The sequence below is a fragment of the Verrucomicrobiota bacterium genome, from assembly GCA_027622555.1.
GTDB lineage: Bacteria > Verrucomicrobiota > Verrucomicrobiia > Opitutales > UBA2995 > UBA2995.
In genome coordinates, this window is the sequence record JAQBYJ010000023.1 from 1 (window position 1) to 57,671 (window position 57,671).

Here is a 57,671-nt window from a genome sequence, read left to right on the forward strand (position 1 = left end):
AAGGTCGTAACTCACCGCGCTTTTAATTACACACCGGAGATTCGGTAGTAAGATACCTCCTGCTACCAAAAACTTAGATGCGGGATCCGGGGTGCTCTCCTTCGCCCGAGGGCTTCGGCGTGACAAGTAGGAACAATATTAATCGCGATCCCGAGCGTTTTATAATTACGGGTCGCGAATTTACCGAGGCCTTAGCCGGGATTTTTCTCGCCAACCAGATATCCTATTTCAAGATTCCAGTGAATACCCACGCAGAATCTAAAATCCCGAAATTACTATGTCACTAAACCTAGGTGTTTTATTAGCGAATTCAACAAGGCAATACGGCTCCGAAACAGCACTCATTTTTGAGGAGGAACGTTATTCCTATGATGAGTTGGACTCCGCTGTGCGGAAATTTGCTGCGGAATTAATTGATGCCGGAATCGAGCGCGGCGACAAAGTTGGGATGATGATCTCTAACAGCTCTGAGTTTACCATTGCCTACTTTGGAATCGTTTACGCCGGTGGGGTCGCTGTAACTTTGAATACACTGCTCTCTGCAGATGAAATCGTCTACCAATTGACTAACTGTGAAGCCAAGGCCTTCATACTCCACAGGGATTGCCAGGTGGCCGGGTTGGCGGGATATGGAAGGTGCGAAACTTGTAAGACTCTTTACCTTATCACAAATGGAGATGAGGACTCCATACCATCAAACGCCAGAAGTTTTTCTGAAGCCTTGCAAAGGTCGGAACATGCGGATGTATGCCAAACTATGGCCGACGATACGGCGGTTGTTATTTATACCAGTGGAACCACAGGCCACCCGAAAGGCGCCGAGCTTACCCACTTCAATCTGTTCTATAATGCCCAGTATATCGCTGAGCGTATGTTTAGTATATGGCCCAAAGAGATTAACCTGGTTCAGCCTGGCTTCGTAGGATTCGGCGGTCTTCCACTGTATCATATTTTCGCTCAAACCGCAGTCCAGAACGCCATACTCCTGGGCGGCGGCACTGTTACCTATCTTAAACGATTTACTCCCGCTGACGCAGCGCGCATCATTGAACGAGATAAGGTAACCTTCTTTCCAGGAGTGCCCACCATGTATTTCGCAATCCTCCACGATCAGGCATGCAAGGATGCAGACCTTTCGAGCGTTAAATTCTGTGTCTCCGGAGGTGCTCCCATGCCGGTTGAAGTTAAAGGCAAGTTTGAAGAGAAGTTCAACGTGAGGATTCAGGAAGCCTATGGACTAACAGAGACGTCTCCTCTTGCAACCCACCAGCCGCTGGATGAAACCAAAAAAATCGGGACCGTTGGTAAGGCGATTGCAGGAACGGATATGAAGGTCGTCGATGAACAGGATCAGGAGATGCCCCAAGGCGAACGTGGTGAAGTCATCATGCGCGGTCACCACATCATGAAAGGCTATTACAAAAATCCGGATGCCACGGCTACCGCACTGCGCGGTGGATGGTTTCATTCAGGTGATATTGGCTACATCGATGAAGAAGGAGATCTATTCATTGTCGACCGCACAAAGGACATGATCATTCGCGGAGGATACAACGTCTACCCCCGCGAAGTTGAAGAAGTGCTATACACTCATCCTGCCGTGATGGAAGCAGCGGTCATCGGGATTCCACATGAAATGTACGGTGAGGAAGTTAAGGCAGTGGTCTCTCTAAAGCCCGGACAGAAAGCAAGTGCTGAAGAAATTATCGCTTTTTGCAAACAACACATCGCCGCCTACAAATACCCACGCCATGTGGAAATCATTGACTCCTTGCCCAAAGGCCCCACCGGAAAACTTCTCAAACGCGCATTGCGGGAGGCGTAACTAAATCGTCGATACCAACCAGGTCCTACAGCGAGATAGCCAGCTTAAACAAATTCCAGGCAAAACATATTTATCCGCAGAGGCGAAACCTCATGATGAGAAAAATCATGGATAATTGGACTGGAGCTTTTCTTCCTCAAACCTACATTCCTGATTAGTTTGTTCCATATTCTTTAACCATTAGTCTCCGCCAAGGCACGGCTGATTCCACTGATAAGCACTGATTTTTTCTTTTCGAAATACCCGGACCGCATCTGTATAAATCTGCGTAATCTGTGGTTGGTATTCAGCTCTCCAACGTCAAGGTGTCCAATCGGAGGGAGCGCAGCTTCCGAAGATTTGGACAACCGACTGGTTGAACAAAGCCTCTACGCGGCAGAAGGGGTTGAGTGTGCATGGGGTTTGAAAAACCGGCAGCCTATCGCTAGACTACCGGTCTTATGAAACATAAAAAAAGTAAGTACAACCAAAATCGAAAACCCGCTTTATTACAATCACAAATACGATTGTATGAAGCTCTTTGCCGAGCATTTTCACCTCAAGGACGTGTCGCTGCGGACGATGCAGGCCTACTACCGTGCGCTGCGCTTGCTCTATGAGCATTTCGGGAAGAATCCGAAGTATACTGTCGCACGTTAAGTTTTGTGATTCTCAAAGAACTGGAATTTGAGAGTAAGCAACGACTCAAGTTCAGCCTTATCTTCATTGGATAATTTTTCAAGACAGTGGTCGATGCGTGTTTGAACTTGTCAAAGGTTTCATAGTAACGGTTGGCCAGACAACGTTTTTTAACCAGTTTCCAAAGTCTTTCTATTAAATTCAAATTGGGACTGTACGATGGCAGAAACAGTAATTCGATATTCAGTTCTTCGGCTTTTTGCATCACGGTCCGGCAGCGTTGGTATCGAGCGTTGTCAAGAATCAGGGTAATGGAATCTTCTTCGTATTGGCTCCTTATTTTTTCAATCAGTTCGCACACCGTCAACGCATTGATGTAGCCGGTGTTTTTGATGCTTATGATTTCCTTGCTATGGCTGTCGAGCGCTCCCAGCACGTTGTAACGCTGCCGTCCGGATGATGTCTTGATAAACGGACGGACGAAACACCATACCATTCCATTCCGAGAAACGCGCCCAGGACAAAATGGGCGGCGTCCACGAAAAACACCTTGCGTTGGCCTCTGGAGGCCTCTTCCAGACGGGGCTTCATCTCCTCGCGATAGAAATCGAATTGGAGTTGCGGATCCGCTTTTGATGGAATCGATGAACATTTCCTCAGTGACATTCCCATTTTTTTCATGATCCTGCGCGTTTGGGATTCCGATAACTTCAGCCTCGTCATTTTTTCTATTCGCGCCACCGCGTCCTTGGCGTTTTGCACGGGTATGATTCTAAAGGAACACTCGATGCATTGCATAAAGGGCTCCAATGAACCGGACGGACAATAATAGCGATTCTCAATCAATTCACCTATGCCGCCATCGCGGAATAGTTTGATATAATTGGTCACCGTATTGGCGGAGAGCTTCATGCAAGCGGAGATGAAGGTGTTGTTCGCCCCTTCATGATGCATGGTAATCACCAAAAGCCTGTTTTTATTGCGCTGGTCGATCATGGGGTCGTCAAGAGCCTCGTGAATGTCGGAGATATCCTGATCGGTCAATTGCAGTTTAATCATGTATCCATAATACAGATACTTATACTGCGGTCAATGAAATCATCATCCTTTTTCACAAAAGTTGTTGCGCGTCAGTATAACTAGAAAGAACTTTCGCATAACTATTAGTATACGTGATTATTTTAATGGGATAAGTATTCTCAATTTGAAGAATGAGTTTTTTTAAGTAGCTAATGATCATGTCAAAGGATGATTGTATGCGGAGATTTATCAATGCCAATTTCCTTGTAAAACATGATTCAGAGTCAAGCTGTGTTAGCATTGATGAAAACGTGGATTCAGAAAGTGCGGGAGCCCGAACGGGGGTTGGACAAGGGGAATCGTAATGCATGGTGGATTACCCAGAGGTGGTATCTGAAATATGTTTTTCAGCGCGGCGAGAGTCACTTGTAGATGTGTCGTCAATATTTCCTCGGTAGTGCGAAACAAGAGCCAGGCGATCCAACTAGTCGTGACAATGGCAAAGTGTTATGGAAGGAAGCCGTTCTGATCAGGCCGAATCTCACCGACTGGCAGAAGGAGGAATCGGGTCAGGCAATGGCTTGGTATTTTAAGACGCTGGGGGCATTTGATAATGCTGGTAGAACAATTCAGTAATCCATCCCATTGGCGCTGGCTTCGCAGGAGATCTGCCAGGCGATGAGCTGAGAGCGCATTTTCTTAACCACCTCGGGATGTTGATCCGCGATGTTGGTGGTTTCGGAAGGATCGGCAATCAGGTCGTAGAGTTCCCACTCGGTCATGGGGGCGGTGCCGTTGTCTGAATTGAGACGTTTTTCGTTGGGGTTGTGGACGAGCTTGAAACGGTTGTCGTTCAGAGTTGCCAGTCCATGTCCATCGAAGCCGATAGGACGAGGGCGCTCTTTCAAATCACTTTCAATCACTGGCAACAGTGAGATGCCGTCGTACGGTCGCAGGTCCATTTCGGGTATTCGGAATCCAAGCACGTCCAGAATAGTTGGAAAGTAATCACTGGTGACAGCGGGGAAATCTGTAACACGACGGGAGACCCTGGCAGGCCACTCCAGAATCCCTGCCACACGAACACCACCTTCGTAGAGGGAACGCTTGCGTCCCCGAAATGGTCCGGCGCTCCCTTGATTGCGACCCTTGGCTTCCGGGTTACCTTCGGGGCCGTTGTCGGCGCAAAACCAGACCATGGTATTGTCGGCGACTCCCCACTCTTTCAGTGAGTTGCGAAGGCGTCCAACCTGTTCATCCAAGGCTGTGACAACTCCATAGAAGTGTTGTTTGCCTTCTTCTTCATTCGGATACATGGCCAAATACTCAGGCCCTGCAACGACAGGTGTGTGGGGCGCGTGAAACCAGATCACGGTAAAGAAGGGCATGTCGGTCTTCACTTGTTTTTCGATAAATGGAAGTGCCCTGTCCATAATGATACGGCTATCACAACCGACCAATCCTTCTTCGACACCATTCACAACGTTCTTTCCATTCTCCCAGTAGAGTACCCGAGGATCAACGACACCGTCATGCGCGTTAGCCGGATCGTACGGATCCCAGGTTGAAACAGCATACTCAGTGGCAAACCATTCGTCCGAACCGGATGTCCCGGGTGTCGAATAGTTCTCCTCCGGATTGCGTCCTTTCTTACCGGAGTATTCCGGAGTCATCGTACCCAAATGCCATTTGCCAAAATGTCCGGTGGCATAGCCTTGCATTTTCATCACCTCTGCCAAGGCGACTTCCTCGTCCGCCAGGTGTCCTTGATTCGCGGTAGGAATTCCGTAACGCGAAGGATGCCGTCCTGTCAGCACAGATCCACGAGTCGGGCTACAAACCGGTGCCCCAGCATAGAAGCGGTTAAACTTCAAACCGCTAGCGGCCATGTCATCGAGGTTGGGAGTCTTGATAACCGGATGCCCGTTGTAGGCCACGTCGCCCCATCCCAGGTCGTCGGCCATGATGAGGATGATATTCGGACGTGTGGATTCTGGAGATTCAGTGGAGGTAGTCTTAGGGGAAGCACCACAACCAACCAAACAGACGCACAGCAATAGGTAAAGTAGACGAAGCATAATTAACTAAAAGACAAGTTCGACTCCAAATACAACCGTCATTTGAACGAGTAATTAATAAAATCAAAGCTCTCCTCTTCTGTTCCTTTAATCTGATGCCTTAATAGATTTGCCTGCAAACTTCCAAACTGCGGGGACAGTCACGATTTGATTCGCATCAGCTTCGTCATAGGTCTAGCGTATATTTTGTTTGGCTGTGCAGGTCCAGTTTCGCAATCTCTACATCAAAAAACGCTGAAAGAGTAAGACTACAATAAAGATACGAAGTAATCGAAAAAACGAACTTCTTGCCGACCATGCAAACACAACTCAAAGTCAAACTGTCTTTCTTCAATTTCCTGCAATACTTCATCTGGGGCAGCTGGTATGTCAGTATGGGCGCCTACCTTTCGGGAACGCTGAAGTTTGGTGGACAGGAGATCGGCGCGGCCTATGGCGCATTCGCGATTGGTTCAATGATCTCGCCTTTTTTTGTTGGACTCATTGCTGACCGCTATTTCGCCTCGGAGAAAATGCTGGCTGTACTGGCATTGCTCGGAGGCGCGGCACTTTGCTTGTTGCCAAGGTTCGACACCTTTCTCCCATTTTACTCCACGTTGATTATTTACTGTGCCCTTTTTACACCAACACTCGCATTGGGAAACTCTCTCGCTCTCAACCATCTTAAGGACGCTAAGACTGCGTTCCCTCGCGTGAAGCTATGGTCGGCCGTAGGATGGATTGGCGGCGGCGTCACGCTTACGATGCTGAAAGGAGAGCAATCATCGATACAATTCTACCTGGCCGGTTGCGCGTCTATCGCTCTGGCAATCTTTTCGCTTTCACTCCCTCATACGCCGCCACAAAAGACCGGCAAAGATGTCGGCATAGGAGAATTGCTTGGACTGGACGCTCTTTCGCTGATGAAGAAACCGTCTTTCGCTATCTTCATTTCCTGTATGTTCCTGATCTGTATTCCCCTCTATTTCTACTTCGTGATGATGGGGATTTACCTCACTGAAATCGGATGGACAAGAATAGCCGGTAAGATGTCTCTCGCACAGGTTTCGGACGTCATCTTCATGTTGATGCTGCCTATCATGCTGAAAAGGCTGGGCTATAAGAAAACCATTTTTCTCGGAATTCTCGCATGGTGCGCCCGCTACTTCTTCCTCGCCGGGAGCGTCAGTTTGGCCGCGATGAGCGCGCCCCTTATCTTTGTCGCTATCCTGCTGCACGGAGTCTGCTACGATTTTCTGTTCATCGCTGGGCAGCTCTACGTCGATGACCAGGCCAATCCACGGATCCGCGCCGCCTGTCAGGGATTCATCGCCTTTATCTTATGGGGCGTCGGCGCATTTGTTGGCACCATGATTGCGGGTAAGGTTCTGGCGATGTATGAGATTACAAATTCCGCAGGTGCCATAGTCCATGACTGGGCAAAGATCTGGCAGGTCCCAGCCTTTCTGTCTGTGGCCGTGCTGCTTGTTTTTGCGATATTTTTCCGCGAACCGCCACGAAAGGCGGAACTGTAAAAATACCATTATCGAGTTGAAAATCTTTTCAAAGAAAGGGTCCGTTTCACTTCAAGTGTTTATCAAAAAACGCGATGGCTCGCGCAGACAACATTTCGGGACTCTCATCCGCATTACGAAATCCATGGCCACCGTTTTTCACTTTGTATAATTGAGACTCTACACCCACCTTTTGCAGGGCACGATAGAGCAGCTCGCTTTGATTGTAGATCACGGACTCATCCTTATCCCCGTGCATAAGTAGCATAGGAGGATCAGAGGGTGATACGTAGGTAATGGGATTCGCACGCTGGGTTTTCTCAGGATGATCCTGAATGGAACCGCCAATAAATAGTGATTCAGGTGAATCGGCTGCGTCATGATCAATGCCACCGGTCACGTCGTTCATGCGCAGAAAGTCAGTGGGACCAAACCAGTTGCAAACAGCCTGAACCGTAGGTGAAGCCATTTTGGTTACAGAGTGCGTATCAAAGATAAGCACATCATTGGTGGTGCCCAACAAAGCTACAAGATGACCTCCAGCCGAGGAGCCCCATACTCCAAAACTATCAGGATCGAGTCCTAGCTTCGGAGCTTTCCAACGCAAGTAACTGATCGCGGCTTTACAGTCTTCAATCGCCGCCGGGAAGATCGCCTCGCCGCTCAAGCGATACTCCACCGAAGCCACCGCGTAACCGTGTTTCAACGCATCCGCACATTGATTAATTCCGTTCTTGCTTCCGCCTCTCCATCCACCCCCGTGAATCCAGATGATCAAGGGTAACGGTTTGGTTGCTCCGGGAGGGATATATAAATCCAGAGGCAATTCACGATCCCCCACCTTTTGGTAGATAATATCTTTCGTAACTTTCGTGCCTGCGGGTAGCTGAGGTCCGCGATTCTGTTGAGCAAAAACGAGAAAAGGAAATAGAAGAAAAACAAGGGCAATAGTTTTCATGGGGATTATGTTGAAGAGAAGTTTTCCGGATCCAATGCCAGCTTAGGCATTTTATTAAGTAGAGCTTTATCCGTTGTAATTAATTTAGTGTCCAGCTTCATGGCAAGGCTTGCGAATTCAGCGTCGCAGGCTGAAATCGACAATCGTTTTGAAACTTCCAAAATGGATGGAGATGCCACCGAATATTCCCGATCAAACAGCAGGCTCTCAGCCTGTTGCATTCTGGCAACGGCTCCCTCCAATGACATGGCGGCATGCCGCATATGGGTTGATAATACATTGCGAAACTCTGACCTCCAAAGAAATGGAACACACCATTCCGGATCTGCAAGTAGTACCTTTCGGCAGTCTTCTGTCCTGATTCCCTCAATTAAGAGGTAAGCGATTATGTTTGTATCGACAACTATCACGGTCTGCCTTCGGAGAGCGCCTTTTCCAACAATTTAGTGTCAAGCCGAACAGAGTCGGACACTCTGATTTTGTCGACGGATTGTAATACCTTGGTGACATCAATCTGAGGTACAGCCACCACAGACTGCAAGCAGGACACCACCTCCCCATTCAACGAACGTCCGTTGCGCAATGCTCTTTCCTTCAGAGCACCATGCACAGAATCCGGAATGTTTTTAATAGTAATTGTAGCCATACATAAATTCCATATTGGTTGCATTATGATTGTCAAATGGTTAAAGCCCCAGACAATTATTCCATGCTTAAATGGCTTACCCATTCGCTCCTTATTTTTACCTGCGCCGCATCTTCCGTTTGCGAAGCACAGGATTCGTTTTCAAAGGCCGTCAATACATTTGGAATCGAATTGCTAAGCAAACACTTCGATAATTCACAAGATACATCGAATTTCGTGATTTCCCCCTACTCCATTCAGACTGCATTTTTAATGGCTTACTTGGGAGCGGTTGGCGATACCAGGGACGAAATTAGGAAGGCATTGCATTACCCGAAGAATGACGAAGATCTTTTGTTAAACGTTTCTCGAATAAACGAGGACCTCAACAGGATTCAAACGGAATTCCAAGATTTTGATAAGGAGGAAGGTCTGCATCCTGCCATTGCTCTAAACGTCGCAAATAAACTCTATATTCAGCGACAATTTGTCCTTAACAAAATCTATTTGGAAAGCCTGAATCAGCTACCAGCTTCGGAAATTGGTAAGCTGGATTTTGAAGGCAACCCGGACGCGGCGAGAACCGAAATGAACAAGTGGGTTTCCGAATGTACCAAAGGCAGGATAGAAGAATTGATATCAGACGGCAGCATCGGAACAGATACCCGAGCTTGTTTAATCAATACACTTTATCTCAAGGCGGCCTGGGAATCTGCATTTGATGAAGACCTAACCAAAGCTGAAAACTTTTGGATTAACGGGGTTGAAAGGAAGAACGTTCAAACGATGGTTCAGAAGCAGCATTTTGGATACCGGAAAATCCGACAGGGAACAGCCATCTCTATTCCTTACACGGGCGGGGAACTTCAATTTTTAGCTTTAATACCGGATAAGAAAAACGGCTTATCCGACATCAGAAAATCCCTTAATCCAACCCTGCTTGATTCTTGCAGAAAGCTGACTACCCAACGGGAGATCGAACTTCATTTTCCAAAATTAATTCTCAAACCGTCTTCTCTGGATCTCGGGCAAATACTTCAAAGGATGGGTATTCAAAAAGCCTTTGATATTCCAAGAAACAGCGCCGACTTCAGCGGAATGATAACCATCTCTCCAAGCGAGTATTTCTACTTGGGAAAGGTGATACATCAAACATGGCTTGAGGTAGATGAGCTAGGAACCGAAGCCGCTGCGACCACGGGCATAGAAATGTTACTTGCATTTGGAATTGAGAAAAAACCGGAACCGCTGATCGTCCACATTGATAGACCATTCATTTTTGCCATTCAGCATATTCAATCGGGAATCTGTTTGTTCCTTGGATACGTAAACCATCCGGAAGAAATCGGATTATAATTAAAGACAGGGGGTGTGACTGTTTTTCACTTCGTTGTCGGTCAAGACCTCGGTACAATTAATACCTGAAACGAAAGGATGGCTATAGTATAGGAGCAAATTTGTTCGCCACTCGTAAATCAAAAACCTTCAGGTCGCGACTAAAGTTGCTCCTGCTTATTCTGGCTGCTGCCGGTTTGGATGATTTTCTCGCGCATATTGAGCAAGCGCAGGCAAAAGCGGTTTATAAAAAATGATACGAACAAGATTGTCCCGGTAGTTGCTCCACCCGCTGCTCAAGTTTAGCGGAAGGGGTAATCTTTCCTTTCCCAACTATCAAAAGCATTATTCCCCCAGCGTAGGGCTCGATGCTTGCATCAGTGCCTTGTCCGGCAAGGTTATGGATCACGGAGGCCAAGTTGCAAGCAACTAGCCCTACAGCGAAATTTAATCTCATCCCGTATTATTAAATCATACCTAGGAGGAAACAGCTGCAGTATCCGTTTAAGAATAGAAAGTCCCAGGAATAGGCGAATCCTCAATACAATCTAACCTTGCCCAAGGGGTTTCTCAAAATAGTTTGGTTTCAGATGAAACTCATTCTGATTCCCCTGGCTGTTATATTTCTCTGGTGTGGTGCGCAGGCTCAGGCCGACAAACCCGCATTCAAAAACCTCGATGTCTTCGAATTGGAATACGCGGATGATCCACAGATTTCACCGGATGGGAAATCCATCGTCTATGTGAGACGCGGCATGGATATCATGACCGATAGAGCCTACGGTCGTTTATGGATGCTGAACTCGGATGGAACCGATCATCGTAAGCTTACCGCCAGAGAGGTCAATGAATCCAACCCCAGGTGGTCGCCCAGCGGAGACAGGATCGCGTTTGTCAGCTCAAGTGAGAACGGTAGTGAAATTTACGTGCTTTGGGCGGACACTCAGCAATTGGCGAAGATAACGGAACTGGATGGATCACCTTCCGGGCTAAGCTGGTCACCGGATGGAACTCATATAGCCTTTTCACTCAAGGTGGACGGAAAAAAGGACGAACTGGTGAAACCGCCCAAGAAACCGAAAGATGCGAAATGGGCAGAGGCACCAAGAGTGACGACCCTCCTGAAGCATGAGCGCGATGGCTCCGGCTACATCTCTCCTGGGTTCAGCCATTTCTTTGTTGTGCCCGCCGATGGGTCGACTGCTCGCCAAGTTAGCTCGGGCGACTATCATCATAGCGGAACTCCTCAATGGTCACCCGATGGCAGGTCCTTGGTCTTCTCGGGCAATCGGACCGAGAACTGGGAATTTGAATTTCGAAACTCAGAAATCTACAAACTCGATCTTGAGACTGGCTCGATCGAAGTCTTGACCGATAGAAATGGCCCTGACCACAGCCCAACTATTTCACCGAATGGGAAGCAGGTCGCTTACCTGGGATTCGAAGATAAGATACAAACTTATCAGATTGATCGTTTATTTTTAATGGACCTGGACGGCTCCAACAAACGAGAGATCGATCTCAATCTTGATCGCAGTATTTCCAATCCTTCCTGGGCCAAAGATGGCAACGGTATCTACTTCCAATACGATAACCATGGTAACACAAAGATAGGTTATGTAAGTCTCGGTGGTAAGGTAGAAAAAATTGCCGATAACTTGGGAGGAACAGGAATTGGGCGACCCTATGGAGGCGGCTCCTTTACACTCTCCGAAGATGACGTAATAACTTACACTTTTTGCACACCCTACCACCCAGCCGATGTGGCTGTGATTTCAAATACCGAGGTGAGTGTTCTCACACACCTAAATGCCGACCTGCTCGATCACCGGGAGCTGGGCGAGTTTGAAGAAGTCTGGTATACCTCCACCTTCGACCAACGAGCACTCCAAGGATGGATCGTAAAACCACCTAAGTTCGAACCAGCGAACAGGTATCCACTCATGGTGGAAATCCATGGGGGGCCGGTTTCGAACTACGGAGATCGATTTTCTGCAGAGATGCAATTGGCCGCTTCTGCTGGCTATGTAGTCTTCTACCCAAACTTTCGGGGCAGCACCGGCTATGGCGAGGAGTTTGGAAACTTGCTCTACAACAATTATCCGGGTGACGACTATCAGGACATCATGGACGGCGTGGACGTCATGATTGCGAAGGACTACATCGATGAAGATCAATTGTTCGTGACCGGTGGCAGTGCCGGAGGAATCATGTCGGCCTGGATTATTGGAAAGAACCATCGCTTCAGGGCTGCGTCGGTAGTGAAGCCAGTTATGAACTGGATCAGCAAGACGCTCACCGCTGACAATTACTACGGCTACGCCAACTATCGAATCCCCGGACAGCCCTGGGAAAACTTTGAGGACTACTGGAAATTCTCGCCGATTTCGTTAGTGGGAAATGTGGAAACACCCACTCTCGTCATGGTCGGCATGGAAGATCTTCGAACTCCCATCTCCGAAGCCAAACAACTTTATCATGCCTTAAAACTTCGAAAGATCCCAACAGCGTTTGTCGAGATCCCCGGTTCCTATCACAATATCGCTAATCGACCCAGCCAGCTTATAACCAAAGTTGAACATACCCTGGCGTGGTTTGAGAAGTACAGGAAAGAATAGTAGTCCTGAAAACCGCTGGTCCAAATCTTAACCGCAGCCATCAAACAAGGATGACGAGCCGCAGAGACAGTCTAATTTCAACCGAAGAAATCAATGCGATATTAACGGATAGGATAGACGGAGCAAAGAAGAGCACAGGAATGGTTATCGGCCTTATAGAAGGTTATAAGACCCGGATAATAAGTCTTGGCAATATAAGTAAAGAATCAAATCAACCTGTGAATGGTGATACGATTTTCGAAATAGGTTCTGTCTCCAAGCTATTCACGGCGGTTCTGTTGGCTGATATGCATCTCAAAAGTGAGATAAAACTATCAGACCCAATATCGTCATTTCTTCCTGAGGGAGTGAGAGTGCCAACCTACGAAGGCAGGGAAATCGACCTCCTCAGTTTGGTTTCTCATCGCTCCGGACTTCCTCGCATGCCTAGCAACTTGAATCCTAAAGAGCTTACTCAACCTTTGGCGGATTACTCTCATACCGATTTATACGAATTTCTTTCCGGGTATCAGCTAGACCGTCCCATTGGAGAAACCTATGAGTACTCGAATATCGGCTATGCGTTATTAGGACACCTGCTCGAACGAAGAACAGGACTCAACTATGCCACGTTGATCCATTCTAGAGTATGCGAACCGTTAAAGATGACCAGCACGAGTGCCAAACTTGAACCCATGCTAAATAGCCGATTAGCTGTCGGCCACGGCCAACAGATGGAAGCCGTTCCGCCATGTCAGTTTTCTACCTTTGAAAGTGCGGGTTCAATTCGATCATCAGCAAATGACATGTTGAGATTCATTTCCGCAAACCTCGAATCTGTTTCATCACCGATGGGGAAAGCTCTGGCTTTAACTCGCGCACTTAAGAATGGCTCTAAAGATGAAGATGGTTTTGGCTGGGTAACTGCGGACAAATTTGACGCACCAATTTACTGGCATAATGGAGGAACCAACGGGTTCCATAGCTTTGTCGGCTTTCGAGAAGATAATCAAACTGGAGTTGTTGTTCTATCCAATTCAGTGAGTTTCATCGACGATATAGGCCTTCATATTCTTGAAAGGCAGTATCCATTAGCAAAAAGGAGAGAGGCCATTCAATTAACCACTCAACTTTTACAGGACTATGTCGGAGAATATCGATTTAAGCCAAAGATTTCTTTCCATGTAAGCTTAGAAGGAGAAGAACTTCTTGCAAATGTAACTGGGCAACCACCCCTACCAATATATCCAGAATCCGAAACTGAGTTCTTTTTCGAATTCGTGGATGCCAGATTGAAGTTCATTCGTGATGAAGCGGGTCAAGTCATCAAAGTTGAACTTCACCAGATGGGAATCGTTCAGGTGGCTGTTAAGTCTTTGCAGGAAGGATAAAATACTATTCATGCAATAATGTTACCCGCCAATATAATAGCATATTAGGTCAATTCAGAGACGATCACACATCCACTCAGTCCGCAAAAATAACTCTGTTGTTTGAAACAGGCTCATTTGAGGAGAACTGGGATAACCAATACAATCTCAGAACTCATTGGTATTTAAACTCCCGCTTTTTCACGATTATATTGAAGAAAATATGCTTCCGAAAATCAGTAATCCTTCCCTTCCCAACTATCGAATACGGACGCTTGCCACTGCTCCAGTTCAGAAAGCATCCGCTTGACTCGAGCTGATTCTTTCTTTGAAAGATCGTTGGACTCCATCGGATCGTTCAACAGGTTGTACAGTTCTACGGTTACTTTATCCGCCTTTTGAATACGGTGCAGCTTCCAGGGCCAATCGTTCCAGGCGGCGTGACCTTGGTAATCGCCTCTTTCCAATTCAGGAAACTCCTCAACATTTTTAAGTAGTCGCTCCGGATGTGGATTGGGGAGCCCTTGTTGCTGGGCTTCCATCAATGCCTTAATGGTTCGGTCGCTCCAGGTGCCTTGTCCGACAGTGTGTAAATGCCAGAAGCCCATTGGAGGCCGCTGAGTTCGCCGGCCAGCAATAATGCTCGAAAGGTCTATTCCATCGAGCCGTGGTTGATGCGCCACTTTGCCATTAGCAATCGAAAGCAAGGTTGGGTAAATGTCGGTGGCACAGGACGGAGTTTCAATCGTTCCCGGCTCCAGCTTACTCGGCCATTCGATGATCGCAGGAACGCGAAGTCCACCTTCGTAGATGCTTCCTTTTTTCTCACGACCGCCGGACGAAGCTTCGACGAGACCTCCGTTGTCACTACAGTACCAGACCAGGGTGTTGTCAGCGATACCCATATCTCCTAGGCTTCGACGTAGCCTGCCCATTTGTTGATCAAGCAATGTGATTTCAAGAAAATAACCGCGACTCTCTTCACCCTTATAAAGATCCTCCCCTCCCGGAAAGTCGACCGGAGTTTCTTCGTGAGGACTATGCGGTGAAGGAAACCAGGTAACGGTGAACATCGGCTTCTCGCCGTCCTTGTGCTTTTTAAGAAACTCGATCGTGGCATCCATACTGATGATGGAACCCTGACCTTTCGGGTTTTCGTAAACGCCGTTTCGACTAAGATAAGGATCACGATCAAAGAAGTTTAACCCTGAAAACCATTCATCGAAGCCCGCACCTCCTGGACTGGTCGGGCTTTCTTTTTGAACCGATCCTATGTGCCACTTTCCAAAGTGCCCGGTCACATAACCGGCATCTCTAAGCACCTCCGCAATAGTCACCTCGTTGGGGCGCATATAGTGCCCATGATTGGGGACATTGGTTCGCATGGGAGTTCGACCCGTCATCACACTGGCACGGGTTGGCGAACAGACAGGAGCACCGGCATAAAATCGATTAAACACCACTCCGGCTTTGGCCATGGCATCCAAGTGGGGCGTTTTAACAAACGGGTGTCCGGTAAAGCCTGCGTCCCCGTATCCCTGATCGTCCGCCATTACTAAAAGAATGTTAGGCCTGGAATCCTGGCCAAACGACATCTCAGATGCGAGCGCCAGGATTAGAAGCGTATAGAGAGAAGTGCGAAGAATCTTCATTTGAAAGAATTCAGAGATTGAGGTGCAACACAGCGAAAAGCAATTGCCTATAACAGGGCACTCACTTAAACAATCAGTCCTATGGCTGGAGTAGGCACCAAAAAAGTATTTGAAGATGATCGGGTTATCGTTTGGCACCTCGACCTGGAACCCGGAGAACAAGGGGATCGGCACACCCACGTGCTTGACTATACTATACGAGTGATCCAAGGATCAACTCTCGAAGTCTGCGGCCCGGATGGAGAACTCCTGGACACAGTGGAACTCGAAGCAGGTGGCGCCCTCGCCTTCCAGATACAAGGAGATCAAATCGTATCCGATCGTCCTGGCTATCCCGCTGTTCCGGCAACCCACAGCGCCAAAAATGTCGGTCCAAATACGTTCAGGGAAGTTCTCATTGAATTTAAAAACTAACCTTCGACTCGCCATTCGTAAACGAAACAAGAACTCCCCGATCTCAACACCCAAGGTCTACTTATTCCTCATAATTTTCTTAATTGGCTGTAGTGAAGGTCAAAAAGAAGAACCTTCCGATTACTCAACCTGGAGTGCTTATGCTGGGAGTGCAGATGCAGCCCAGTACTCGAGTATCGATCAGATCAATACCTCCAATGTAGGCCGTCTCGAACTCGCCTGGTCTTTCTCAACGGAAGATAACAATTTGTATTTTTTCGCTCCACTGGTCGTGGAAAACCGCGCCTACGTTCTGGCCAAGAACAACTCGATCGTAGCCATTGACGCAAGCAACGGAAAAGAAGTTTGGACCCACACGCTGGAACCCGGAACCGTTGCGATCACCAACCGCGGAATTAATTATTGGGAGAGCAAGGATAGGTCCGATAGGCGACTGTTCTTTGCAAGCGACCACTTTCTGCGGGCCCTCGATGCTGAAACCGGAACAACAATTAATAGCTTCGGCAAGGACGGTAGTGTCAACCTGAAGGAAGGTTTGGGGCGAGATCCGGATTCGTTTACCATCGTGCAATCCCGTTCGCCCGGTCGAGTCTTCGAAGATTTGTTGATTCTTGGTTCGGCAACGAATGAAGGCTATGGGTCTGCTCCTGGAGACGTTCGCGCGTACGATGTCCGCACCGGAAAGCTCGTTTGGTCCTTCCATACCATACCTCATCCGGGAGAGTTCGGTCACGAAACCTGGCCAGAGGATGCCTGGAAAACAGTTGGCGGCGCCAATGTCTGGACCGAGTTCACCTTGGATGTGCAGCGGAAAATCGTTTACCTGCCGGTTGCCAGTGCGAAATACAATTTCTACGGCGCGGACCGGGCAGGGACCAACCTCTACAGTAACTGCCTGGTTGCCCTGGACGCGCGAACCGGCGAACGCATTTGGCACTTTCAGTTTATCCACCACGACATCTGGGATTATGACCCCGCCACTGCCCCAAAGCTTCTGACGGTAGAACACCAAGGCGAGATGATAGACGTTGTGGCTCAGGCGACCAAACAGGGTTTTGTTTATGTCTTTGATCGAGTAAGCGGAATTCCGCTGTGGCCAATTGAGGAACGAAAGGTTCCAATAGGTACTGAAATGCCTCGAGAAACGCTGTGGCCGACACAGCCATTTCCAACGGTTCCTCCACCTTTCGCACGTCAGACATTTACCGTGGATGACTTGAATCCCTATATTGAAACGGAGGAACGGGCCAAGTTCTTCGACTACGTTCAAGGTGCCCGCAACGAAGGCTTGTTTACTCCTCCTGGCCGAGGTGACACTATTCAAATGCCGGGCAACAACGGCGGAGCAAACTGGGGCGGCGGCGCGGTCGATCCGAAAGCGGGCATGCTCTATGTCGTTTCAAAAGATCACCCGGCCATTCTGAAACTCGAACCGGATCGAGCTCAAACGATACCACCGCCCGAAAACCCTGAACTGCGTGGCTCCTATCTTTATGATGTCCATTGCCACAACTGCCACACTACATCGGCTCAAGAAAATGCCATGGCGGTTTCGTCTCTGGTTGGAGTCACCGACAAACTCAACGATCAGCAAATTCTCAATATCATAAAACAGGGACAAGGACCCATGCCCGGCAATCCATCCATTTCGGAGTCTGATATGCAGTTGCTTGTGGATTATTTGAAACATCCGACCCCCATTTTAAAGTTGTTGGGTAACGAAACGGTACAACTGGAAAACAACGCGCGATTTGTCAGTGGCTTTGGACTTGTCCGGGCGAGCAATGGACTTTCACTCATCGGACCTCCATGGACCACAATCACTGCCTATGATTTGAACGAGGGAACTATTAAATGGCAGATCCCTCTGGGCGAAGTTCCGGAACTCGCGGCAAAAGGCATCAGAAATACCGGATCCGTTTACCAAAAAGTCGGACCTGTCGTAACCGCCGGCGGTCTGCTCTTCGCCGGATCAAAAGACAAAAAAGTGAGAGCGTTCGATTCAAAAACCGGTGAGCTTCTTTGGGAGAGAGAAGTCTCCAATGGAGTTGAAGGAATACCCGCGGTCTATCAAGTGGGCGGTCGTCAATACATTCTCTTTTGCGCTTCCTCCCAATCGGGCCTGTCCCGCGACTCCGAAGTCATCATTAAAGGCGAGTATATCGCCTTCGCCCTTCCGGAAAATTGAACCCATCTATGTTAAAAACCATCTGAGATTTCCTACGCGTTCTCGTCGAATCAGATTAGGACAAATGGGTTGCGATCAGCACTCTAACCTTGCTCGAAAAAAACAGAAATCTAAGTTAATCCATGCCGTGAAAACTTCTCTTATCTTACTCTTCTCTATCTTTTTCACTCAGCTGGCATTGGCCTTGGAACGGCCAGGAGTTGAATTTCAAATTTTTCAGTTTCCTGCTGATGCCATACCGCGCATTGATGGAAATACAGATGACTGGGATATGGTTCCGGAGTCGTATTCCATAGGTTCCGACCAGCTCCGGGATGTGCGAGTAAATCCGGGAGCAAAAGTCGATCCTGACTCACTCGACGTAAAAGTGAAGGTCGGATGGGTGAAAGGAATGAATCAACTCTACTTTCTCTATGAAGGCTGGGATAATTACTGGGATTTCGCGCTGGCAAACCGGCACAACGATATCTTCGAGTTGGTCGTCGATGCCGACCTTTCGGGCGGGCCATTTATTTCGCGCATGCACCCCAATCAAGATCTCACTCCAATGGAGGCACATCTATCTTTCCACGGGGTCCACGCGCAAAATCATCACATCAACACGCCCCATGAAGGGCAGGACTGGGACTTTGTCTGGGGGAGCCAACCGTGGATTGGGAAACTACCTTACGCAAACGCTGCTTATTCCTACGACTTTAAACCCGGAGAGAGCGGAAAGCTAACTTTGGAATTTTGGATCACACCCTTCGACCACGCCCCACCCGATCCGGCCCGCGCTATCGTATCACAACTAATCGAAAACGAAATCATCGGCATGTCCTGGGCGGTTCTCGACTACGACGATGTCGACAATCCGGATAGTCGCGCTTACACTGGGTTCTATAGTCTCTCCCATGAATTTGACATGATCGGTAACGGAGACCATATGGTGGCCTTTCGATTGATGCCGTTGGAGGAGCGATTCCGTGACCCACTGGAAGCGTCTTGGGAATTTAAAGTGCTAGATATGAAACGCCGCTTAATCGCTTTTCAGGACACATCTTATGGAGACATCACCAACTGGCATTGGGACTTTGGAGATGGCAACGAATCCACTGAACAACATCCGATTCACAGTTACTCCGAGGCTGGGGAATATGTTATCACTCTGACAATCGAAGGCCCCGCCGGTAAGGACAACCATACGCGGGTGCGGGCAGTGGCAGTGAAGTGATCCGAGGCGTAAAACCAGCATCAGATATGGTCAGGCGACAAGGAGTCTCTTCAGCCTTTCCAGCATCAAGGCTCTGAAGCAGAACTGTAGGAGGGGGTTTATCCCCCGATCACTTGACTGAGCTTCGAACAATCGGGGGATAAACCCCCTCTTACAATTTTCTATATCGGAAAGATCCTTGGAAAGAAAATGCCAAGCGAGGGCTTGGCGTTCCCAGGATAATCGCAGTTGTACCGAGACCTTCGGTCGACAAATTGGTAGGGCGGGAGCGTCCCTGCTCCGCCGCCGAATACTCAAGAAATACTCGGCACTGCGAGGACGCAGTGGCCCAACCTTTCGTGATTGAAATATAGATGAGTAGTTAACCCATCAGAGTAAGCCCCCAAACGAAAAAGGAGCAGACCAGAGTGCCCAAGGCCAAAGAGGCAACAACCCATCGCCGACTCTCTTTTATCCTGAGTCCCATGTATAAGGAACTGATAACGATGAGGATCAAACCGATACTCAGGGCGTCCATACTGAAACTCCAAATTCGCGTGAGAAACCAATCTTTTTCTTGTACCGGTTCATTCCAAATGCCTCGAACTCCGGTAAAAGTGTGCAAGTCTGCAAGAATCCCGACGGGTTGAGGTTTTGCGAGAGTGACCGTCGCCAATTGAGTAGCGAGATCGACATTGATCGCGTGCCGCTGGTGAGGACGCATCACCATGAAGGCAAATTTTTCCGGATTCCCTTGAGCTCGTAAAATGATTTCCCCTTCCAATCCCAGCTGCTCTCTCAGGTCCTTGGCCTTGGCAACGTCATCCATGTCGGTAGAAACCGTGACCTGTCTTTCACCCGGAGTCCGTTCGATTTTTCCATGAAACCATTTGGGATGATTCATAAAGAGACCCGAAATGGAAAACAGCCAGATGAACAGCAGCATATAGAGACCAAGGTAAATGTGGATTTTTCGGTTCCACTTCTCGAATCCTTTCAATGCATCGTTTTTATTCATAAGTGTAATTCGTTGCTGTGGATAAGGATCAGATATAGATTAAGGCAGCCACTATCGAGACGAACGAGGCGACCCCGCCACCGAGCAGGAACAGACCCATTTTCCTTTCGGCCTTCAACAGAATCCAAAGGTAGATACCGCTGACCGTGAGGAACAACGTAAAGTAAACCACCGAATCTGCCAACCATCCCCATAATTTTGTAATACTCCAATTGGGCACCCGATGTAAGCCGGGATTGAAATGCAGATAGTTTATCGCACCCAGGAGACCGTTACTTCTTTCAAGTATGGTTGCTTGTTGCTCCAGTAAATTTACCGTGACCACTTTGACGGATCCTGGGCGAGCAACACGAATAATGGTTTCATTATTCCTAACCTGACCACCGCCGGCGATTTCTCCGGTGAGCTCCAACTGCTCCAACACCTGTTTCACCAACTCTGGACCTTTTGCATTCTGATCCACCTGGATCGAAATCGGAGCTTGAGCCTGGTCTACGGTTTGCGGTCGAACACTATGGTTCAGATAAAGAGTGCTAACCGCATAAACCAAAATGAATGGACAGATAAACATCCCGATATAGAGATGCAATTTACGGGTCCACTGATAGAGACCTTTTGAAGTCGGAGACGTTTTCTTCATGTGGTAAAAATTAAAGCTAACTACTGTTTTGCCCAAAGCAAGATGGTAGAAAATCCAGATTTGGAATTGGACGTTACTTCGTTTTTATCAAAGAATGCGAAATATACCCTAAACTATGAAAACGCAGATTTTTTGTCTATTGCTACTACTTGGTTTCCCAGTCTGCACTTTTGCAGCAGACTCGCGTCCCATTCGACAGGCTTCCGACTTCGCTCAAGAGCTTCGACGGGACACGCAGGACAAGCCTAATATCATTCTGGTCCTCACCGACGACCAGGATTTCTATGATCTGGGATTCCACGGAAATCCGGAAGTCGATACGCCCAATATCGACAAATTTGCAAGCGACTCCCTGGAGATGGGACGTTTTTATGTCAGCCCACTTTGCTCGCCTACCCGTGCTAGCATTATGACAGGTCGTTCGCACCAAAGAACAGGTATTCTGCATACTTCACGCGGTGCCACACGTCTGGCCGACGATGAAACTACCATCGCCGAAATATTAAGTACAGCTGGCTACCGCACGGGTGTATTCGGAAAATGGCACCTGGGTGACAACTATCCAAGCCGCCCACAGGATCAGGGTTTTGAGGAAACGTTTTACCACAAGTCGGGAGGGATAGGTCAACCACCCGACGAGGACGGTAGTTATTGGAAACCGGTCGTTTACCACAATGGCGAACGCGAGGTGCATGACCGTTATTGCACAGATCTGTTTTTTGACAAAGCGATCGAATACATTCAACGAGAGGACCACCGCCCTTATTTTGTCTATCTGCCGACCAACGTGCCTCACGGCCCGAACGATGTGGATCAGGAATACTACCAACCCTTTATGGACAAGGGCGTAAACGAACAGACGGCACGTATTTATGGCATGGTGAAAAATCTTGATGAAAACTTCGGGCGATTGATGGAAGAACTGGAACGATCGGGCGATAAAGAAAACACCCTGGTCATCTTCATGTCCGACAATGGCGGAGTGAAGCGTGTCGGTTTCCAGGGAGATTTCCGAGGACACAAAGGGGACATTTACGATGGTGGAATTCGGGCTCCATTCTTTGTGCGCTGGCCAACGGGAATTTCGTCCAAACAAAAGCTGAATACCATCGCTGCTCATTATGATCTATTACCGACTTTCGCCGCCTTAGCCGGAGCAATACTCCCAAAGGGCCTGGAGCTGGACGGAAGAAACATATTACCGCTTTGGACAAAAGGGACGGTCGGAGAGTTAAAGGAACGCACTATTGTCATTCAATTTGTGAAGTCCATTGAGCAGGCATTGTATAAATGCGCATCGATCATCAACCAGGACTACAAATTGGTACTCAATCCCGAGTCGGCCTTTGATAGTAGCTTCGTAGCGAACCGAGATGCAATTGAGCTAGCACTTTACGACATCGCAAATGATCCGGGTGAATCAAAAGACATAGCTGTGAAACACCCGAAGGTCGTAGAAAAGCTGCTAAGTGATTATGAAGCTTGGTATTCTTCGGTCAATGCATCGCGCAACATGCAACCGGGACGTATCCACATCGACCCGACAAAAGAGGATCCGGTTCACCTATCGCGTTATCAGGAAGGCTATCATTGGCATCACGATAGTTTACCTGAAGGATGGATGCTGAATGTAATTAAAGAAGGAATCTACCGCCTTCATATTACCGATAGTAACAAGTATCCCTTTACCCTTACCGATTTCTGGAAGGAACATCCAGAAGCCACTGTATCTGTGCTATGGAAACATAACAAACGACATATCCCCATTGAACCCGGAGCTGCCTATATAGACATACATCTTGATTCAGGCATCGGACGATTGGATGTCTACTTCAACATGATAGTAGACAGAAAAGTCGTAAAAAACTGGAACGGCGACATCACCATCGAATACCTACCTTATGAAATTCCTTAAAACTGTATTGGCCACTGCACTCACAATTGCAGGGCTTTCCTGTAGCAAATCAGAAACACGTGACCAAGGGTTACCAGCCCTCACATCGCAAGTAACCCGCACCTGGATTGGCCCGGAGTATTGGACGAATCCATTGATGAACTGGCAGCTTTCCGATGATCGCCTGGAGTGCACCCATGGAGGCTGGAACAACGAGCTCCACTCTCTGACGCATCAATTGAAAGACTCAGCTGGCGACTTTGAAATGACTGTCCAACTGGGATTAATGGATCGATCAGTCGTTTCTGATGCTCAGGAAATTTTTGCCGGATTCAAATTCGCAGCTCTTGGCGCTGTAAACGATTACCGGAACAACCTGATGCATGATTTCTCTGCGGGTCACGCTGAAGAACTCCAACGTATTCGTCCTGTCATGGCAGGCATTACGAACCGTGGACGTTTGATGATCGAGTCGACGTTTTCTGAACAGGTTTTGTCGGACGAGGTTTTAAAACATTCAGAGCTAAGAATGAACGTATCGCATTTTGGTAATACAGTAACCGTCCAGCTCACTGTTAGCTCTGAGGGAGTTGAGATCGCTCAACTGGAAAGCGAGTTGACCCGAGAATCCTTAACAGGAAATATCGCCCTCGCCTGTCATCCTATCGAAGTGCCGATTCGCGCACGCCATGACCATACTGACCCCGATCATCAGACCTTTTGGTTTTCTGATTGGGACATGAGTGGTGACAAAGTTTCGGCAAACCTGGATCAAACGTACGACCCGATCCTATGGACCCAATACACGGTCCAGAATAAGGTGCTCAAACTCATGGCCTTCCTCGTACCCATGGAGAGCGAAGCAAGGAAGATAGTTGAACTTCAAGTTAAGAAGAAAGATGCGTGGGGAACAGTAGCGGAAAGCGAAATGGACCCCCTTTCATTGATTGCAAATTTCCGGGTAGAAAATTGGGACACGTCTGAAGAAAAGGAATACAGAGTTAGTTATTCATGGAAATCGGCTCAGGGGTATAAAGCCTCAAGCTGGGGAGGAATCATCAGGAAGGATCCAGTGAACCAGGACCAAATATCCATGGTCGGGCTTTCCTGTTCGAATTCCGATTTTTTTCCCAATCAATTCCTTGAAGAGAACCTGTTAGCTCAAGACCCAGACCTCGTCTTTTTTGCAGGTGACCAGATTTATGAAACGAACGGGGGGTTTGGGATTGTTGTCGCCAAGACAGAGGCAGACCTTCCACGTGCATCATTGAATTATTTAGGGAAGTTTTGGTCGACCGGACTCAGCTTTCGCAAATTGATGAAGGATCGACCGACGGTCATGATACCGGATGATCACGATGTGTACTCCAACGATTTATGGGGCAAGAATGGTACACGCATGACAGGTGATCCCGACGTCAATGACATGCGTTGCTTTGGCGGTTACCGTATGCATCCAGAATGGGTGAAGATGGTGGAACATACACAAATGGGACATCATCCGGATCCCTACGATCCTACCCCTGTTGCGCAGGGAATTGGCGTTTACTACACCAGTCTCGATGTGGGTGGAGTCAGCTTCGCTTTGATCAATGATCGAAAGTTTAAATCCGCTCCAGGTGATATACTCGAAGCAATGGAACCCTTATTCCAAATGCGCGGAGAAAAAAACTATTCAAAAATGGATACGATTAACGAAGAGGAATTCGACACTCGGGCACTCGACCGCGAAGACCTAACCCTACTGGGTAAACGTCAGCTCGACTTCCTCAAAGACTGGGGTTCCAGTTCAACAAAACTCAAAGCTGTATTGTCTCAATCGCCCTACTGCCAACCTCATCATCTGATGGTAGCCGACTTCGATTCCAATGGCTGGCCACAGTCTGGCCGAAAGCGCGCCTTGGAAGTGATTCGCGACGCCAATGCGATCATGGTGCATGGAGACCTGCATTTTTCCACCCTGGTCCAACAAGGAATCGATGACTGGGAAGATGCTGGATGGAGCTATACTCTCCCTGCAGTCTCCACCGCGATGCACCGCGCCTGGAGGCCAAAAGTGGATGGCCAGAACCGTCAACCCGGCGCGCCCGATTACACAGGTCGCTTTCTTGATGGCTGGAAGAACAAGATTACGATTTGGGCAGCGGCCAATCCTCACACTTTTCTTATCGAGGATGACTTTGAAGGCGACGGTCGCCCACTACTCGACTACATGCGCGATGGGGGCCTCGGTTACGGCATAGTTCGTTTCAAAAAAGGGGAAGACTCAGTAACCTTTGAAAGCTGGCCGATCTTTGGACAGTTTAAAGGTGTCGCGTCACACAAACAGCATCCGGGGTTTCCGAAGACGGTGGAGATGCAGTAGGATCCATTCACAAATACAAAATAAAAAAACTGTAGGAGCGGCTTTACGCCGCGATCCATTTGATCGTGCCAAGCTGGGGCTTGGCGTTCCCAGGAAAATCACGGCGTAAAGCCATAGCCTTAAACGCAACTGCCAAAACTTCAGTGGGTAAATTGCATGACTGTAGGAGAGGAGCTTGCTCCCGAAAACGAAGCTCTTTTGATTCACGAATCGGGAGCAAGCTCCTCTCCTACATATTAATTACCGGTCATCTTCTTCAACGCCTCGTAATAAACCGGGTCATCCGCCGTGCCGTTAAAGATAAAGGGATCGTGCTGGTTTAACTTCTGTAGCATCAGACCATAAGCTGCCTCACTCTGCACCGTGGCCAGCATCTTGGCCACCGCTTCAACTCCCTCGGTGGCGTCTTCATTACAAACGACGGCCTTTCCATACCGTTTCAGCACCGCGACCTTGGCTGGAATATCTTCTACTTTGGTCCCGTTCCAGTGAGGTAGTAAAAAGTCGCAGACCTCAGCCACTACCGGATCAATGAAGCCGGAACCCAATCCGCTGGTACTGATCAACAGTTGCGGGGCGGTTTCCTTCGCCAATCGAACCAGACTGGCCTGCCCTTCGGGATCCCGGATGATTGATTCCTTATACCCTGGATGCCCATACTCGTTGGCGATTTCGACAACCACGTTGGTGAATTCTTTTTCCTGGATCCATTGAATGGCATTTACCACTCCGGCATAGATGGCCGATTCGCCATCAAGTATCTTGTGCTGCCTTTGGTAATAGAATCCCAGGATAACCACCGCACCATTTTCATCACAGGCCCGAATGACTCGCTCGATCCGGGCCATGTATTCAGGCCGCAATGATCCGTCGGGATTAAAAGCTGAATTCACCGCCCCCTCGTAACCCGGCATGCCTCCCTGCAGATTCAGGGTAAACGCATTCACTCCCGAGGACACATAATCAGGGATCGCAGCGATAAACTCATCCGTATTGGCTTCGGCATCGAAGTCCTGCCGGCTACGGTCTTCGAAAGTGGCGTTCACCATCCGGGAATTCATAAGTAAACCCTCAGCTTCAGAACCGGGATTGGTTATCTTGCCATTAATCAACCAGCCAGTGCCATTAATCGAGACAGAGGTCGAAGTTCCCTTCTTTGAACAAGAGATTAGCAAAAGCGCTATCACTTGGAACAGTACAGGTGTCGAAAACAGCCAAGCAATATTTCTCATTTTGTTTTCGGTACAAACTCCATCGACTCTGGCTCGAAGGCCTCCAGATCCGGCAGGGTGGTTTGGACACCGTCGTCAGGAACTTCCACTTTAGCCGACCAGAGGATGCTGTTTAGAATAAACTTTCGCAGGTCCTCGTTCAGCCAGTTCTTGTAGAAATGAGGCATGGTAATTCCTATTCCGCGCCCGGTATCCGGCCGTTCGGTACCCCAGGCGATGATTTCACGTTTAGGGTTTTCCGGCGGCAGCAGGGAAGTTGCCACAGCAAATGCTCCAGGCAAGAGCTGATTGTTATCCGGACCGAAGTAGATATTGATATACGGTTCCTCGCGCAGGGTAAATGTGTTCCATCCGCAAGCGATGGGATGATCTGAATCAGCTGCCTCGATGGTGGCATCGTAGTGGCGGGCAATGGATTGGTGGTGATCGCACTTGGCCGCGAAGTAGCCGCCCATCCAGTGCAGCAGCGGATGATCTCCATCAGGACCCATGTCTTCGTTCTGCAGACCCACACCGTAGTGCACGCACACCAGACCACAGCCACGGTCCATCATACTGGAAATGTCCTTCATCGCTTGTTCTGAATCCGCCAGATGTTCCCCGGGAAAGTTGTCTCCGATAAATACGATGGAAGCATATGCATCGAGTGACTGAGAAACTTCCGACCAGGCATACACCACATCCGCTTCAAAGCCCGGCACATTCTCCATGTGTTCGAGGCAGTATTTGATTAATCGGGCCCCAGCGGCGACTTCGTGTGTCCCAGGAGCATGGTTACTTGGGCCAACGACAATGAGGATCCGAGTAGCGTTGCTCTGTTCTTGGACAGCCGATGGGGAACAGGCAGTGAAGAGAAAGAGGGTGATTAGGGATAAGAAAATGGCTGATAGAGTTTTCATTAAGAATGATGATTAATTTGAACTGTAGGAGGGGCTTTATGCCCCGATTTTTCGAAAAGCCTAAAAGAGATCGGGGCATAAAGCCCCTCCTACAGTTGGTTAGGCGTTTTCAACAAGGCGTTGAGTTCGTTTTCAAAATATCCAGCCAACTGCACTTCGGGATTATGAACCAGTTGATTGATCTTGTAGTAAATCTTGTGATTCCCGTGACTCAACTGGAAACCCAGTTTCCCGGATCGTGGTCCGGCAAGATTCTTAACGGCAGAGCAGATCCTTCCGTTGAGTGCTATCCAGATACGGTCATCGACGGCCATCACTTCCAGATGATTCCATCGCTCGGCTCGGACGATGTCATCTCCCCGATCATTCATATCGATCATTCCAGGACCACCCGACTGGTAGAGTTTGCCCCAAAGAATACCTTCAACAGGAGACACCCCCAAGTCGGCCTGGTAACTGGTATCGTCGTTCGCTCGAAATACGACACCACCATTCCCATTGAACGCAGTCTGTTTAACATCAATCGATAGGTAGAAGTCCTCCACCTCGACATCGGACCACAAATACTGACTTTCCGGGACCTCGGATCTCGATCCGGCAACAATAGAGCCCTCCTCTACCGACCAATTTTCGGGATTCTTGGAACTCCAACCGCTAAGGTCCTTTCCATTGAATACTCGTTCATCAAACACCTGGTTATTACGTGCCAGCCAACCTCCAGGCTGAGGAGTCGCATCACGCGTCACGTCCCGATACCATACCTTGACCTGACGTAGCATATCAGCTGTTCGGTCTGGAAATCTAACCGCCAGATTGTTTTGTTCACCCAAGTCTTTCTCAAGATCGAAGAGATACAGTGTCTCGTTTTCGAACGTTCCCGGTTTGGCGTTTGGATGATCCACCACAAGTTTCCAATTTCCATCGCGCATGGCTTCCTGGCGGTTCCCGCCGTTGCCGATATAGGACCAGAAAAGGGGTCGATGAGGCAGAGATGACTCAGATAAAAACACAGGTGAAATATCTACCCCGTCCAGTAGATGGTCTTGAGGCAAAGTTGCTTTGGCCAAATTCAACATGGTCGGCATTAGATCAATACTAATTCCCAATTGATCTGTTTCCGTACCCGCCTTAACGCTACCTGGCCACCAGGCGAAGGCCGGGACACGATGTCCACCTTCCCAAAGCGCTCCTTTGGTTCCGCGCAAGTCAGGAAAATTGGAATAGTTCCTGGATGTCCCACCGTTATCTGAAAAGAAAAAAACCAACGTGTTTTTATCCAGATTTAATTCGATCAATTTCTCACGCAATTGCCCGACCCCCTCGTCAAGAGCATCACTCATTTCCTGAACCAAGCCCACATCCGGATAACGAATCATGGCATCGTTTGTGTGAAGTCTTTGAGGGACATCCCCTGGTCCTTGATAAGGGGAATGCATGGCTTCATGAGAGACATAAAGACAAAATGGTTCGTCTTTATGGCGCTCTACAAAATCGAGTGAATACTTATTGATCAAATGAGTCACGTAACCTTCTTCATGTACCTCCTTTTTACCGTGCCACCAGTCGTGTTCAAAGTGATCCCCTATGTGGTTAATGAAATCATCATTTCCGCCATGGTAGCCAATAAACTCATCAAAGCCATGGTTCTGCGGATGATACTTGGGCTGTTCATTTGCGTACCCCAAATGCCACTTTCCGATTATCCCAGTTGCATACCCCGCATCCTGCAAAGCTTCGGCAAAGGTGATCTCCTCCCGTTGCAACCCCTGGTAATGTACCGGGTGTTGGCTATAAGGATGAACAATGGCCTCAACACCGGTTCGTTGCTGGTACCGACCGGTCAACAAACCAGCACGCGTTGGTGAACAAACGGGGCAGCTGGAATGGAAATCAGTAAACTTCATTCCCTCTTCCGCCAATCGATCAATCTGAGGTGTTTTGTAGTGAGGATTTCCGTAAGAACTGAGTCCGGCATAACCCATATCATCGACCATGATGATAATGAAGTTTGGCTTGTCCTGGGAATGAGATTGAAAACAAAAAGCGAATACAAAAAGCAATAGGGGTAAGATGGACTTCATATGGGATAGGGGTTTAACGAGTTACACTGCTTCCATTCTCACGAATCGCTGTAAGTTGTGCACGCATCTCGACGGCTCGTTCCGGATATTGCGAGATGAGATTCGTTCGCTGGGACAAATCGTTTTTTATATTGAAAAGCCAGGCTCCCTCTGGTGCGTCTCTGGCATAGTCGGCCTGATCTTCGTACCACTTGGTTGGTTTGCTGATCTCACCGGTCTTCGCATCGATCAAGACCCAATCATCTTTTCGAAATGCAAAGCCATTTTCGTTGGTGTTCTGCACGGCATGATCGCGTATTGGGTTCGTTGATTCTCCTAGCCATACCGGTAATTGGTTCATGCTATCATGAGCAACTTCATTGGAGAGATCATGCCCCGTTATCTTCGCCAAGGTCGCAAGTAAATCCACTTGATGCGTGAGTGCATCGGTCACAGAACCTGGCTCGATTCTTCCAGGCCATTTGACTATAAATGGAACACGATGGCCGCCTTCCCAAATATCGCGTTTGAGTCCACGCAATTCACCACTACTCCAGTGGTCGTACTTTTCCAGGCGAGCATGAGCGTACTTTTCCGGACCATTGTCAGCGGTGAAGATGACGATGGTGTTTTCGGCCAACCCGTTTTCTTCCAAGGCTTTCATGACCTGACCCGCAATCCAATCCACTTGGTAAACAAAGTCGCCAAAACCTCCCGCTTCCGATTTTCCGATAAATTCTTCGTTCGGAATAATGGGCGCATGCGGTGCGGTGAGAGGAAAATAAACAAAGAAGGGAGTATCCGCATTTTGCTTACTAATATACTCCACTGTTTTCTCAGCGATAGTTGGAAGCACATCTCTGGGATCCCAACCCTCAACCATGGGTCCGGGGCGAAACTCCCAACTGCCTTCCTCCGTTTGACGAGAACCCATGTCCATAAGCGCAGTTGGAGCTTCCACGACCCTGTCGCCATCCATCCAGGCGTAGGGTGGAAAATTAATCGTTCCATCTCCGTAGTAGGTATCGAATCCCTGACTGAGCGGCCCACCCGAAACGGGTTTAGACCAATCAATATCTTCTGGCCCGAAGATTTCCCGTTTGCGATCATCGATTACCGGTTCAGCGTCGGACTTCATTACGGTTTCCCAATTCCAGCCTAAGTGCCATTTACCGAAACACGCCGTTTTGTAACCCTGCGCTTTAAACATGCGCGCCATCGTGAATTCGTTTTCTTCAAATGCGGAAGGCCCGAAGGACTGAACAATACCATGCATACGCCGCCAATGATAGCGACCGGTTAACAGGGCATAACGACTGGGCGAACAAATCCCCGAAGAACTGTGACCGTCCGTAAACCGCATGCCCTCGCGGGCAAGCTGGTCAAGGTTGGGTGTGGGGATTTTTGAATTCGGATTCTGTATCGCCAGATCACCATGCCCCATATCGTCGGCATAAATAATGACGACATTGGGAGGACGGGATTTAACCGAACCCGTTTTGGTGGATTCGGTGCCACATCCTGCAATGAAAAACATTAGACAGGTAAGGAGAAAAATATAGGAGTATCTCATTTCAAAGGTATTTATTGATCCCAGTCATCGGTTCGGAAAGAAGATACAGCAAATCCATTCACGCTGAATAGATTTCCTTGAACCCAGTTGGTAAACCCGTAGCGGACCGCCACAGGTGCTGCAACTTTCTCAGAAGAAACAAGTAACTCGTCTCGATTGGCCGCCTGACCTCTCGCCGGATAAAATATGCGATCCTCACCGGCAATTTCCAGTCCGTTAACTTCGCTTCCTTCGATATAAAGACCTTGCCCTGCATTTTTGAATCTAACGCGAATCCGGCTTCTCTCAATTTGCATGGAATCGTAGGCCGGAGATCCTTTTGGAAACCCCTCGACTCCATAAGTATTGGCCAAAGCGAGAGTGGCCAAGCGCTGACCGACGGGAATCTTGAATGGAGGATGAATATCGTTTTCCAAACCCAGGTCTAGAATCACTGCCGTTGCGGCATTGGGTATCCTTTCAGGAACTTGCATTTGTGCCTCACGCACAAGAGCCGAATTACCTCGATCAGGCGGATACGTAAACGGAGCTATTTGAACAATGTAGAACGGAAAGTCTCCTACTCCCCAGCGTTCACGCCAATCAGATACCATGCCACCAAGAAGTTCCGCATATTCAGAAGAATTTACTACATTGGCTTCACCTTGATACCATATCGCACCGCGAAACGTATAAGGAATCAGCGGATGAATCATGCCGTTGTATAAGGCGGACGGCATGTGATTAGGTCCCGTCCTCACAGATATATCAGCAGCCTTCTCAAGGTAGTAACTATTGGTCTCTGTTTTCCCAAGTGCCTTGAATTTTTCTTTGGAAATCCAAGTCTCAACGTTTGACCCTCCCCAAGCACTTTGTATAAGGCCGATGGGCACGTCGAGGTAATCATTCAATTCTTTCCCGAAAATGTAGCCTACGGCAGAAAATGCGGCAGCCGTCTCATGATCACTAACCGACCATTGCGCAGAGATATCGGCCTGAGGCAGCGATTCTGATATTTCCGGCAATTTCAAAAGACGAACATCAGGACGATTTGCCGATTTAATAATGGAAAACCCATTTTCAATGGGACCGCCCGCACGACCGCTTAGTAAACGTGCCATATTTGACTGCCCGGAGCATATCCAAACTTCGCCGAGACACACATTCTTAAATTCCAAAGTATTACCCGCCTTTACTTGCACCCACTCGCCGGTCGAGGCATCACCCGTTGGAACATCCACACGCCATTTGCCGGCCTTATCGGCCTTCGTCCTAAAGGTTTCCTTGGTCCAGGTAACCTGGATTGAAACCCGCTCATCCGGATTAGCCGTACCATAAATGGCAACATTGGTGTTCCGTTGCAGAACCATGTTGTCGCCAAATACAGACGGCATGCTGAGCTTACCCGAAACAGCCGAACAAATTGCTAGCAAAGTAACACTTAGAATTGAGAGTATTTTGATTTTCATAGATGAGATAAGTCTTCGAAATCCAATCCGGAAAAATCCAGGCAGTCAAACTCTGCGTACGTGGCACTTACGGACTGCGATTAACTCTACCCAATAAACGGAGCAAACACTTCCCTGCTCTTCGCATGAGAGATTTCATGAGCGGCAAGAGCATCCATCGTATCAAGTGACTTTTCTTCGACCGCCTGTTCCATAGTAACAAGAGGACTAACACCTAATTCCACGAGTTCGCGGGTGAGACGAACGTAATCAATATCTCCGTCTCCGAAGGCTTCTGTCCATATACCGTCCCGTGATTGGCGAATGTGCAATTCGACTATGCGATCACCGTAAAGTTTGACGATATCGTGTAGGGCAACGTTTGAATCACCAGCTCCGCGAAAAGCCCAATGAGCATCCAAACACAACTTTACATATTCGGGATTAGTCGCGGACAACATATGGTGCACTTCCCGGGCACCTTCCCTGAACTCGGGATCGTGAAAATGGTAGGCCAGCGACATGCCTTCCGAATGGATGGCTTTACCAAGGTCTTCCAAAGCATCCCGTTGGACAGCAAGCTGATCGTCGGTCTTGTTTTCCGGTCCTCCCCAACGAATGGGGCTCGGATTTGTGACAACAATTTTCGTACCCATGCGTTTCTTTGCACGACGCACGATTGCCATAGCCCAATCGATCGACTCTTTAGCCTTTTCGGCCTCATGTAATTCGCTGTTTACATAAACCGAGATCATTCCCAGGTCCTGCTTTTGTAGTTCGCTGGAAAGTGTATCCACGTAATCCAAAGACTTCAAATTGGGCTCAAGACAATCCGCTCCACTCTTCTTTATTTCACTAATAGTAAAAGCCAAATCAGCATCGTAGTCGCGACCCTGTCGTTTATAAAAAGTCCCCCATGGGTATGAATTGGTGGCAAGCGGCATAGGTGTAATCGATTTATTGTTTCTCGCAGAATGAGATTTGGCCGACGCCTGATTTGTTGAACCCAGGAGAGCTGCTCCGGCCAGCGCTCCACTTACTCCTTTGAGGAAGGTTCTTCTGTCGGGTGAGCTGTGGGATGAAAGCATGTCGTCGTTTTTCATAAGATCGACGCGTACATTAAGCTGCAAACTCTAGGTCAAGCAACCACACAATTAAACAAAGAAAAACAACGCTCCGGCAACAATCATGACCGCGCCCATCCACTTTCCGCCTGTAGCCCCAATTGGAAGCACCTTCTCGAGCAGCACGAAAATGGTGATGGCAGCGATCCAGACAATGTTCATAACGCCACCGACAAAGAGAAGAAGCATAATCAGCCAACAGCATCCCAGGCAAAAGGCTCCATGAGACAGGCCCATTCTGAGAGCTCCGAAGGTTCCGGTTCGCCAATGACCGGAAATAAACTGAAAGGGCGATCGACATTGCTTTAAACAGGCGTCCTTGACGGGTAACCACTGGTAGATTCCCGCCACGATTAACAACCCGGCACCCATCCACGGACTGTTCGACACCATCATAGGTGACAACAATGCCGCTTCATCCAATCCCCATTGCGAGAGGGTCGCCAGCAAGCTGAATACAACCCATATAATTAAATAGCCTACCGTAAAAACTCCCGTAGAAGCAATTGGAGCTCCCTGATCTTTTGCCTTTCTGGCGGCGGTAGCATAGATAAGAACCATGGGGGCCACGGATGGCAGCATCATCCCCACCATCATAACAGACCACATAGTGAACATCATCCAAAAATAATCAGCGGTCCAATCAGGAATTTGCATCATGCTCATATCCATCATGGCCCCCATGTCTATCGCCATATCGACCAGATAGATCCAACAAAGTGCCGTCACACCAACAAGTGACGCCACGATTGTAATCAAATCCCTTTGCGGGAGACTTCGAACACCATTCACTCAGTGAATTTTAAAAAGGTATTTTCTGATCCCTAATTACTCCATCCTGATTCATATGGAGAACATTAAACTGGGCATAGGTATTTTCAAAACCCATTTGCAGACCGGCCGTCACACGCGATCTGCCATTCCCTAATTCGGCATACATATACTCAAATCCATTAGGATTGTAGATACCTCGCCGATCGTCTTCACCACTGAAGGGATTTTTCAGCGGTTCACCGGTGGATTCAATGAGTCCATCAACATGATGGTGCGCTCTGCGTGCCTTCATATCAATTTCCAGCTCAATGGGAGCAAAAAGCGTATCGAGCACTTCGGACATGGTCGTGGCGAAAACCCAGAAAATAGTAGCTCCCGGAGCAGTAGATTGACCTGTGGCGATTTTACTGATGGCAGCCCGTTGATCTTCGTTGGTGCTCTCATCGATGATAAGCTGACACTTCCCGTTTCCATCGGCTATCTCGCCGGGCCATTTCATGAGAACACTGAATTTAACGCCGTCCAGAGAAGTATCGTTAAAATAGCCTTCCTCTATTTTGAAACCGACTACGGCTTCACAGAATCCTTTGGTTGAAGGCGCATTAAACTGACAGGGGCATCCATGTGAGCACGGGCAGTTTCCGAACTCCAAGCCTTTGATCATCCATTTATCTTCCATTGGATCGAATTGTTGAAAATTAAGTTCGGTATTCTGGAGATGAAATGCGTTGAATACCCCATATCCAGGTAGATGGTAAGAGAATGGTAATATTTGTTTTTCTTGTAAAGGTTGATGTTCAATTTACCGGCCTAAGCTTCAACTTTACACGCTAGAATTGAAAAAAACTTTATATGCAATGGCTACGGGAACGCATGCTTTCGGATGTGGAGGGGAAGGCCACATTATATACAAGGATCAAACTTATAGGCGGTACCAACTACTGGAAGAGATGGATCGTAGTCGAGATCTGCTCATCAACTCAATATTCTTCATGCCAGGGCGGACGTATGATTCGATACCCTTCTGGCACCCGTTGAAAATATATACCGCCTGCTTCGTAATATTCGACTTCTTTAAACCAGACGCTTGAGGCATGCGTTGGTAGTGAAGTGGCGACAGCACCGAGAGTTATCTCTGACCAGACGAGTCCATTGGAAGTTATTTTAAACAATTCTCCTTCATCGATTAGAAATTCTTGGCCGCTTACCCAGATCCGAGGATAGTCTTCGTATTTACTACTCACTGTCCGGGTAACAACCGTGCGGGTCCTTGGAACAGATATATAGGGATCCGAAACCACCACATAGCCTGTGTTATAAGGACGGTAGTAGCGACTTCCATGAGTATAATAGGTAAGTCCACCCACTACACAACTTGAGTATCCAAACGGGAGGCTGCTGTAGTAGCCGCTATAACTTGATCCATAGCGGCTGCCATACCCGTAACTGCTGCCGTAGTAACCACTGCCAATACTTATACTGAAATTAGACGATGGGCGGTAATGGCTCGATGGATAGTAATGTCGCGAAGATCCGTAACTGGAATATCGTGATGGAGAATGGTATTTGTGGCTGGATCCATAGCGGCTGCTATGTCCGTAAGAATGACTACTATTGTGACTACCACTATGCCCACTTGAGTGCCCATAACTACTACGACCTGAAGAATGACTTGAACGGCTTCGCGAGTCTCCTCTATCTGCCGACGCATCTGGAATCAAAGCCAACGGAGTTGACAGTGACATTGCCAACAGGAGTGTTTTTAAGGCGATTGCTTTCATGATATCTAAGATTAATTGGATTTTGTGCAATTTGATGGTTAATCACGTTGTGGAGATAAAAGTTTCATAATATTCGTAATTTTTCGATGAAATTCGCCTATTTTTTAACGCGTAAACTCAACATATTCAGGGACCTCTGCGGATTTATTAGGAATCGACGCCCGTCTGGTGATTTATCGACACCTAAATAAATAAGTTGTTTCAGCTCTTCTGGCCCAAGTTCGGGAGCAATTGCCAGTAATTTCCCAGCAAGATTGGTCACATTGGGTGCAGCCATGGAAGTGCCCGAAAACGCCATCCGAGTTCCCCCTGGCACATAACTATCCACTTCAAATCCGCTGGCATGTGCACGTACATTTTTACCGTAACTGGTAAAGCTGGTTTCTTCACCCGCCTGATCTACAGCCCCGACGACCAGCACATTTGGCAGGTCCATCGAACTGGGTATGATTTTATTGAAATCCACATCCTCATCGGAGTTTCCCGCAGCAGCAACAAACAGAATCTCTGGAGCACTAGCCATTGCATCGACAAGCCCATCGTAACCTATTTCAAACAACACACGGGCAATCTTTGCACGTTGATCAGGATTGTCTCCTACCCCGTTTGCTTCAAGAGCCGCTTCAATACCGGCTTGGCTACCTCCCCAACTCATATTGACCACCCGCACACCGGTCGCTTTAAAATACTCCACGGTTGCTGATGCACTTTCTGCTTCTCGAAAGGTTTGTTCCAGGGTCGGTTCATCTGGGATCATTTCATGACCAAAGGTTAGACGGGCTGATTGAATCCTTGCGGCCGGATTCCCAGAAGCAGCAATCCCAGCCACATGCGTACCGTGCATAAAATTACCAAACAGACTAAGTGATTCAAAAAACGGTTTGTAGTCATCTTTACTGAGACTTGAAATAATCTTTCGAACTTCTGAGGCTTCTTCACTATCAACAGCAGCCTGCAGATCGCTCAGACCTTTCGAGTAAGCTCTATTTTTAGGATATATTTCCAATTCATCGCCGGTCAGGGGATAGAGAGTTGAGGTATCCGGAAACGAATTTTTGTCCCATGCAATTCCGTGCAAATCATCTACCCAACCGTTATTATCCGTATCCTGGCCATCCAGACTTTCGTACGGGTTAACCCACAATTGCCCGGTTGATTTGAAAATATCAGTATCAACCCCACTATCCCATATACCAATGACCACAGGCGTTAGATCTGAATATCCGTGTAGATCAACCTCCCTGGATTTCCAAATATCTTCTTTGATCACCCGATTGGCTTCAATGTATTGGCCAGTCACAGAAACAATCTGCGGACTGAAGGCTAAAACGTGATCGATCATTAATTTGATACTGGCCAGGCTTTCAACGTCGCCCAATGCCAGCTTCTTGTTCTCGTCTATGGCTACCTGCATCTGATTTTCCAAACTGCCGAGGTAAAGATTGCGTGTAAGAAACTGAAAAGTCCCATTCATTTGCTCGATGGAATCTTGCACAACATCCCAGGGAAGCACGTTAATCATCTCGGCGAAAATCGACTCGAAGATGGATGTATTTTCTTCAACCGATTTCCCTTTTTCAGTTAGTTGGGTCAGGATAACAGCTTCCACAATCAGTCCTGATATTAAACGATCGGCCGGTTTATCCTGCATTTCACGAATCGTTTTTATCCTCGCAAGTGATGCCTCGAAATCACCGGCAAGAAAATCCAAAGTCCTCAACGTTTGTAAATAGGCTCGAAGCGTGGCCTGATCCTGAATATCAAAGACCTCCAATTGCCGTTCAATTTCCTCTCGGAGTTTTCCCAGAAATGGCGCTAAAAGCGCTTCATCGTCCAACAAGTCCACTGCCTTCCCCTCGAAAGGATAAGCCACCCGAGGTAACTGGTCTGCTTCCGTGATAACCGTCTTTTCTTTGGTTTGTGCAGAAACAATAGGGACCCAAAAGCTTAAGCTCGGAAATAGCAGAAAAAACCAAAAAAAGTAACGGGTTGCGGAAGATTTCATTGCAACATATCTTGCGAGCAATTGCGGAGTTATCAATTGGTTTCTATTAAACGGATTGGATTTTCGAAATCCGTAAACAGAAATAAAGTTCTCAGAAGCTGATGTAGGTTAATGTGGCTGAGAAAAAAAGGTAAGTAACCCCCTCTTGAATCTTGTTGATCCAAACAACCAGACAATAGTATCACAAAGTTAACTAACCTAGAATATCAACCAAAACCTATCAACCATGCAGCCTCGTAAAATGAAATTTCAATCAGTCCCAATCTTGCTGCTTCTTCTACCCTTCTGGGGGATCAGCAAGGCTCAGGAAAATACTGCAGAGGATTATCTGGAACCTTCCTTTCGCACTGAGGTGGATCAATTGAAGGCTGATGCGAAAAATACGCCAACCAATCCATCCAATGTTCGGGACCGAGCGAAAATCCTTCTCGAATGGGGAAACGCTTTCGCGTTGGCCCAGGGTCCTATCCCGGATGAGCTAACTCTGACAACCGCCATAGGGATCCACTCCACAGAAGCAACTCAACGAGGTCGTATGGTTTACCATTATATGGATTCCAACATTCATGAGCTCAGCCTGCGCGAAGCAGATGCGAATGCAATCGGTACATTGAAAGCTTCAACCTCCGGTCCCTTTCGTGCTGACGGATATGCGTCGTTTGAGCAAATCTATACAGTCGGAGCCCAAGGCATGCGTGTCGGCGGAGGGATCCAGGTAGCAAAACATGCGTTGAGTAATTATGCTCAAGCTCAAACCGAGAACCCGGCAGCCGATAATTATGTCACCGCTCGATCCTCAAATCCTCGGGCACGATTCACCGAGGGCACCTATCCGGTGGTAGGTATGTATGGAGGATTTCGCGCACCGGATCCGACTCCGATGTTTCGACTCTCGGGTTCAGAATTGAAAGAAGGCGATACGATCGTGGTTACATACGGAGACACTTCCGGAGGAAGCCCCGGGTATCGTGTGCAAAATTTCTCAAATGATCGCGCCGCTTTTCCACTCTTTGTGGACCTGGATGGAACGGATCGATTCCTAACGCTTCCCCTTCAGAACATTCGAATAAGCGGAACGGATGTTGCCGGTGTTCATGGATTTGTTCCTTCGGTAGTAATCCCCGGGGAGAAGTTCACACTCTCCGTTCGATTTGAGGATCGCTTCGCTAATAAAGCGGAACCGCCCTTTCCTGATTTGGAAATCCGATTAAACGGCAAAACCTTCAGAAAGTTGAACTCTGTTATCGAAGGCATCATGCTTCTAGAAGGATTGGTGTTAAACGATCCGGGAGTTTACCGATTCAGTTTCCATGCGAACGACTTTGAGGGCGTGGCCAATCCGATACTGGTAGATGCGAACCCTGATAATCGCATCTACTGGGGCGACACGCACGGTCATTCAGGCATGGCTGAAGGCGCTGGCACCGCCGACGGTTACATGCGCTTTGCCAGAGACGAAGCCCGCTTGGATTATGTGACTCATTCCGAGCACGACATCTGGCTGGATGACGGTGAATGGGAAACGCTTCGGGAAAATGTCGCTCAGTATTATGAACCCGGGGTATTTATTCCATTCCTGGGTTACGAGTGGACTCAAAATAATGACCTGGGCGGCCATCATAATGTTCTATTTCGCACCCCGGAAGGTCGCATTAGAATACAGCGACAGTTGTATCCAACCCTATCCGGAATGTATAACGGGTTGCGCAACCACCACGATACGAACGATGTCGTTATTATTCCACATGCGCATCAGGCAGGCGATTTCAGACAGAGCGATCCCGACATGGAGCACCTGATCGAAATCATGTCCGGCCACGGCACCTTTGAATGGTTTGGTCACATGTATCTACAACACGGCCACGAGGTCGGCTTCGTCGCTGCTTCAGACGATCACCTGGGTCATCCAGGCTATTCGGCACCGCGATCCAGCGGGATCGCACAGCGTGGAGGCCTCGGCGCACTCATGGCACCGAAGAAAACACGGGATGCATTGTTCGATGCGATGAAGACCATGCATACCTACGCTACCACAGGTGATCGAATTATTCTAAAGACTGAAGTCAATGGAGCCAGGATGGGAAGCCGTACAGATTACGCAGAAAAGAGAACTATCAAAGGTCGGGTTATCGGAACTGCACCCATCGATACCATCACCGTTATTAAAAACGAAAAGGAAATCTGGAGCAAAAATTACTTCAACTCAGTAACGGAAGGGAATGGTCCACAAAAACTGCAGCTTACCTTTTATTCCGATTCCAACCCTTATCATCCCCAAGACAATCCACGAGGCTGGCGATGGTGGAATGGCACACTCAAAGTTAAGGGAGGAACTTTGGTGGCGGCCTCGCCTACGGATCACGTGAACCCCAATTACCAATCCTTTGAGATCGATAAGAATGACGCCAACCTCGTCCACTTCCGAACCGCAACCCGCGGAGATAGCACGTCCATCAACCTGCTTATTGACAACATGAATGCAGACACAGTGATTGCTCTGAATTTAGAAGAAGCGAATGAAACGGGAGGCGCACCTCAAATTTATCGCCGCCACGGAAAAACACCAGCTTGGGATATTCATTTTGATCTACATCACCTGGATGAGCATCCCCTGGAAGAGACCCGTGACTTTCAGGCATGGACAGACAGTGTCACTTTGAGACGTGTGGTGGAGGCTGGTGTTATGGAAACAGAATTCGAGATTACAGATACCGATTCACCACGCCAGGGAGACTACTATTTTGTCCGAATTAAACAGGCGAATGATGCCTATGCCTGGTCCAGTCCTACCTGGATTGGCGGTAATGCCCCAGATTGATTTTAAGAGGCGCATTGTGAAAACCTGTTCTACTTCACACATATTAATATGGTACTATTTTAACTAAGAGGAATATTGGACACACCAAATGATAGAAGCGTCGCCAAATTCCCCCATCATCACAACGATGGTAGGGCAGCAGCGTCCTCGCTGCGCCGTGTATTTCCAGTGATTCCAGCGGCAGTTCCGAGGAGCTGGGTGACGACAAGACCGGCAGTTCTACTGACCGGACCACGGAGATGCTTTTGCCCTACCTATTCAAGTTTCAGGAAGCACGAGGTAGGCCTTGAAAATCCTGAATATCTCCCAGCACAAAATAGTTTCTATCTCTTAGGAATCTTCCTTATTTTCCTTTCACTCTTTATCCGCGTCCATGGCGCAGAAATCCCGACTGTTACCCGTCTGGGAAATGGACCTATTATCACTCAGAACATGGATAATCGCATGGGTGGAAACGTCCAGGGTCCGTCTCTGATAAAAGTCCCAGAATGGGTTAAAAATCCACTCGGGAAATACTATCTATACTTTGCCGATCATCGAGGAACCTATATTCGTTTAGCCTATGCAGACGATTTATCGGGCCCATGGTCCATACATGAATCCGGCTCACTACAGTTAAAGAATTCCTTCTTCCCAACCTCAGTGCCCAAGGAATTGGAAAACTCCCCTTTTGCCTATGCACACATTGCATCGCCCGATGTCCATGTGCGGGAAGAATTACAGGAATTCGTTATGTACTTACATGGCTGGGATCTTCTTGGAGGTGCGGGCACTCAGTTCACAAGGTTGGCAACATCAAAGGATGGAATCCATTTTGAAGGTCGCCCGGAAGTATTGGGAAGACCTTACTTTCGCGTAACCAAACATCGTAACTACTATTACGCGATGGCGATGCCTGGGTATTTGTATCGATCCAAAGACGGAAAAAGTGGATTCGAGCCGGGGCCACGATTTTTCAACGACAACATGCGCCACAATGCTCTCTTGGTCAGGAACAATACCTTGTACGTCTTTTGGACTCAGGTCGGTGATGCGCCAGAACGCATATTCCTATCGACGATTGAAATGAAAGGAGATTGGTCGACTTGGCAAACATCGGATCCAACAGAGCTATTACGCCCGGAACGAAAGTGGGAAGGAGCAGATTGGGAAATCAAACCATCGGAACGAGGCTACGTAGGTGAACGCGTCAATCAGTTGCGCGACCCAGCCATTTTCGAAGAAAACGGCGAAATTTTCCTTCTATACTCAGTCGCTGGAGAAAGTGGCATCGCGATTGCAAAACTTGATTTCTGACTGGGATCCTTGACTAGCGAAAAGATCATCCATTTAATCATTATTAATAGCTGAATTCCTTCCAACAGCCCCAAAATAACATCAGCAATTTCACGCCTATCACCTCGATGCTCAGATTTGTATTCCCCGCCCTTCTGCTTTTCCTGACTTCCTGCATCAAACCATCGAATGATTCAGATGTATCACGCCTGGAGGAACGGTCAAATCGCGTTACCATCATCAGGGATGATTTCGGTGTTCCCCATATCTATGGCAAGACAGATGCTGATGCGGTCTTTGGTATGCTGTACGCTCAATGTGAAGATGACTTCAACCGGGTAGAGCAAAATTACTTGTGGGCGATAGGCAGGCTGGCAGAAGTAGAGGGGGAGAAAGCACTTTTCAGCGACCTGCGTGCACGTCTTTATATGACCCAAGCAGAAGCGATCGCAGCCTACAATAATGCACCCCTTTGGTTAAAGCAGCTCTGCGATGCGTTCGCTGACGGAATCAATTGGTACCTTCATACGCATCCGGAAGTAACACCTCGATTGCTGACACAATTCGAACCCTGGATGCCCATGTATTTCAGTGAAGGCTCCATCGGTGGGGATATTGAACGCATAAGACTACAAGGCATAGAAAACTTTTACGGCGGCGAACCTCCGACTCAAACCCTACCCAAATCAGCTGGAACGAACCGGGAGTTCAAAGAACCTGGCGGCTCTAACGGATTCGCCATCGCCGGTAAGCTCACCGAATCCGGCCATGCGATGCTGCTTATCAATCCACACACCTCATTCTTTTTTCGAGGCGAAATTCACGTAGTCAGCGAAGAAGGCTTAAACGCCTACGGCGCCGTTACCTGGGGCCAGTTTTTTGTTTACCAGGGCTTCAATGAAAATACCGGCTGGATGCACACCTCAACCGGGGTGGATTTCATGGATCAGTTTGTGGAAGATGTATTCACAAAGGAGGGACAGCTCTTTTACCGCTACGGAGAGGAGATCCGACCGGTTCAAGTATCAGAAGTCACGTTGAAATATAAAGATGGCGACACGCTATCCGAACGAACGTTTCCCATGTATCACACGCATCACGGACCTGTGACGCATATGGAAGATGACCGGTGGGTAACAACGAAAATAAACTGGGACCCGGTCAATGCACTCCACCAATCATTTATCCGGACAAAGCTTAGCGGCCATGACGAATTTCGAAAGATGATGGATATCCGGACCAACTCGTCCAATAACACCGTATACGCGGACTCTGGTGGAAACATCGCTTATTACCATGGCAACTTCGTGCCGAGACGCGATCCAGCATTTGATTTTTCTAAGTCAGTGGATGGCAGTAATCCTGCAACCGACTGGCAAGGACTTCATAGTGTAGATGAACTGGTCACCTTTTTAAATCCGGACAACGGCTGGATCCAAAACTGTAATTCTACACCGTTTACGTCGGCAGCTGAATTCAGTCCCAAGCAAGAAGACTATCCCCGTTATATGGCACCTGATGATGAGAACTACCGTGGCATCCATGCCGTGCAGGCCTTGAGAAAAGCTTCAGGCTTAACCTTAGATAAACTCATTGATCTAGCCTACGATTCCTACCTGCCTGGCTTTGAGGCAGTCGTTTCAGGCCTGATAGTAGCCTATGGCGAGTCCAAGGATTTACCTGAAGAGACTGAGAAGGCTTTAAACATGCTTAAAAACTGGGATCTCCGAGTAGCCGTTGATTCCATTCCGATGACCTTGGCTCACTTCTACACAATGACGCTTCTTGAAAATGGATCTGTCTCCGCCAGACCCACAATGGACCAGTTAGAATCCCTGGCAACCGGTCCTAATCCAGCCAACCGGAGAGACGCATTTGAGGAAACTTTGACAACCCTTCGGGAGGACTTTGGTCGCTGGGATGTCCCCTGGGGTGAGGTAAATCGTTACCAGCGGCTCAATGGCGATATTGTTCAGCCGTTCAATGACAACGAACCATCCTTGCCTATCGGGATGGCATCCGGACGCTGGGGTGCCCTGGCATCATTCGGTGCAAGTCAGTACAGCGGGACCAAGAAAATCTATGGCACAAGCGGTAACAGCTTTGTCGCTGTTGTCGAATTCGGAAAAAAAGTGAGAGCGAAAAGTATGTTGGCTGGTGGGCAAAGCGGCGACCCTGAATCCCCTCATTTTGACGACCAAGCTCAACGCTATGCTGACGCGAAGTTCAAAGAAGTTGCCTACTACAGAGAGGATGTGGAGAAGCGTGCGACTCGAACCTACCATCCCGGTGAGTAGGAAAACCAGTCTGGCTAGATTGAGACATCAAATTGTAACTGCATTTTGGGTACCATTTTCAGATTCAATCCGTTGCTCCAGGTGAGGGTATCTCACCGCTTCGAAAATGGACAACCGCTATACCAATTCCAACCAGGATCACTCCCGCAATTAAAGCATTCGAAATAGGCTCTCCGAGAATATAATAACTGATTACAACTCCGGAGATCGGCGCAAGGAATCCATAGACTCCCAATCTGCTGGCGTTAAATCGACGAAGAAGAACCGTCCAAAAGATAAAACCCAATCCAGCGATAACGACACCCTGGTAGAGGATTGCAGATATTATTCTAGCATCGAAGTGATAGCTTGCACCACGCTCGAAAATAGCACTCAGAGCGAAAAATACGGGGACACTAAGAGCGGCTTGCCAAAATAAAAGCCGCGCCGGATGGATCGACTGGGTAAGCGTCTTGGTGTAGACTTGACGAGCACCAAGGAGCATGCCGCTGACCAGGACAATGGCATCGCCCACGACATAATCTGTTGCCGATACGAGGAATCCTTCAGCAAAAATAAGCACAACGCCCACAAAAGAAACGGACATCCCTACAATCTTGATAGTACTGAGTCTATCTCCCGGCAAAAAGAAATGAGCGAACAGGGCGAGAAAGAAAGGTCCTGTGGATACGAACACTCCAGAGTGTGCAGCCAAGGTAAATTGAGTCCCGGCATGGAGGAGATAGATTTGCAGGACGAATATGAATAGAAGCGTAAATATCAGACGCCACTCCCCCCGGTTAGGCTTTAGAGGAATACGTGCCGCAAACACCCAGACAAGCACCGTCAAAGCTCCCAGAATAAATCGAACGCCAGCCAATCCAAGCGGAGGCAACCCCTCCAGCGCGATTTTAATTGAGGGCGTGTTCCCGCCCCATACGATGCTGATAATAATAGCGGCAGCAGCGGCCTTGGCATTAATGGGTTGATTCAGCATGTTCTTGTCATCGTAGACTTAGCTGCTTCGACAATTCGGAAACTGCCTTAGCATATCCTGGATCTCCGGCGATATTCACATTCTCTCCGGGGTCATTTCTGTGATCATATAACTCCCGAGCTACGACTTCCCCACTCTTCTGTTCACGCCACTCGATGTAGCGGAATCGATCCGTCCGGATGGATCGCCCGACTGCACCATTGCGAGCAAACTCACTATAGGCTTCGGAGCGTCCTTCAGAACCAGGTTCAAACAGCAAGCGCCCGAAATCCTTCCCTTCCAAATGCTCCGGCAAGGGCAATCCGCACAAGGTCGCAAGCGTTGGAAACAAATCTACAAGTTCAACGAGACCATCGGTGGATTTTCCATTCAGAGGCGCGCCTGGCAAAGATACCAATAATGGCACGCGTGTCGCCAATTCGAAGTTCGTGTGCTTCGACCACAAGGAATGATCACCCAGTTGGTAACCGTGATCCGAAGTGAATACGATAATCGTATTGTCTCGCTGCCCTGTCGCTTCGAGTTCGGCCAAAACACTCCCGACCAAAGCATCCACATAACTGATACAGGCATAGTAGGCGTGCTTGATTTCCCGGGCCAGCTTGTCAGGAAACAGTCCGGATTCCGGAATGTCCTGAAAACTCCTGACGTAATCGGAGTTATGAACCGCGAATAGCTTATTGACGTTCTGCGGCGGATTGAGGAATTCAGCTAGCGGAATGCTTTCACGATCATACAAGTCCCAATATTTCTTAGGCGCGTTAAAAGGCGTGTGCGGTTTATGAAAACCCACCATCATAAAAAAGGGTTCGTCCCGGACGGCTGCATCGCGAATGGCTTCCCTCGCCGCTTTGGCGGTCAAGCCATCCTCATAGGCATCATCTTTCACGTCAGCTGATTCGAAGAGCGGATTCACTCGATTCTCAGGAACCGACTTATTGATTATCGGATGTTTTCCCAGGTTTTCTTTGGCTGCATAGTGCAAAGGCTCCGGGGTAAAGTAAGGCTCCGACCACGAAACAGGATCGTCCTGCCCATTGTGAAGAATCTTCCCAAACCCTCGTGTATACCAGCCGTTATTTTTGAACAACTGCGGCAAAGCTACGAGATCCGGATGATCGGATCGAAAAGTTGCAAACGCATTGGTTTTCTTCCCGAGCGAAGCAGGCATCAGTCCTGAAAAGAAGCTGTTCCTTGAAGGCCAACACACTGCCTTCTGGCAATAGGCCCGATTGAATACCAGGGCTTCACTCGCCAAGCGGTCGAGATTCGGAGTTACCGCCAATGCATCTCCGTAAGCTCCCAGGTCAGGCCTCAAATCATCGGCAATGATGAAAAGAACGTTCATCTTTTCGCTCTGAGAAGCCGAGCTAGATTCCGGCCGATTAGTACAGTCGGCAACCAGACAAACGGTCAAAATGAAGAGGCAAAGGAAATTCACAATAAATGGACGGTTGATAACTGAAACAAAGCCTGCTTAAACACCCAAGAAGATTAGGATTCCCTATACAACTGTGAAACGTCGCTTTTATCTGCTTATTGCTCCCTTGATTATTTCCTTGGTTTGTCAAAGCCTCCCCGGCCAAACAAACCAAAGTGAAATTACGTTCGCAGATCCGATTGCATCCATCATACACACCAACTGCTCGGGTTGCCACAACCCAAATGGCATAGGCCCTTTCAGCTTGGTCACGTATGAAGAGATAAGTAGGAGGTCCCGCCAGATTACTGAAGTCATACATACTCGCTTCATGCCTCCCTGGAAGCCGGATCCCGGATTCGGGCCACCGCTGCAAGGCGCCAGGTACCTATCCGAAAGTGAGATCGAGTTAATCAACGAGTGGGCACGTCTGGGAAGTCCTTCAGGCGATCTCGAAAAGGCACCTACTCCACCTCTGTTAGTAAATGAATGGAAGCTGGGTGAACCTGATTTAGTGATCGACCTTTCTGAGGCCTACATGCTTCCAGCTGAGGGCCTGGACGTCTATCGGAATTTTGTTATTCCATTGCCGATTGAAGATACAATTTATGTTCGAGCCTTTGAGCTTCTGCCCGAAACTCGTCTCGCTATTCATCATGCCTTGCTGATGTTTGACCCAACCAATCGATCGAGACTACAAGATGAATCCGAGTCGGGTCCCGGTTACGATGGCATGGGGATTGGTTCCAGCAAACCTCCTTCGGGGCACATCGTTGGCTGGACTCCCGGCCAGGTGCCTTATCAAGCCTACCCGGGCACTGCCTGGGAACTGAACCCCGGAACCGACCTGGTACTGCAGCTCCACATGCTACCGAGCGGAAAAGCTGAACAAATAAATCCGAAGATCGGTTTATACCTGAGCAAAGAACCTCCTAGTAAACCGTCCTTCGTTTTCCAAATGCGCAGTTACGAGCTCGATATTCCGGCAGGGGAATCTGACTACCTGGTCGAGCAATCTCTAAAAGTAACGGCTCCTATTCGGATAATCAGTGTGTATCCCCATGCCCACTATATCGGGAAAGACATGCAGCTATTTGCGACGTTGCCGGACGGAAGCAAGCAGTGGTTGTTGCGCATCTCCGATTGGGATTTCAACTGGCAGGGCGATTACCGCTACGAAGAACCGCTGTTTTTACCTGAGGGCTCCGTAATCCATATGGCCTACCATTTCGACAATTCTGCTGAGAATATTCGAAATCCTTTTGATCCACCCAAAAAGATTCAAGGAGGATGGCGATCGGAGGATGAAATGGCAGAAGCCATGATCCAGGTGTTGCCGGTGGATCCAGCGGATTTATCCAAGCTACAGGATGCACAAAAAGAATACGATTTTAAGTTAGCAGGAGGAGAAGCTCGTTTTCACTACTTTAGCGGAATCTACCTTGAGCAACAGAACGAATTTGAGCGCGCGATAACATCCTTTAAATCTGCTCTGACCCTCGACCCCACATTTGCCAGCGCTTATTTCCAAATTGGTGCAATTCTGGAGAAACTAGGAAATCCTGCCCAAGCGGAGGATCTCTACGAAGAGGCATTGGCCTACCAACCTGATTTAATCTCTGCCCGACTGGCCGTAGCGAAGCTGATGATGCAAAAGAACCAAATCCGACAAGCGGGATTCATTTTGGAAGACGTATATGCGAACAATCCGGAACACCTGTTAGCCTGTATTTATCTGGCACGCTATTACATGGCCAGAGGCGAAATAGATTCGGCCCTCAAAACCTTTCAAGAAGGTGATAAATACTTTAAGGACGCGCCTCAATTTCACTTGGAGTATGGACAGACATTACTGAGCAAAGACCGTCAGAAAGCCGAACAACGATTGATACAAGCAACTGACGCGATTCCGGATAAACCGGACCTGGGTTCCATCAAGCCTCTGAAGAAAATCCACTCTGAAGCATTCTACCAACTGGCGCTGCTTTATGAAGAAGATGCGAAGTGGCCGGACGTAGAAAACGCTTTGGATCAATGCCTGCAAAACGACCCTGATCATTTGGATGCTCTGCTCAAATCCGCCGCAACTGCAATTCGAAGCAACGATACTACCAAAGCCTTCAATCGCCTTTTAACTTTAGTGGACAAACCGGAGAAAGAAACGTTTTCCCGCGAAGACATTGTCGCCAACTTACCACTACCAGTGGGTGCCAAATTACTGGCGGAGGCCTATCAAAAATCAGGTCAAAAGCAGAACGCTGTGGATAGCCTTACCTTTTCGATAAAGAAACTCCAGGACGAAGGAAAGTCAGAGAGCACAATATCACTCGAAGCTTTGCGCGACAACTATCTTGAAGACATAGGAAATTAGAAACCAATGAAATTCCCCGACGCAACCATCCGGGTATCTGAAATACAAGAACAAGCTCTTTTCTCTTTTGCTCGCAAGAATCCAGCAGACATCGTTGGTATTCCATTCGCGACCAAAGTCACTCCTACAGCTACTTTCGCGTGTCAAAATGTAGGAGCCAGCTTGCTGGCGATCTCCGCGATTCCAAACTTTCCCTTCAGTCACCCTCCAAGCATCGGGGAATAACAAGTTCAATCGAACCGTGCTAGCAAACGAGACGGCGCGGAAATACTAACCGCTGAACCAGGTGCTCACAACTCCTTCAACCCTATGTGCTTAAAATTAAACACCTCTGATTCCGTTCGAGCATTTTTGAAGAGTTCCTTCATCCCCTCGATTACCTCTGGATAAAATCTCGACACATCATTGGCTTCTCCAAGATCCGAAGTGAGATCATAAAGCTGGATAGGTGCATCCGGATTTTCCAACAATTCGTAGCGAACCGCTTTCCAATTTCCTTTCCGAATTGCAACCCGTCCTCCTTTTTCGTGAAACTCCCAATAGAGATAGTCGTGCTTCTTTTGAGCCGAATCACGACCCAACAGCGTCGGTAAAAAAGATAGGCCATCCAAGCCTTTCGGCACCTTGACTCCGGCCATTTTCAGGACGGTCGGCATGACATCCCAAAACGCACTGATATGATCCGTCCTGCTTCCCGGCTTAATCTTTCCGTCCCAGACAGCCATCATAGGCACACGGATTCCACCTTCGTAAAGATCGCGTTTGTATCCGCGCAGAGGACCATTGCTGTTGAAATAATCAGGATCAGCTCCGCCTTCCTGGTGAGGGCCGTTGTCTGAAGTAAAAATAATGAGCGTTTTTTTGCTTAATCCCAGATCCTCGACCTTTGCCACGATCTCCCCCACTTGATCGTCCAATAACTCGACCATAGCGGCAAACGCGGCATGCGGTTCCGCCTGAGATTCGTATGAACCCAATCGATAATTGGAACCCTCATCAAGACCTTCGTAAGGTGTTTCCGGATCCAACTGCCCCCTGAATTTTTTCATATACGACTCAGGTGCAATCAGTTCGGCATGGGGAATAATAGATGGCACATAACAAAAGAAAGGCCGGTCCTTGTTGTCCTCAATAAATTGAAGAACACGATCATGAATCAGGGACGGTGCGTACTGATTCTTTTTCGTTCCTTCATTTCCTTCCAGCATAACCTTGGTGTCATTATCCCATAAGTGATACGGGAAGTAGTGGTGTCCCAGACGCTGACAGTTGAAACCATAAAACACATCGAAGTGGTTCGTTGGATCTCCTTCAGATCCGGGAAATCCGAGTCCCCACTTTCCGAAGGCTCCGGTGACATAGCCAGCCTTTCTCAAAAGCTTGGGCAAGGTCAGCACAGAAGCCGGAAACGGATACTGACCTTCGGGATAGATCTCGTAATTTCCTCGAACAGGTGTGTGCCCGGTGTGTTGCCCCGTCATTAAACAAGAACGCGAGGGAGCACAGACGGTGTTCCCCGAGTAATGCTGAGTGAACACCATCCCTCTTTTGGCAAGGCTATCGATATTCGGCGTTTCAAACTTGTCCTGACCAAACGAACTCAAGTCGCCGTAGCCCAGATCATCAGCCAAAATATAAATGACGTTCGGAGTTTCGGCCATTGCTGACACCACACCAAACAAACTGGAGAACAAAATCCCCAAACCCAATCGTTTCACTAGTCTTCGCATCTTAGTTTCTCCTTTTCTTTTAAATAAAAAAAGGGGGCCACTGTAAAAGAGGCCCCCTTCAAAATATCAATTTACTTTAAACCTTTTAGAAGGAGAAGGTTGATCTCAGACGAAAGGTACGACCTTCGCTCCAAGTCACGGAACGAGGATCACCATTGGGCTGAACCGCCGTGGTAATGATCTCACCACTGCTGAGCACGTTAGCAAGATTCAATTGAACTTTCCAATCCACCTTGCCATCCAAAATCTTCCTGTTGTAGCCGAACCAGAGGTCAAGACGCTCAATAGGATCATCCTTCCAAGGGCTCGAAAATACTGGAAGAGCTAATGTTTGCCCATCCACTTCCCGGTTAGCGATTGGATAACCAACTGCTTTGTCATCTTCCCAACGCAGTGCACCACCCACACTCCAACCACCTAGAGCCGAGTCTGGATCGAATCGGTAATTGGTCACCAAATTAGCGCGCCATTCACGAAGCTCGCCAACGAGTAACCCCTCACGCGCCAAAGCGCTGTTCAAGTTGTTGAGAAGGGTATCATAGATACGAACGTTGACTGGCTCATCCGATTCATCTGAAATCAAAGATGAAGCGGGATTACTAGGATTGGTCCACTCGTCTAAACGATAATCAAGATATTCCAAAGTCGTGGGAGCAATATTACTGGTGGTAGCTTCTTGTTGAGAAACGTTTAGAGAGATTCTCCAATTTTCAGTAGGATTGTATATCAGGTCGATTTCCTTACCTTTAGACGCAGTACCTTGCGTATCTGTCAGCGAAAAGTTCGTAGCCTGCTGCTGAACGTTTTGACCACTTGACGTAGTCGCTCCATCCACGATTTCCCAGCTGGTGAGCTGCTTATAGAAATCTGGAGGACCCTTCCATCCAGCCGCATCCCGTTCAGCCTGAGTGTTGTAACGAACAATGCGGCGATCCGCTTCAAACAGGAAGCCAGGGTATCCGAAAGAAACGTTTCCAGCTACGGTTTCATACCAATTGAATTTCATTTGGAATTTGTTATCCAACAATCCGATGGTGAATCCCCAGTCTTCCGTAGTTCCCTGCGGCGGTGCGATCAAGTTACTAAAGACATCGATACGCGGTGCAGAGATTTGGAAGTTTTCGGATTCACCCCAATGGAATTGCAGGCTGGTGCCTTCCGGCAAAGGAATAAAATCTGGAACCTTTAAAACTCCACCAAAAGATTCTGTAGTCGCTTTGAAAGGTGCCTCGGCAGGATCACTGTTAATCGTAGCGGAGTTTGGATCCCAAAATCTGGTTACGGAATCCTGAACAGCCGCAGATCCATAAGTGGTTACTTCGTCAGTGCGACGACCATAAGTTCCAATCAACCATTCTTTACCAAAGAAGTAGGCTTGGTGAACATACGCTTCAGAATCTGTTACCTGGCGGTTTAAAGACCGGCTGCTGATTTGATTGTAGAACGCATCGTCATTTCGAACGTCTCCAATGGACACCTGTCGTGTCACCCAGTCACCAGAACCAGTACCGTCACCTACCGCATTGTTATCCCAATACCAGCCAGTAGTTGATTCAGTGTACAGTTCTTTCGTAATTCCCGGGATATTCGCACCGACTGCTGATGTCCGCCCAGCTAAACTTGGTCCGGCATACACCTGAACGCGAGCATCTGCACCCCCATTGGTTAAATTGGTTATGTTGTTAGAGGCAAGCGCATAGCCTGCGTCAACTTTGCTGCTACCGTTGATGGTCCCGCTATCAATCTCATATTCTTGAGCGAATACAGTTCCGGTGTGTCGGCCAAGCAGTCCTCCTAAGAAGCCATCAACGGCCTCCTTTAAATCTACCTCGTAGAACGCGGTTCCACGTTTTACTTCGCGATCAATGTTGTTTTGCTGGCGCTGATCGTTTGATGCATAGAACGGACGACCGAAGTTTGGATTTGGAGCACCCCAGTTGAGAGTCTCATTGATATCAATCGTGAGGAAGTAACCTCGACCACCACTGATCTGGTCAAACCAGCTGCGCTCCATTGACTCTTCCATGTACGACAATTCAAATCCAACAGAACCCAAGCTGTAGTCCCAGGATTGGTCGTAACTGAGATTAAGAACGTCGAAGTCTTCCTTTTCCCACTTATTGGGGCCTGTCAACAAATTCTCAACCCAGTCAAAAACGGAGCGATCGATGATTTCCTCATCCTGATAGAAAGAACCAAAAGTGATTCCTGCAGCCGCAGCCGTGGCAGACGGGTAATACTGGTCACCTTTTGTAAGACCTACTGTGTATGCCCGGTAACGTTTGTTGGCCAACGTCGAATCCGCCCTTCTTGTATCTTCCCATGCATAGTTGAGGCGACTGGCTGGCTGCCCATCCGCTTCATACACCAGCGCAGGCTGATAAAACCAAGCACCTGGCGCACGCACGATATCGCGGTCTATAGTGCCAAACTCATCTTCAAAAGGGTTATGAGTTACTTGGTTAAATTCTGGATTCCACCACCAGAGCAACGCGTGACGAGGTGCATTTGGCCGAGGACGTCGGGCATCGATTTCACCCTTTTCAAAAGAAACCCGAAGATTTGCATTTTCGAAAGGTTTGTAGAGAGCAGCCACAGTCAAGCGATCATCATCCTCGAAGGAGAAACTTTGTCTCCATTCCTGGCGATCCATCAAAGCCGCTACCCGGATACTTAGTTTATCTTCAATCAGGACTCGTTCTACATCGAAATTTAGACGGTAACTATTGAAAGAGGCGACGGTTGCTTCCAATTTGGTTCGATCAACTAAGCTCGGAGTGATGACCGAATTATCAACAATACCACCAGGAGAACCCAAGCCAAACAAGATCGAGTTTGGGCCACGATTCACAGTAACACGATCCGTGTTGTAAGAGTCGAAGCTGATACTCGTCGGCATATAGTTGCGGGAATTATCCGCACTAGCCAATCCACGAACACGATTGTTGTTTTCCGGATTCCGATTAGCACCTTCCAAAACAATGGAGGAATTACTGGTGTTACCGCCAGAAAACGTACCGTCGATACCGGAGGTTTCAATGTTTCCGAGAAACGGGAGCAAGTTGGTTGCATCGGTCACATTCAAATCTTCCATAAACTCCCTGGTAGCTACCGTAATGGAGTTGGGAAGATCACCCAAGTTCGTTTTAATCCGAGTTCCAGCAAGGGTAGAGGTAGCTATGTAACCGACCTCTTCGCTGCTTTCGACAGTAAAAGGAGAGAGGTTGTACACTTCCTCCGCTTCATTTTCAACGGCAGTTTGTGCATTCAAGGAATGCGCAAAAGTCAGTGCAGTCGCTAATAGACCAACACCGGTTATTTGTATGTTTTTGTAGATCATCATTTCTTATTTGGTAATAATTTATCCAAGTCTGAAACCCGGACTAAGTACAACTCAACTGTATGAAAAGCGGTTGAGTTTTTGAGATTGTTATTTCTGAAAAAACAGTTGTGCAAAGTGCCCGACCGACGCCCTTGATCCTTGATAAGTTATCCACGGATAACGGAAAATATATTTGAGGATTTTCTAAGAAAACAGTCACGATTTTAAAAGAGAGTCTGATAAGATGGGTTGACAATGTGAATACAATCAAGTGTTTCAAGTAAATAATTGAACTGTTTTATAATAATTGGTATTCTATGATTATGCTCGAACGATTCGTCAATGAATAGGGAACAAAGTACATTTCAATCCTTTTTAATAAGCGGTTAAAATGGACCAAACTTAGACAAAAATGACGTGATACACGAAAGCTTATTGAACTGTTCTACTAATTAATCAACAAATTGCATACCCTGGTTTCACTGTTAACGTTTCCTAATCTCAACTAGAAAATGGCGAAAAAAAATAAACGCCCCACTATCTACGATCTTGCTGCGCTTGTCCAAGTTTCACCAGGAACAGTAAGCCGCGTACTGAACAACAAAGACCGGGTCAAAACTAGCACCCGTGCCCGCGTGCTCGAAGCAGCTAAAGAACTCGGCCTCAAACCCCAGTCGGCGGCAAGAAACACGCAAATCGCCATTGTAAATACGTCATCCGGAATTGCCTCCAAGGAATCACGTGGCTATATGTCTGAACTGACCATGGCTCTCTCCTTCGCCTTGGCAGAAAAACAAATAGGGGTTGTTGTTCCATCAAATCCCCTTGAGCAACTAAACGGATACTTTCTGGATGGAATTATTGCAGTCCTCTACGACAAGAAATCGTTGGACCGACTACATCAGATACAAAAGAATGTACCCATAGTATCCATGGATAACTTTTTCGCATCGGAGGAGGAGTATGTTGTTTATTCTGATCACTACGAATCAGGAAGAGTCGTAGCCCGGTATTTTATTGAAAAAGGCAAGAAGCGTTTAGCCTTCGCTGGAGGACCAGCCCAACCCGCGATGGAAAGAAAACGAGGCTTTGTCGACGAGATCCGGGAAGCCGGTCTGAAGGTGGAAGATCAACTCATCTGTCACTTCCCCAGCATTACCAACATGCATTCTGAAATTGCCAGAATCGTCCACGGTGGTGCGGACAGCCTCTTTGTCCCGGGATCAAGCCTGGAGGGCCTCAACGCACTTCACATTTTGCAATACATCATGGGAGTGAAAATACCAGAGGATATATCCTTCATTGGAGGAGAAAGCCCAGGTGTCTGCGAAAAACTTTGTCCACCTATAACCTCCTTCAAGGTCCCCCTTCAAAAGATGGCCGACAAAGCAGTCGACTTGATCATTCGCCTGATCAACGGAGAGACTATAGAGCAGAAAAAATATAGCTTCTCTGGCAAAATCATAGAGCGGGATTCCGTGCTGAACAGTCTTTAAAAAACCGGCATCTCCCAATCAGCGACCTTTTTGGCATTGTGCCAACTTCCTTCAGCATTGGGTGAGGCCTCGTCTTTAACCGGACCAATATCCTTATTCGATTTCAACCCACCCTTGGCAGCGATTTGCTCCCATCGAATTCTCATGGTCTCCACTTTTTTCGGATGCCTAGAAGCGAGGTCGTTCTGCTCCAAGCGATCCTCCGCGATATTGTAAAGCTCCCAGCGGTGCTGATAGAAACTAACTAACTTCCAGTCTCCGGCTCGCAGGGCCCGGCAGTTTGAAAACGCGAAGAACAGTTCATCGTGCCCAGTACGTTTGCCCCCTTTCAAGACCGGAACCAGAGATTTCCCTTGAATCGGATTAAGACCCTCCTTCTCAGGATACTCAGCACCGGCTACCTCGATACAAGTCGCCATCACATCGATCAAATGACTAAGCTCATTACTTAGGCCACCGGTATTCTTAATCTTACCCGGCCAATGCGCAATAAATGGACTCGAGATTCCGCCTTCATGTTGAGTTTGTTTGTAGTGCTTAAAAGGCGTATTTCCTACGGTCGCCCAACTGGCATCGTAGAGGTAATAAGAGCCGGCTTTCCAGGGTGGAATGTCAATATGATCGCTTCGCTCAAAAGGACAGGCGCCATTATCGGAGACCAGCATGATCAATGTGTTTTCATATTCACCCTTCTCTTTCAGATACTCAACCATGCGACCGATATTTTGGTCCACCTTGTCAACCATAGCGGCGAAGATCGCCATGCGGAAAGATTCAAACTGCCTTTGCTTATCGGTAAGCGAATCCCACGCTGGCACGTGTTCTGGCATCGGTGCCAACTCCAAGTCAGACGGAAAAAGCCCTAACAACTTCTGCTTTACCAGGCGCTCCTCTCTTAATACTTCCCAACCGGCATCGTAACGACCCATGTATTTTTCGATATCGTCCTTCGGAGCATGTAGCGGATAATGCGGAGCATTGAAGGCGATGTAATGAAAGAACGGCTTATCCTCCTTCAAAGCATTGTCTAGAAACTCGATTGCAAAATCCACATTGGCATCGGTAGTATAAAAATTATCGATCTTGTCGAAATCGTTCCAAACCTCCCCGTTTTTCCGGAAAGTGTCATCTCCGGCAAAGAAGTCGGTCGCCCCTGATAAGTGCCCCCAATACTGGTTGAAACCATAGTCCGTTGGCTGTTTATCCAGGTGCCATTTGCCGGTCATCGAAGTGTTATAACCCGCCGATCCCAATACCTGAGCAATGGTCACCGCATTGCGAAAATCACTTTCGCCGGCATAGCGACTGTATTGGCCGGATAACAAAGCCAGCCTGGATGAATGACATTTCGCTGTGTTATAAAACTGGGTAAGCCGCAGTCCATTACTGGCGAGCTTGTCGATATTGGGCGTCTGGATCTCGCTGCCGTAGCATCCGAAATCGGCATAACCCAAATCATCGACCATCATGAGTAGGATGTTGGGGCGGGAGTCCGCTGCGATCGACTGCGTGACCAACGCAAGCAGACAGGAAAAAACAGCAGAAAACTGTAGGAGCGGGTTTATCCCGCGATTGCTTTGTAGCCGAACGAAAGGATCGGGGCGTAAAGCCCCTCCTACAGCACAAAGAAAAGTGTGAATATATTTTTTCATAGGGTAATAAAAATTATCAATTTCCAGCGGCGCGGCCTGGCCAAACGGGAACCTCCTGGTTGGGCAACCAGACCGAAAGTCGGTTTTTCACATGACCCAGCTCAGGGTCTGACGCAAGGTTTGTCCACTCGTGTGGATCCTTGCTGTGGTCATAAAG

The 57,671-nt window shown here is 48.1% G+C and carries 41 protein-coding genes and 1 pseudogene (1 of these 42 running past the window's edge); 17 read left to right on the forward strand and 25 right to left on the reverse strand.

Going from position 1 to position 57,671, the window contains the following annotated elements; genetic code table 11:
* Nucleotides 1–277: 277 nt before the first annotated feature.
* On the forward strand, nt 278–1,825 hold the full coding sequence (locus O3C43_08130) for a long-chain fatty acid--CoA ligase (protein MDA1066456.1): 1,548 nt from the start codon (nt 278–280) through the stop codon (nt 1,823–1,825).
* A 510-nt stretch (nt 1,826–2,335) separates the two neighbouring features.
* A complete protein-coding gene (locus O3C43_08135) occupies nt 2,336–2,464 on the forward strand; it encodes a hypothetical protein (protein MDA1066457.1) in 129 nt (42 codons plus the stop codon).
* A gap of 136 nt (nt 2,465–2,600) precedes the next feature.
* Here the strand turns inward: O3C43_08135 and O3C43_08140 are convergent.
* The 3 genes and pseudogenes from O3C43_08140 to O3C43_08150 form a co-directional block, all read right to left on the reverse strand.
* Nucleotides 2,601–2,939, reverse strand: a pseudogene (locus tag O3C43_08140) (IS630 family transposase).
* Nucleotides 2,840–3,502, reverse strand: a complete 663-nt coding sequence (locus O3C43_08145; GenBank protein MDA1066458.1) for a winged helix-turn-helix domain-containing protein — start codon at nt 3,500–3,502, stop codon at nt 2,840–2,842. Before O3C43_08145 ends, O3C43_08140 begins: the two are co-directional and overlap by 100 nt.
* Nucleotides 3,503–4,092: 590 nt before the next feature.
* Nucleotides 4,093–5,541, reverse strand: a complete 1,449-nt coding sequence (locus O3C43_08150; protein ID MDA1066459.1) for a sulfatase-like hydrolase/transferase — start codon at nt 5,539–5,541, stop codon at nt 4,093–4,095.
* Between the two features lie 296 nt (nt 5,542–5,837).
* Here O3C43_08150 and O3C43_08155 point away from each other — a divergent pair, with 296 nt between their 5' ends.
* Nucleotides 5,838–7,055 (forward strand): MFS transporter, encoded by a 1,218-nt coding sequence (locus O3C43_08155; GenBank protein MDA1066460.1) that lies wholly within the window; start codon nt 5,838–5,840, stop codon nt 7,053–7,055.
* A gap of 46 nt (nt 7,056–7,101) precedes the next feature.
* On the opposite strand, the gene O3C43_08160 is transcribed toward O3C43_08155, so the two are convergent.
* The 3 genes from O3C43_08160 to O3C43_08170 are packed head-to-tail and all read right to left on the reverse strand — an operon-like array spanning nt 7,102 to nt 8,638.
* Entirely contained in the window at nt 7,102–7,992 is an 891-nt protein-coding gene (locus tag O3C43_08160; GenBank protein MDA1066461.1) for an alpha/beta hydrolase, read from the reverse strand.
* Nucleotides 7,993–7,997: 5 nt separating this feature from the next.
* Nucleotides 7,998–8,402, reverse strand: coding sequence for a type II toxin-antitoxin system VapC family toxin (locus O3C43_08165; GenBank protein ID MDA1066462.1), 405 nt, complete (start codon nt 8,400–8,402; stop codon nt 7,998–8,000).
* The gene (locus O3C43_08170) at nt 8,399–8,638 is read right to left on the reverse strand and encodes a plasmid stability protein (GenBank protein MDA1066463.1); all 240 of its coding nucleotides are present in this window, start codon (nt 8,636–8,638) and stop codon (nt 8,399–8,401) included. The genes O3C43_08165 and O3C43_08170 overlap by 4 nt, the downstream gene beginning before the upstream one ends.
* A gap of 36 nt (nt 8,639–8,674) precedes the next feature.
* On the opposite strand from O3C43_08170, the gene O3C43_08175 reads away from it, so the two are divergent.
* From O3C43_08175 to O3C43_08185, 3 genes are all read left to right on the forward strand, one after another.
* On the forward strand, nt 8,675–9,973 hold the full coding sequence (locus O3C43_08175) for a serpin family protein (GenBank protein MDA1066464.1): 1,299 nt from the start codon (nt 8,675–8,677) through the stop codon (nt 9,971–9,973).
* 569 nt (nt 9,974–10,542) lie between these two features.
* The gene (locus tag O3C43_08180; GenBank protein MDA1066465.1) at nt 10,543–12,570 is read left to right on the forward strand and encodes a S9 family peptidase; all 2,028 of its coding nucleotides are present in this window, start codon (nt 10,543–10,545) and stop codon (nt 12,568–12,570) included.
* A 50-nt stretch (nt 12,571–12,620) separates the two neighbouring features.
* On the forward strand, nt 12,621–13,940 hold the full coding sequence (locus O3C43_08185; GenBank protein MDA1066466.1) for a serine hydrolase: 1,320 nt from the start codon (nt 12,621–12,623) through the stop codon (nt 13,938–13,940).
* A gap of 215 nt (nt 13,941–14,155) precedes the next feature.
* On the opposite strand, the gene O3C43_08190 is transcribed toward O3C43_08185, so the two are convergent.
* Entirely contained in the window at nt 14,156–15,571 is a 1,416-nt protein-coding gene (locus O3C43_08190; GenBank protein MDA1066467.1) for a sulfatase-like hydrolase/transferase, read from the reverse strand.
* Nucleotides 15,572–15,652: 81 nt separating this feature from the next.
* Between O3C43_08190 and O3C43_08195 the strand changes: the two genes are divergently transcribed.
* From O3C43_08195 to O3C43_08205, 3 genes are all read left to right on the forward strand, one after another.
* A complete protein-coding gene (locus O3C43_08195) occupies nt 15,653–15,985 on the forward strand; it encodes a hypothetical protein (protein MDA1066468.1) in 333 nt (110 codons plus the stop codon).
* Nucleotides 15,969–18,173 (forward strand): pyrroloquinoline quinone-dependent dehydrogenase, encoded by a 2,205-nt coding sequence (locus O3C43_08200; GenBank protein MDA1066469.1) that lies wholly within the window; start codon nt 15,969–15,971, stop codon nt 18,171–18,173. The genes O3C43_08195 and O3C43_08200 overlap by 17 nt, the downstream gene beginning before the upstream one ends.
* Nucleotides 18,174–18,300: 127 nt before the next feature.
* On the forward strand, nt 18,301–19,386 hold the full coding sequence (locus O3C43_08205) for a PKD domain-containing protein (GenBank protein MDA1066470.1): 1,086 nt from the start codon (nt 18,301–18,303) through the stop codon (nt 19,384–19,386).
* 361 nt (nt 19,387–19,747) lie between these two features.
* Here O3C43_08205 and O3C43_08210 read toward each other — a convergent pair whose 3' ends face one another.
* Both O3C43_08210 and O3C43_08215 read right to left on the reverse strand, forming a co-directional pair.
* Nucleotides 19,748–20,383: a hypothetical protein gene (locus O3C43_08210; protein ID MDA1066471.1), complete on the reverse strand. Its 636-nt coding sequence runs from the start codon at nt 20,381–20,383 to the stop codon at nt 19,748–19,750.
* A gap of 28 nt (nt 20,384–20,411) precedes the next feature.
* Nucleotides 20,412–21,023, reverse strand: a complete 612-nt coding sequence (locus O3C43_08215; GenBank protein MDA1066472.1) for a PepSY-associated TM helix domain-containing protein — start codon at nt 21,021–21,023, stop codon at nt 20,412–20,414.
* Between the two features lie 115 nt (nt 21,024–21,138).
* Here O3C43_08215 and O3C43_08220 point away from each other — a divergent pair, with 115 nt between their 5' ends.
* Both O3C43_08220 and O3C43_08225 read left to right on the forward strand, forming a co-directional pair.
* Entirely contained in the window at nt 21,139–22,938 is a 1,800-nt protein-coding gene (locus O3C43_08220) for an arylsulfatase (protein ID MDA1066473.1), read from the forward strand.
* The gene (locus tag O3C43_08225) at nt 22,925–25,282 is read left to right on the forward strand and encodes an alkaline phosphatase D family protein (GenBank protein ID MDA1066474.1); all 2,358 of its coding nucleotides are present in this window, start codon (nt 22,925–22,927) and stop codon (nt 25,280–25,282) included. Before O3C43_08220 ends, O3C43_08225 begins: the two co-directional genes overlap by 14 nt.
* Nucleotides 25,283–25,518: 236 nt before the next feature.
* Here O3C43_08225 and O3C43_08230 read toward each other — a convergent pair whose 3' ends face one another.
* The 10 genes from O3C43_08230 to O3C43_08275 all read right to left on the reverse strand — a co-directional run bounded on the left by O3C43_08230 (nt 25,519) and on the right by O3C43_08275 (nt 38,157).
* Nucleotides 25,519–26,514: a hypothetical protein gene (locus tag O3C43_08230; protein ID MDA1066475.1), complete on the reverse strand. Its 996-nt coding sequence runs from the start codon at nt 26,512–26,514 to the stop codon at nt 25,519–25,521.
* Nucleotides 26,511–27,413: a ThuA domain-containing protein gene (locus tag O3C43_08235; protein ID MDA1066476.1), complete on the reverse strand. Its 903-nt coding sequence runs from the start codon at nt 27,411–27,413 to the stop codon at nt 26,511–26,513. The genes O3C43_08230 and O3C43_08235 overlap by 4 nt, the downstream gene beginning before the upstream one ends.
* Before the next feature lie 89 nt (nt 27,414–27,502).
* The gene (locus tag O3C43_08240) at nt 27,503–29,494 is read right to left on the reverse strand and encodes a sulfatase-like hydrolase/transferase (protein ID MDA1066477.1); all 1,992 of its coding nucleotides are present in this window, start codon (nt 29,492–29,494) and stop codon (nt 27,503–27,505) included.
* 13 nt (nt 29,495–29,507) lie between these two features.
* The gene (locus tag O3C43_08245; GenBank protein ID MDA1066478.1) at nt 29,508–31,046 is read right to left on the reverse strand and encodes an arylsulfatase; all 1,539 of its coding nucleotides are present in this window, start codon (nt 31,044–31,046) and stop codon (nt 29,508–29,510) included.
* A gap of 11 nt (nt 31,047–31,057) precedes the next feature.
* A complete protein-coding gene (locus O3C43_08250; GenBank protein ID MDA1066479.1) occupies nt 31,058–32,494 on the reverse strand; it encodes a sialate O-acetylesterase in 1,437 nt (478 codons plus the stop codon).
* Between the two features lie 86 nt (nt 32,495–32,580).
* A complete protein-coding gene (locus tag O3C43_08255; GenBank protein ID MDA1066480.1) occupies nt 32,581–33,576 on the reverse strand; it encodes a sugar phosphate isomerase/epimerase in 996 nt (331 codons plus the stop codon).
* A 51-nt stretch (nt 33,577–33,627) separates the two neighbouring features.
* Nucleotides 33,628–34,344, reverse strand: coding sequence for a DUF2182 domain-containing protein (locus tag O3C43_08260; protein ID MDA1066481.1), 717 nt, complete (start codon nt 34,342–34,344; stop codon nt 33,628–33,630).
* 55 nt (nt 34,345–34,399) lie between these two features.
* Nucleotides 34,400–35,050 carry a DUF1326 domain-containing protein gene (locus tag O3C43_08265; GenBank protein ID MDA1066482.1) on the reverse strand — a complete coding sequence of 217 codons (651 nt, stop codon included), beginning with the start codon at nt 35,048–35,050 and terminating at the stop codon, nt 34,400–34,402.
* A 301-nt stretch (nt 35,051–35,351) separates the two neighbouring features.
* On the reverse strand, nt 35,352–36,152 hold the full coding sequence (locus tag O3C43_08270; GenBank protein ID MDA1066483.1) for a hypothetical protein: 801 nt from the start codon (nt 36,150–36,152) through the stop codon (nt 35,352–35,354).
* Nucleotides 36,153–36,249: 97 nt separating this feature from the next.
* Nucleotides 36,250–38,157: a S8 family serine peptidase gene (locus tag O3C43_08275; protein ID MDA1066484.1), complete on the reverse strand. Its 1,908-nt coding sequence runs from the start codon at nt 38,155–38,157 to the stop codon at nt 36,250–36,252.
* 226 nt (nt 38,158–38,383) lie between these two features.
* Between O3C43_08275 and O3C43_08280 the strand changes: the two genes are divergently transcribed.
* From O3C43_08280 to O3C43_08290, 3 genes are all read left to right on the forward strand, one after another.
* A complete protein-coding gene (locus tag O3C43_08280; GenBank protein MDA1066485.1) occupies nt 38,384–40,975 on the forward strand; it encodes a DUF3604 domain-containing protein in 2,592 nt (863 codons plus the stop codon).
* A gap of 75 nt (nt 40,976–41,050) precedes the next feature.
* Entirely contained in the window at nt 41,051–42,271 is a 1,221-nt protein-coding gene (locus tag O3C43_08285; GenBank protein ID MDA1066486.1) for a hypothetical protein, read from the forward strand.
* Nucleotides 42,272–42,378: 107 nt separating this feature from the next.
* A complete protein-coding gene (locus O3C43_08290; GenBank protein ID MDA1066487.1) occupies nt 42,379–44,547 on the forward strand; it encodes an acylase in 2,169 nt (722 codons plus the stop codon).
* Nucleotides 44,548–44,611: 64 nt separating this feature from the next.
* Here the strand turns inward: O3C43_08290 and O3C43_08295 are convergent, their stop codons facing one another.
* The gene (locus tag O3C43_08295) at nt 44,612–45,523 is read right to left on the reverse strand and encodes a DMT family transporter (protein MDA1066488.1); all 912 of its coding nucleotides are present in this window, start codon (nt 45,521–45,523) and stop codon (nt 44,612–44,614) included.
* Nucleotides 45,524–45,530: 7 nt separating this feature from the next.
* The gene (locus O3C43_08300; protein ID MDA1066489.1) at nt 45,531–46,871 is read right to left on the reverse strand and encodes a sulfatase; all 1,341 of its coding nucleotides are present in this window, start codon (nt 46,869–46,871) and stop codon (nt 45,531–45,533) included.
* Nucleotides 46,872–47,274: 403 nt separating this feature from the next.
* On the opposite strand from O3C43_08300, the gene O3C43_08305 reads away from it, so the two are divergent.
* Together O3C43_08305 and O3C43_08310 are read left to right on the forward strand one after the other, a co-directional pair.
* Entirely contained in the window at nt 47,275–49,314 is a 2,040-nt protein-coding gene (locus O3C43_08305) for a tetratricopeptide repeat protein (protein ID MDA1066490.1), read from the forward strand.
* A gap of 6 nt (nt 49,315–49,320) precedes the next feature.
* Nucleotides 49,321–49,539 carry a hypothetical protein gene (locus tag O3C43_08310; protein ID MDA1066491.1) on the forward strand — a complete coding sequence of 73 codons (219 nt, stop codon included), beginning with the start codon at nt 49,321–49,323 and terminating at the stop codon, nt 49,537–49,539.
* A gap of 65 nt (nt 49,540–49,604) precedes the next feature.
* On the opposite strand, the gene O3C43_08315 is transcribed toward O3C43_08310, so the two are convergent.
* Both O3C43_08315 and O3C43_08320 read right to left on the reverse strand, forming a co-directional pair.
* Complete coding sequence (locus tag O3C43_08315; protein ID MDA1066492.1) at nt 49,605–50,975, reverse strand: arylsulfatase; 1,371 nt, start codon at nt 50,973–50,975, stop codon at nt 49,605–49,607.
* A 154-nt stretch (nt 50,976–51,129) separates the two neighbouring features.
* Nucleotides 51,130–54,387 carry a TonB-dependent receptor plug domain-containing protein gene (locus O3C43_08320; protein ID MDA1066493.1) on the reverse strand — a complete coding sequence of 1,086 codons (3,258 nt, stop codon included), beginning with the start codon at nt 54,385–54,387 and terminating at the stop codon, nt 51,130–51,132.
* 491 nt (nt 54,388–54,878) lie between these two features.
* Between O3C43_08320 and O3C43_08325 the strand changes: the two genes are divergently transcribed.
* Nucleotides 54,879–55,862: a LacI family DNA-binding transcriptional regulator gene (locus O3C43_08325; GenBank protein MDA1066494.1), complete on the forward strand. Its 984-nt coding sequence runs from the start codon at nt 54,879–54,881 to the stop codon at nt 55,860–55,862.
* Here the strand turns inward: O3C43_08325 and O3C43_08330 are convergent.
* Both O3C43_08330 and O3C43_08335 read right to left on the reverse strand, forming a co-directional pair.
* Nucleotides 55,859–57,514 carry an arylsulfatase gene (locus tag O3C43_08330; GenBank protein ID MDA1066495.1) on the reverse strand — a complete coding sequence of 552 codons (1,656 nt, stop codon included), beginning with the start codon at nt 57,512–57,514 and terminating at the stop codon, nt 55,859–55,861. The two genes, O3C43_08325 and O3C43_08330, sit on opposite strands and share 4 nt — an antisense overlap.
* 16 nt (nt 57,515–57,530) lie before the next feature.
* Nucleotides 57,531–57,671, reverse strand: partial view of a sulfatase gene (locus tag O3C43_08335; GenBank protein ID MDA1066496.1) — the 3' portion only. The gene runs 1,173 nt beyond the window's last position; only the last 141 of its 1,314 coding nucleotides appear in the window; the start codon falls outside the window, past its right edge; its stop codon occupies nt 57,531–57,533.

Bases quoted from the DNA above. Each gene is read 5' to 3' on its own strand.
- O3C43_08130 (MDA1066456.1), top strand. From the start codon at position 278: ATGTCACTAAACCTAGGTGTTTTATTAGCGAATTCAACAAGGCAATAC.
- O3C43_08135 (MDA1066457.1), top strand. From the start codon at position 2,336: ATGAAGCTCTTTGCCGAGCATTTTCACCTCAAGGACGTGTCGCTGCGG.
- O3C43_08145 (MDA1066458.1), bottom strand. From the start codon at position 3,502: ATGATTAAACTGCAATTGACCGATCAGGATATCTCCGACATTCACGAG.
- O3C43_08150 (MDA1066459.1), bottom strand. From the start codon at position 5,541: ATGCTTCGTCTACTTTACCTATTGCTGTGCGTCTGTTTGGTTGGTTGT.
- O3C43_08155 (MDA1066460.1), top strand. From the start codon at position 5,838: ATGCAAACACAACTCAAAGTCAAACTGTCTTTCTTCAATTTCCTGCAA.
- O3C43_08160 (MDA1066461.1), bottom strand. From the start codon at position 7,992: ATGAAAACTATTGCCCTTGTTTTTCTTCTATTTCCTTTTCTCGTTTTT.
- O3C43_08170 (MDA1066463.1), bottom strand. From the start codon at position 8,638: ATGGCTACAATTACTATTAAAAACATTCCGGATTCTGTGCATGGTGCT.
- O3C43_08175 (MDA1066464.1), top strand. From the start codon at position 8,675: ATGGTTAAAGCCCCAGACAATTATTCCATGCTTAAATGGCTTACCCAT.
- O3C43_08180 (MDA1066465.1), top strand. From the start codon at position 10,543: ATGAAACTCATTCTGATTCCCCTGGCTGTTATATTTCTCTGGTGTGGT.
- O3C43_08185 (MDA1066466.1), top strand. From the start codon at position 12,621: ATGACGAGCCGCAGAGACAGTCTAATTTCAACCGAAGAAATCAATGCG.
- O3C43_08190 (MDA1066467.1), bottom strand. From the start codon at position 15,571: ATGAAGATTCTTCGCACTTCTCTCTATACGCTTCTAATCCTGGCGCTC.
- O3C43_08195 (MDA1066468.1), top strand. From the start codon at position 15,653: ATGGCTGGAGTAGGCACCAAAAAAGTATTTGAAGATGATCGGGTTATC.
- O3C43_08210 (MDA1066471.1), bottom strand. From the start codon at position 20,383: ATGAATAAAAACGATGCATTGAAAGGATTCGAGAAGTGGAACCGAAAA.
- O3C43_08215 (MDA1066472.1), bottom strand. From the start codon at position 21,023: ATGAAGAAAACGTCTCCGACTTCAAAAGGTCTCTATCAGTGGACCCGT.
- O3C43_08220 (MDA1066473.1), top strand. From the start codon at position 21,139: ATGAAAACGCAGATTTTTTGTCTATTGCTACTACTTGGTTTCCCAGTC.
- O3C43_08225 (MDA1066474.1), top strand. From the start codon at position 22,925: ATGAAATTCCTTAAAACTGTATTGGCCACTGCACTCACAATTGCAGGG.
- O3C43_08230 (MDA1066475.1), bottom strand. From the start codon at position 26,514: ATGAGAAATATTGCTTGGCTGTTTTCGACACCTGTACTGTTCCAAGTG.
- O3C43_08235 (MDA1066476.1), bottom strand. From the start codon at position 27,413: ATGAAAACTCTATCAGCCATTTTCTTATCCCTAATCACCCTCTTTCTC.
- O3C43_08240 (MDA1066477.1), bottom strand. From the start codon at position 29,494: ATGAAGTCCATCTTACCCCTATTGCTTTTTGTATTCGCTTTTTGTTTT.
- O3C43_08245 (MDA1066478.1), bottom strand. From the start codon at position 31,046: ATGAGATACTCCTATATTTTTCTCCTTACCTGTCTAATGTTTTTCATT.
- O3C43_08250 (MDA1066479.1), bottom strand. From the start codon at position 32,494: ATGAAAATCAAAATACTCTCAATTCTAAGTGTTACTTTGCTAGCAATT.
- O3C43_08255 (MDA1066480.1), bottom strand. From the start codon at position 33,576: ATGAAAAACGACGACATGCTTTCATCCCACAGCTCACCCGACAGAAGA.
- O3C43_08265 (MDA1066482.1), bottom strand. From the start codon at position 35,050: ATGGAAGATAAATGGATGATCAAAGGCTTGGAGTTCGGAAACTGCCCG.
- O3C43_08270 (MDA1066483.1), bottom strand. From the start codon at position 36,152: ATGAAAGCAATCGCCTTAAAAACACTCCTGTTGGCAATGTCACTGTCA.
- O3C43_08275 (MDA1066484.1), bottom strand. From the start codon at position 38,157: ATGAAATCTTCCGCAACCCGTTACTTTTTTTGGTTTTTTCTGCTATTT.
- O3C43_08280 (MDA1066485.1), top strand. From the start codon at position 38,384: ATGCAGCCTCGTAAAATGAAATTTCAATCAGTCCCAATCTTGCTGCTT.
- O3C43_08290 (MDA1066487.1), top strand. From the start codon at position 42,379: ATGCTCAGATTTGTATTCCCCGCCCTTCTGCTTTTCCTGACTTCCTGC.
- O3C43_08295 (MDA1066488.1), bottom strand. From the start codon at position 45,523: ATGCTGAATCAACCCATTAATGCCAAGGCCGCTGCTGCCGCTATTATT.
- O3C43_08300 (MDA1066489.1), bottom strand. From the start codon at position 46,871: ATGAACGTTCTTTTCATCATTGCCGATGATTTGAGGCCTGACCTGGGA.
- O3C43_08305 (MDA1066490.1), top strand. From the start codon at position 47,275: ATGCCTCCCTGGAAGCCGGATCCCGGATTCGGGCCACCGCTGCAAGGC.
- O3C43_08310 (MDA1066491.1), top strand. From the start codon at position 49,321: ATGAAATTCCCCGACGCAACCATCCGGGTATCTGAAATACAAGAACAA.
- O3C43_08315 (MDA1066492.1), bottom strand. From the start codon at position 50,975: ATGGCCGAAACTCCGAACGTCATTTATATTTTGGCTGATGATCTGGGC.
- O3C43_08320 (MDA1066493.1), bottom strand. From the start codon at position 54,387: ATGATGATCTACAAAAACATACAAATAACCGGTGTTGGTCTATTAGCG.
- O3C43_08325 (MDA1066494.1), top strand. From the start codon at position 54,879: ATGGCGAAAAAAAATAAACGCCCCACTATCTACGATCTTGCTGCGCTT.
- O3C43_08330 (MDA1066495.1), bottom strand. From the start codon at position 57,514: ATGAAAAAATATATTCACACTTTTCTTTGTGCTGTAGGAGGGGCTTTA.